Here is a 54,389-nt window from a genome sequence, read left to right as displayed (position 1 = left end):
TTCTCCTCGCTGGCGCCGCCGCCGACATCCAGGAAGTTCGCCGGCTCCTCGCCGTAGAGCTTGATGATGTCCAGCGTCGCCATGGCGAGCCCGGCGCCGTTGACCATGCAGCCGATGGTGCCGTCGAGCGCGATATAGGCGAGGTCGTGCTTGGAGGCCTCGATCTCCTTGGCGTCCTCCTCGGTCTCGTCGCGCAGTTCCATCACGTCCGGATGGCGGTAGAGCGCGTTCGAATCGAAGGCCATCTTGGCGTCGAGGCAGACGAGCCGCCCGTCGCCGGTGAGCACCAGCGGGTTGATCTCCAGAAGGCTCATGTCCTTGGCGACGAAGGCCGCGTAGAGCTTCTCCGTCAGCGCGCCGGCTTCCTTGGCCTGCGCGCCCGAGAGCCCGAGGGCCTTCGCCACCGCGCGCCCGTGATGGGGCATCACGCCGGTGGCCGGATCGACGGGGATGGTGTGGATCTTCTCCGGCGTGTCGTGGGCCACCGTCTCGATGTCCATGCCGCCTTCCGTCGAGACCACGAAGGCGACGCCCCCGGTGGCGCGGTCGACCAGCATCGACAGGTAGAACTCCGCCGCGATCTGCGCGCCTTCCTCGATATACAGACGGTTGACCTGCTTGCCGGCGGGCCCGGTCTGCACCGTCACCAGCGTCGCGCCGAGCATCTCGGCGGCGTTCTTCGCCACCTCCTCCACGGACTTGACCACCCGCACGCCGCCCTTGGCATCGGGGGCCGCCCCCACGAAGGTCCCCTTGCCGCGACCGCCCGCATGGATCTGGCTCTTCACCACCCACACCGGACCGCCGAGCTCGCGCGCCGCCCCTTCAGCCTCAGACGCATCCAGAATCGCGACACCCCGCGACACCGGAACACCAAACCCACGCAAAACTCCCTTCGCCTGGTACTCGTGGATGTTCATGGCCGAAGGGTCTCCCAGGGGGCCGCTCTGCGGCGGCCGTCTCGGTTGCGTGGTATGCCAGAAGTCGATGCGGGCCGGTAGGCAGGTCGGCGGCGTCGCGTCTTGAAAAAACTTTGCCGGCGTCTTCGAAAAACTTTCACGCCCACTCCCGGCATCCCGATCGATACTGCGATGCAGCATCGATCGGGCGGGCAAGTCTTCGGCGCTGCGGCGAGCCGGGCTCAGCCGCCGAGGATGGTGCCGACGCCGAGCGCGCCGGAGGCGGCGAGCTCGGGGGCGGAGACCTTCTTGCCGCCCTCGGCCTTGAGCTTGAAGATCTCGATCTGGCCGCCCTGCGCGGTGACGCGGATCGATTGCTCGCCGACCTCCGTGACCTCGCCGATCTTGCCCTTCACCGCGCCGATGGTGCGCACGGGATGCTTCCGGGCGTCGAAGATCTGGAGCTTTTGGCCGTTCAGGGTGGTCCAGGCGCCGGGGGCCGGGTTGGCGGCGCGGATGATGTCGTAGACGTGATCGACGTGGCTCGCCCAGTTGATCGCGGATTCGCGCGCCCGGAACCAGCCCTCGTAGCTCGCCTGCGTCTCGTCCTGCGCGGTCTCTTCGTGGCGCCCGGCGGTGACGAGGTCGGCCGCCTCCAGCATCGCCGCGACGCCCAGCGGGAAGAGGTGGTTGAAATAGACCTCGCCGATGGTGTCGTCCGGCCCGATGGCGCAGGTCTTCTGGAGGATCACCGGACCCTCGTCGAGGCCGTCCGTCGGCCGGAAGATCGAGAGGCCGGTCCCGGTGTCGCCCTTGGCGATGGGCCAGTTGATCGAGGAGGGGCCGCGATATTTCGGCAGCAGCGAGGGGTGGTACTGGATGGTGCCGTGCTTCGGGATGGTGACGAAGCTCTGCGGCGCGAATTGCAGCACATAGGCCATGATGCCGATATCGGCGTCGAGCTCGCGCATGGCGGCCTCGGCCTCGGGCCCCTTGAGGCTCGGCAACTGGAAGACCCGCAGGCCCTTCTCCTGCGCGGCGAGCCGCAGGGCATCCGGCTTGGCGCCCTCCTTCTCGGGGGCGCAGAACACGCCGGCGACCTCGTCGCCGCGTTCGAGGAAGGCTTCGAGGACGGCCTTGCCGAAATCCTGCTGGCCGATGAACGCGATGCGCATGGAGAGCCTCTCTGCCGGGCCGCCCCCGGCCCTCGTTTCAGAGGGCGGGAGCGGCATGGGGATGCCGCCGTATAAGACCTCGCGGCCCATGCGGCACCCTCCCTCCGGCGCTCTCCGGTGAGGGAGAGCGGAAGGCTGTCACCTACTCGGCGGCGATCTTGCGCACCACGCTGACGGCGCCCGAGCCCGAGATCTCGACGATCTCCTCGTCGGTGTACTTGAGGACGTCGCGCAGGATCTCGTCGGTGTGCTCGCCGAGCAGCGGCGAGCGCGTGACCTCAGCCGGGCTCGCCGAGAGCTTGATGGGATTGCCGACGGTCAGGTACTTGCCGCGCGTGGGGTGGTCGACCTCGACGATGGTGCCCGTCTCGTGCAGCGCCGGATCCTCGGCGATCTCCTTCATGGACAGGATCGGCCCGCAGGGGATGTCGTACTCGTTGAGAATGTCCATCGCCTCGAACTTGGTCTTCGTCATCGTCCAGGCTTCGATGCGCGTGAAGATCTCGTTGAGGTGCGGCAGGCGGGCCTTCGGGGTAGCGTAGCCCGGATCGGTCTTCCAGCCGGGCTCGCCGATGATGTCGCAGATCGGCTCCCACACCGCCGCCTGGGTGATGAAGTACAGATAGGCGTTGGGGTCGTGCTCGTGGCCCTTGCACTTCAGGATGCGGCCGGGCTGGCCGCCGCCGGAATCGTTGCCCGCGCGCGGGGTGGCGTCGCCGAAGGGCACGCCCTCGCCGAACTGGCTGTACTCGTGGAGCGGGCCATGCGCGAGGCGCTGCTGGTCGCGCAGCTTCACGCGGCAGAGGTTGAGCACGCTGTCCTGCATGGCGCAGTCGACCTTCTGGCCGAGGCCGGAATGGGTGCGGTGGAACAGCGCCGTGACGATGCCGAGCGCCAGGTGCAGGCCGGTGCCGGAATCGCCGATCTGGGCGCCCGTCACCATCGGAATGCCGTCTCGGAAACCCGTGGTCGAGGCCGAGCCGCCGGCGCACTGGGCGACGTTCTCGTAGACCTTGCAGTCCTGGTAGCGGCCGGGGCCGAAGCCCTTCACGGAGGCCAGGATCATGCGCGGGTTCACCTCGTGGATCTTCTCCCAGGTGAGGCCCATGCGGGCCAGCGCGCCGGGGGCGAAGTTCTCGACGAGCACGTCGCATTCCTTGATGAGGCGCCAGAGCACCTCCTTGCCCTTGGGGTTCTTGGAATCGAGGGTGATCGAGCGCTTGTTGTGGTTCAGCATCGTGAAATAGAGGCTGTCCACATCGGGGATGTCCTGAAGCTGCTGGCGGGTCGCGTCGCCGGCGCCGGGCCGCTCCACCTTGATGACGTCCGCGCCGAACCAGGCGAGGAGCTGGGTGCAGGTGGGACCGGACTGGACATGCGTGAAGTCCAGGATCTTCACGCCTTCGAGGGCCTTGCTCATGGGTCGCTCTTGGGTTCTCGCGAGTGTGATTGAGGGTCTTGCGCGGGTGGACGGTCGGCCGGGGCGCGAGACCGGCCTCCGGGCCGGGGATCGCGCCGCGCCCCGTGGACGGGGTGGAGCCGCCTCGGCCCCGCGCCGGTTCCGGCGTCTCGGCTAGTTGTACATCGTCCGGCCGGCGGTTCCAGACGGGCGCGCGGCCGGCCGGATCGCGGCCACCGCGCGGCGGAACATCCCGGCGGCGCGCCGCCCGAGGGGCGCGCTCGAAATCCTGTCCATCTCCGTCTCCTCCGACGTTCTTCTCTCTTGCGCGCGGCGGGGTCGAGCCCGCCGCTCCGTCCTGTCGCCCCCGACGATCGACGTCCGAGGGCGGATGGTCCTCTCGTCCGGCGGGCGTTTCGCAGTCCTGCCTCGGGGGAAGGGCAATCGAACCGCGCCACGCGGCCGCCGATCACCTTGTCCCGATCCGGCATGATCTTGGCGACAGGATCTTGGCGAATCGCTGAAAAGGCGCGCGCGGGACTGTATTCGGCCGCCGCAGGGCTGGCACGCCAAATGCCACCTGTCAAACGGCTCCGGAGCGCGGCTCCGTCCCGAGGCAGCCCGTCCGGCCCTCACGCTTCGATCCACGCCCTCCTCGACCGAAACTCCCTGCGCGGCGTCATGCCCGTCATCGCGAGAAGCATGGACGAAAATCTTTTGGTATGCAATATGCCACATCGTTATCGGTGATATAATGCGTGTGTCGCCGCCAGTATTGCTGCAATGCATTCTGATTTCGCTGCGATGCAACAGGAAGTCGCGGCGCCGAACGCAGTAGAAAGGCTCCTCCGGCATGCGGTTCCGCGCCGAAAATTCCCTTGGCATCGCGTATCCGGCGGTTCATCGTCTTGCCCAAAGACGGTTGCCGGCGTGTCCGGCGCGGAGGAACTTCGATGTTAGCGAGCAGCCAGCTGATCAAGGCGTCGTGGATCGCGGTCGAGGTCACGCGCCAGGGAGCGGAGCGGATCCTGGTGGTCGAGACCTACATCGCCGTGAGCCCGCTGGAGCACAATTACGACGCGGCCAAGTACGAGAAGGTGGTCGGCTGCGTGCGCAAGGTGCTCGCGGCCAATCCCGACATCGACAGGGCCTCGATCCTCTCCATGTATCGCGGCGCGAACTGCACGAAGCTGTTTCGCGCCACGGAGGAGGCGGCCGCCGCCTGAGCGGCCCGCCCCCGAGGGGCGGCCGTCCGTCGTTCCCGGTCCGGGCGGAGTGAGCCGCGATGACGGCGCAGCGCGCGACCACGGAATTCGCCGCCGGAGAGGAGCCGCTCGGCCCCTGGAATCCGGGGCTCGAATCGGCGCTGCCGCGCGCCTTCCTGCCGCTCGCGAGCCTGTTTCGTCCCGAGAGCGCGGTCCGGCCCTTCTCGGAGATCGAGGAGGTCGGCGGCTTCTCGGGCCTGCCCCTCCAGGAGGTCGTCGCCTTCCGCACCGAGCGGCTCGTCGTCCACGAGGTGCTGATCCGCGTGATGGCGGATCTCTCGGTGCCCATGGGCGAGACCTATGGCGATCTCGGCGTGAATTTCCGCGCCATCGTCTCGACCATCCTTGACACCTATCTCGCCCCGCACGCCGCCGCGATCGCCGAGGCCCATGACACCGTCCGGGCGGAGGCGGCGGCCATGCTGGAGCGCGAGGTCGCCGCGATCCTCGCCCCCGCCGCTCCGGCCCCCGCCGCTCCGAAGGCCGGCGGCTGGCGGGTCTGGCTCGGTCTGTCGGAGCCGAAACCCGCCGCGCCGCCGCGCCGCGAGAGCCTCGAGGACCGGGCGATCGCCCATCTCGCCTCCTGGCGGGCGCGGGCGGACCGCGCCGGCAACGAGGCCGAGATCTGCGCGAGCGCCGCCCTGACGCGGGTGGTCTCGGCGGTGATCCGCCAGCGCGGCCGCCTGATCGGCGATGCAAAGCTCCTCGCCGGGCTCGCCGGGACCCTGGTGGGCAACGATCACGGCAGCCGCGTCATCGGGCGCCTGATCGAGCCCTGGTTCGAGGAGGCGGCCGCGCGCGAGGGCTATCACCGCATCCGCGCCCAGGCGCATCCCATCGTCATGAACGTGAAGGGCTCCTCCGCCTCGGGCAAGAGCACCATGCGCCCGCTCCAGCGCGCGCTCGCCGAGCGCATCGGCGTGCCCTGGTCGGACTTCGCGGTCATCACCCCCGACATCTGGCGCAAGTTCCTGCTCGATTACGATGCCCTCGGGCCCGCCACCCGCTACGCCGGCACCCTTACCGGCCACGAGGTCGAGATCGTCGACCGCAAGCTCGACCGCTACATGGCGCGCAAGGCGGGGGAGGGGCGGATGTCGCATCTCCTCATCGACCGCTTCCGCTTCGACAGCTTCGCCGCCGATTCCGACACCCAGGACGGCAGCCAGCTGCTCACCCGGTTCGGCCAGACCGTCTACATGCTGTTCATGATCACGCCCCCGGACGCCACGGTGGAGCGGGCCTGGAAGCGGGGCGAGCTGTTCGGCCGCTACAAGGCGGTCGACGACCTGCTCGCCCACAATGTCGAGGCCTATACGGGCATGCCGGGACTGTTCTTCACCTGGGCGCTCAAGGCGGACAAGCATGTCCAGTACGAGTTCCTCGACAACAGCGTCAGGCTCGGGCAGCGCCCGCGCACGGTGGCCTTTGGCGCTGACGGGACCCTGACCATCCTCGACCTCGCCCGCATCCTCGACATCGACCGCTTCCGCAAGATCAACATCGAGGCGCAGGCGCCGGAGGCGGTCTATCCGGATGCCGGCGCCATGGCGCCGGAGCGCAACACCGATTTCCTGCGCCAATGCGCCCGGCGGCTCTCCTGCGTGCGCTTCGCGGAGCAGGCGACCGGCCGGGTCTACGCCCGGCTCGAAGGCGGGCGCCTCGTCTGCCTCGACCGCGCGGTGTTCTCGCGCATGCTGGCCGATCCCGACACCCGCGCCGCCTTCGCCGCCCTCGGGGCGAACCCGCCGGACGCCGGGGCCGAGCCCGATCTCGACCGCGCCGACACCCACACCCTCGGCGCCTGGGGCGGGGAGGATTAGCCGCGCCATCGCAGGCGCTCCCAGCTCCGCTCGATCCGGCGGGCCGAGTATTCGAGCGGCACCTTCAACGCCGGCACGTCCTGCGCGAGGAGCGCGAGGCCGAGCGGCAGCATCCACAGACCCAGCACCGGCAGGATCGAGAAGAGTCCGCCGATCACGAGGAGCACGGCGGCGACGAGGCGTAAGGGCTTTCGCGAGGGCTCGCGCAGCCACGCGATCCAGCGCCGGCCGCGCGGCGGCAGCTTCGCGGAGAGGCGCGTGATGCGCGCGTCCCAATCCTCGGCGGTGCAGGTTTCTGTCATTCCGGGTTCCGGTTCGTGCGGAAACGCGGCGCCGGTCCGAAAGGCTCCGGCGGCTGGCCTTCGCGCCCGCCCGCGCCTATGAGGCGGCTCGGGAGCCGCGCGTCCGGCGAGAGCTCGCCCGAGAGCTCGCCCTTGAGGCGCCGGACCTGACGGAGGAATGATGTCCCGCTCGATCCTGACCCGCCTGATCCCCCTCGCCGGAGCCGCGCTGATCGCCATGACCGCCATGTCCAACGCCGACACCTACACGAGCCTGCCCTCGGGCCTGAAGTACAAGGACGAGGTAGTGGGCACCGGCCCCGAGCCGAAGGCCGGCCAGAAGGTCACGGTGCAGTACACCGGCTGGCTCGACGAGGGCGGCGCCAAGGGCAAGAAGTTCGATTCGTCGCGCGACCGCAACCAGCCCTTCACCTTCACCATCGGCGCCGGCCAGGTCATCCAGGGCTGGGACGTCGGCGTCGCCACCATGAAGCCCGGCGGCAAGCGCACCCTCGTGATCCCGCCGGAGATGGGCTACGGCCCGCGCGGCGCCGGCGGCGTCATCCCCCCGAACGCCACGCTGATCTTCGACGTCGAGCTCATCGGCGCGAAGTAGCGCCGACCGGTCGCGACGCATCCGTTCGGCCTCCCCGGAGGCCGGGCGGCAAGCGCGACCGCGCGTCGCCGCCCGTGCGGCGGACTCCCGATCGAGCCATCGATCGGAAAACGTGGGACGGACTTCCGTTCGGCCTCCTTGGAGGCCGGGCGGCAAGCGCGACTGCGCGTCGCCGCGCGTGCGGCGGACTCCCGATCGAGCCATCGATCGGAGCGAACAGAAGAGGCCAGCGGATGCTGTTCACGCACCTCTCCGACGACCTCTTCCGGCCGCTGGCCTCGCCGAGCCGCGCCTTCAACGCGGCGCTGCTGCTGCATCTCCACCGCAAGGTGATGGGCGCCTCCGTCGAGCCCGTGCGCAAGGGCGAGATGCTGGCGGCCATCGGCGATTTCGCCGCCGGCTGGGCGCAATCCGAGATCGCCGACGACGAGACCACGCCCATCGATCCGGTGGAGCGCCGCTCGGCCGTCTACCGGCGCTTCCTCGATGCCGGCTGGCTGGTGGAGCGGCGCGAGCGCTACGTGCCGGTGGTCGATTTCGACCCCGAGGCGCGGCTGCTGCTCGAGGAGCTGTCGCGGCTGGAGCAGGGCGAGACGCGCTCCTACGGCGGCGCCGTGCTCGACGTGCTCGGCAGCCTCGAGAGCGCGCTCGCCAATCCCGGAGACCGCTCGGAGGCGCTGGCCAACGCGGGCCGCGCCGCGCGCGGCTTCCTCGGCCATGTGCGCAGTCTCGCCGGCGCCATGCGCAAGATCGAGGAGCGCATCCTGCGCGAGCCCGACCAGCGCGCCGCCTTCAAGCTCTATTTCGAGGATTTCGTCGAGCGCCACCTCATCAGCGACTACCGGACGCTGCACACGCGCTTCAACCCGTTTCGCTTCCGCTCGGCCATCGTGCGCGAGGCGGGGCGGGCCCTGCGCGACGGGCTGCTGATCCGGGCGCTCGCCGAGAGCCTGGTGCGCGAGGGGCGGGCGCCGGACCTCGCCGCCGCCGAGCGCGCGGTGCGCGGCGACCTCACCGGCATCCTCGCGGTGTTCGAGGGGCTCGACCGGCATCTCGAGGCCGTCGACGACGTGGTCGCCCGGCTGGAGCGGCGCATCGCGGCCACCCTGCGCTATCTCGACCGCACCGATTCCCTCGGCATCGAGCGCGCGGCGGCCGCGCTCCGGGCGGTCGGCGCCGCGGCGGAAGCGCCCGACGGACCCGTGGCGGTGTCGATGCTGCGCCCGCCCCTCGGCCCGGCCCATCTCTTCACGCCGCGCACCCGCCGCGCGCCCATCGACAACGAGCCGCTGCCCGAGATCCTGCTCGATCCGGCCGTCGAGGCCTTCGTCAACGCCAAGGCCGAGTTCCGCCGCCGCACCACGCTGACGCCCGAGGCGGTGATCGCCTTCCTCGACGCGCGGCTCGGCAACGGCACGGGCAAGAACAAGAGCCTGCGCGGGTCCGAGATCGCGGTGGAGGATGTCGACGCCTTCGTGGTCTTCCAGCGCCTGCGCGAGATCGACGTGCTCTTCGACGGCCACCTGACCCGGCGCTACCGGCTGTCGCGGGCGGAGGGGCGCGTCTCCAACGGCTGGCTCGACTGTCCCGATTTCGTGGTGGAGCGGCGTCCCCATGCTTGAGGCGTTCCGCGCCATCGTCGACGGGGACGAGCCGCCTCCGCCCGGCGCCCGCGCGCCCGACGAGGCGGAACTCACCCGCGCGCTCCAAGTGCTGCTCAAGACTCAAGTTGTCTACGGCAACACGCCTGGCATCGGCCGCTCCTACGAGATCGCCCGGCACTACGCGCCGTTCTTCCAGAGCTACTTCGCCTGCCTCGGCTACGCGTTCGAGATCTCGCATCGCGACCAGATGGTCTTCCTGCGCCTGCCGGCGGAGGGCGTGCGCCACGACATGGCCTCCGAGCGCCTGCGCAAGGACGAGACCCTGGTGCTGCTGGCGCTGCGGCTCGCCTACGAGGAGGGCCTGCGCGACCACCGCGTCACCACGGACGGGGTGGTGGAATGCACCACCGACGACATCGCCGACAGCCTGCGCAGCGCCGCCCGCGTCGAGCCGCCGGACGAGGCGCGTCTCATCGAGATCCTGCGGTTCTTCGCGCGGCGGGGGGCGGTGCGGCTCGGCGAGCGCGACCGGACCGAACGCATCACCCCGCTCGCGGTGATGCCGGGCATCGCCGTGATCGCCCCCGATGCCTGGCTCGACGGTCTCAGGGCCTTCGGCGACGCCGCCGGCGAGGAGCCCTGAGCGGGGTCTTACGCGCGCCTTTTGATCGACGTCATCGATCCAAAGGCGGTTCGGCGCATCAGCGCCGGCGCGCGGTCGCGCTGGCCTTGCGCCTTCGAACGGGACCATCCGAAGGCGCGGCGGTCTTACTCCCGCATGACGTAGGTGAAGAAGCGGATCGTACCGTCCTTCTCCACCTGCCGGTAGACGCCCTGGATCTCGGCCTCGAAGCCGGGAAACAGGTTGGCCGAGCGCTCGAACATCTTGAAATAGTCGAGCATGGGCTTGGCCCGCTCGTCGAGCCGCTCGCCCGGCAGCACCGTGCCGATGCCCGGCGGATAGACCAGCAGCAGCGTCGTGGCGATGCGCCCCTCCGCCTCGGCGATGGGCACGAAGTCGACATTGTTGCGGGTGAGCGCCTGCACGGCGTCCTTCGGGCTCATCACCATCTCGGGCAGGTGCTTCGGCTCGAACTGCTTGCGCTGGAGGGCGCTGGTGCCGGCCTCCCGGTGGAAGGCGTGGAAATCGGCGCAGAGGTCGCGCAGGCGCACGCCCTGGTAGCGCTGCGGCCGTCGGCGCACGAATTCCGGCATCGCCTCCTCCAGCGGCACGTTCTCGTCGTGCAGGCGCTTGAAGGCGACGAGCCCTGAGATCAGCGTGCCGGCCTTGGAGGATTCGACGCCCGGCGTCAGCAGGAAGAGCAGCGAGTTGAGGTCGTTCTTCTCGGCCACGATCCGGTTCTCGCGCAGGTACTGCGCGACGATGGGCGCGGGCACGCCGTGGTCGGCGTACTGGCCGGTCTTTCGGTCGAAGCCGGGGGTGAGCACCGTCAGCTTGTTCGGGTCGGTGATGGCGAAGCCCGGCGCGACGTGCTTGAAGCCGTGCCAGGCGGCCCCCGGCGCCAGCTCCCAATAGCGCGCATCGCCCGCCAGCACGTCGGTGGAGAGGCTCTCCCAGGGCACGTCCTCGCCGTCCGGCCCCTCGACCACGTCCGGCACGAAGGGGTCGAAGAACCAGCGCTCGCGCTTGTTCGTCGCCTCCTCCTCCAGCTCCCGGCGGATGGCGCGGACCTTCTTGCGCCACTCGATGCCGAGCCGGATGGTGTCGTCCCACAGGATCATGCCGGAGCGGCCCTTCATCATCTGCGCGCCGACGTCGAGGGAGGCGAACAGCGGGTAGAAGGGCGAGGTCGAGGCGTGGACGAGGAAGCTTTCGTTGAGGCGGCGGTGCTCCACGCGCCGCGTCTGGCCGCGGATATGCCCGTCGCGGGTGTGGATCTGCGAGGCCTGGGAGAAGCTCGCGAGCTGCTTGTGGGTCGACTGCGTGGCGATGATGCCCGGCGAGTTCTCGTCGAGCCCCTTCAGCCCCATGGCGAAGCGGCCGGCATAGAGCGGGTGGAACTTCATGAAGCCCGCCCAGGCCTCGTCGAAGAGGATGTAGTCGCACAGGTGCCCGATGCGCGCGACCACCTCCTGCGCGTCGAGGATGGTGCCGTCATAGGTGCATTGCTCGATGACGGCGACGCGGAACGGGCGCTCGCGCGACCACGCGTCGGGATCCTTCACCAGCGGGTTCTTGCGGATCTTCTCGCGGATCGCCGTCTCGTCGAGGGCCGCGTGGTAGATCGGCCCGATCAGCCCGTAGGGGTTGCGGTCGGTCTCCAGAAAGATCGGGATGCCGCCGCCGAGGAAGAGCGCGCCGTGATGCGCGGCCTTGTGGTTGTTGCGGTCGAACAGCACCAGGTCGCCCTCCGCCACCAGGGCCGAGAGCGCGATCTTGTTCGAGGCCGAGGTGCCGTTGAGGACGAAATAGGTCTTCTCCGCCCCGAAGATCTGGGCCGCTTCCTTCTGGGCCTTCAGAGCCGGTCCCTCGTGGACGAGGAGATCGCCGAGATCGAGGACGGAATTGTCGAGGTCGTCGCGGAAGATCGCCTCGCCGAGATGCTCCACGAAGATGCGCCCGATGGGCGAGCGGTTGTAGAAGATGCCGCCGTTATGGCCGGGGCAGGTCCAGAGCTGGTTGCCCATCTCGGCATAGTCGACCAGCGCGCCGAAGAACGGCGTCTTCAGGGTCTCGGCGTATTGCGTCACGCGGCTGACGAGCCCGCGCGCGATGAATTCCGGCGTCTCCTCGGCGAGGAAGATGTAGCCGTCGATGAAGTCGAGGAGCTCGACGGGGATGTCCTCCAGGCGCTTGCGCCGGACCATGATGACGATCGGCATCTCGAGGCCGCGCTTCCTCATCATGTCGATGAGGGCGGCGGCCTTGCCGTCGAGCCCGCGCTTGCCCCAGTCGACCACCATGCAGCCGATGGCGGCGTCCGTCTGGACGGCGATGGAGGCGTCCTCGACGCGGCGCGCGCGCACCACCTCGAAGCCCCGCCCCTCGACGGCGGCGATGATCTGCTGGACGCGGGCGCCCTCCAGATCGTCCGGGTCGAAGTTCGGCGCGCACATCAGAACGGTGAAGCGGCGGTGGAAGTCCATGGCGCGGCGGCTTTTTCTGCGATGGCGCGGCGGCGCGGCCTGAGAAGGCCGGCGCGGCGCTCGGATGTGGCGGTCGGTCCGGGACGGGGTAGCGGCGCTGTCCCCTCCCGGCAAGCGGCGCAACCCTCGGCCGGGATCGTGACGCTCCGATGACTCCGTGCGTGCCGGCCCGCGCCGGTGCCGCCACGCACAGCCGCGCCAGGACGGCACGGATACTGGGCTTTTCACGGATCGCGGGCGCCGATACAGTTTTCGGGCGGACGGATACGGCTTTCGTGAAGTCTCGACCGCGCCGCGGTCCGGGGAGGTAGACATGAAGACGTCCATGCTGGTGCTCGCCGCGTTCCTCGCCCTCACCGGCACCGCCCTGGCAGAAGGCCCCGCCGCCGGCCCCGCTCCTGCCGCCGCTACCACTGCCGCCGCTCCCGCCGCGCCTGCGGCCCGCGCCGCCGCCCCGGCCCCGCGTCCGCGCGGCTACCGCTCCGCCCGCTATTCCGGCGGGCGCGGCGCAACCTGGAAGACCGGGCGCGACGCCTACGGGTTCATGGGCAGCTACGGCGGCTGCCGCTATCGCGGCCATGCCGGCCCCAACGGCTACCGTCTCGACAAGAGCTGCTGAGGCCCCCGGCGCTCGGAACGGCGCGGAGCGTGTGGACGCCGCGCTTCGGGCTTGACTTTGGCACGCCCGTTCCGCGTGCTGGCGGGGCCTCGCCGATCCCGCCCCAGCCCTCCGCGCATGCCGCATGTCCGTTGAGAAGGATGCATCCGTGCCGCACGGCGTGAGGCGCACGCGATGAAGCGCACCATCGCGGCGATCCTGGCCGCCGACGTCGCCGGCTATTCCCGGCTGATCGCGGAGGACGAGGACGACACCCTCACCCGGCTCGGGGAATACGGCGCCGTCTTCCGCGAGCAGGTGTCGACCTTCGACGGCCGCGTCTTCAACACGGCGGGCGACGCCATACTGGCCGAGTTCCCGAGCGCCGTGGAGGCGCTGCGGGCGGCCATCGCCATCCAGGAACGCCTGCGCGATCTCAACCGGCCCTATCCGGCGAGCCGCCGGGTCCAGTTCCGCATGGGCCTCAACATCGGCGACGTGGTCCAGCGCGACGGGGACATGCTCGGCGACGGCGTGAACGTCGCCGCGCGGCTGGAAGGCATCGCCGAGATCGGCGGCATCTGCATCTCCCGCTCGGTGCACGATGCCATCGCCGCCCGCGTGCAGGTCCGCTTCAAGGACATCGGTCCGCAGAAGCTCAAGAACATCCCCCGGCCGGTGCATGCCTTCCGCGTGATCCTGCCCTCCGACGGCGCCGAGCCGCCCGAGCGCCGGAGCCGGCGCGCGGTGATTCTGCGCTGGTCGGCGGCGGCGCTGGTCCTGCTCTGCCTCGCGGGCGGCGGAGGGGTGATGCTACGCCGCTACCTCACGGCGGCGCCGCCCGAGACCGCGACGGCGGAGGCCGCGCCCGCTCCCGACCGGCCCGACCTGATGAGCGTCAGCGTGGTGAAGGCCGGCCGCGCCTGCTTCCAGGACCAGGTGCTGCTCAGCGGCACCATCGTGGCCCGCCACGATGTCGAGGTGCGGCCGGAGCGCGAGGGTCTGAAGGTCGTCCGCGTGCTGGCCGAGCCCCTGGCCGAGGTCGCCGCCGGACAGGTGCTGGCGCAGCTCGCCCGCGCGGACGGCGGCGACGGGCCGACCGTCGAGCTGCGCGCGCCGCTGCCCGGCATCGTCGGCCGCAGCACGGCGGTGGCGGGCGCCCCCGCCTCGGCCTACGCCCCCGCCCTGTTCCAGATCGTCGGGCAGGGCGAGTACGAGCTCGCCGCCGAGGTGCCGCTATCGGCCATGGCGCGGCTCTCGCCGGGCCTCGCCGCCACGGTGACGCCCCTCGGCCACGGCGACCTGCCGGGCCGGGTGCGCACGGTCTCGCCCGTCGTCGACGGCGGGACGCAGCTCGGGCGGGTGCGCGTGCTGCTGCGCTCCGGGCGCGGCCTGCGTCCGGGCGTCTTCGCGCGCGGCGTGGTGACGGTGGCCGAACGCTGCGGCATCGCGGTGCCGGCGGGCGCGATCCAGCGCGAGGCGGACGCCTCCATCGTCTACATCGCCCGCGGCAACCGGATCGAGGCGCGGCCGGTGACGACGGGACTCTCTTCCGGCAATCGGGTCGAGATCCGCGACGGGCTCGACGGCTCGGAGGCCGTCGTTCTGCGCGCTGGCCCGTTCCTGCGGGAGGGCGATACGGTGCATGCCATCGTGGCGGCCTCCGCCGAGTGAGGCCGGCCGGCATCGCCAGAGTCCTTCCCGAATCCCGCCGCGAGAAAGTCGTGCGAACAGTTGAATAGGGCCGGCGGATGCGCAGTCTCGCAAGATTCGTCATCGGCGCGACACAGGCTCTCGACAGTAGCCCCGCGCGCGGCCGATGTGATCAAGCGCACGAAAGCAGCGTTCTTCAAGTGAATCGCCGGTCGGACGGGCGGAATCCGCGTTGCATCCGCCTGTCCGGAGGGGTAGTTTTCGGGCTCGACGGAAGCCGGCGCGAGCCGGCCTGATCCGTCGTCCCGCCTGCCGGAGTCGTCGGCGTGTCCCGGTTTCCCCTCGCCCTGATCTTCAGCCTCGCGCTGACGCTCTTCGCCGAGCAGGCCTCGGCGGAAGGCCGGCGCGTGGCGTTGGTGGTCGGCGTCTCCGCCTACGAGTCGGTGCCGAAGCTCCCGAACGCCGTCAACGACGCCTCCGCCATGGCGGATCTCTTCCGCAAGGCCGGCTTCGACGTGGTGACGGCGCGGAGCGACGTCGGCAACCTCGCCCTCAAGCGCGCCATCCGCGAATTCGAGGACGCGGTGGCCGACGCCGACATCGCGGTGGTCTATTATGCCGGCCACGGCATCGAGATTCGCGATCAGAACTATTTGATCCCGACCGACGCCAAGCTCGTCAACGAGCGCGACGCCGACGACGAGGCCATTCCGCTGGATCGCGTCATCACGGCGCTGGAGCCGGCCAAGCGCCTGCGGCTCATCATCCTCGACGCCTGCCGCGACAACCCCTTCGCCAGCAAGATCAAGCGCCGCGTCGCCACCCGCGCCATCTCCTCGGGGCTCGCCCGCGTGGAGCCCTCGCAGACCGACACGCTCATCGCCTACGCGGCGAAGGAGAAGAACGTCGCCAATGACGGCGACGGCGAGCACAGCCCCTTCACCACCGCGCTGCTGGCCAACCTCACCGTGCCGGGGCTCGACGTGCGCCTCGCCTTCGGCCGGGTGCGCGACGACGTGCTGCGCGCCACGCGCCGCCAGCAGGAGCCCTTCGTCTACGGCTCGCTCGGCGGCGGCACCGTGGCGCTCGTCCCGGCCGCGCCCGAGCGTGCGGTGGCGCCCGCCGCCCCGCGCCTCGACGTCGACCTCGCCAAGTCCGACTACGAGATCGTCGAGCGCGTGGGCAAGAAGGAGGCCTGGGAGGTCTTCCTCAACACCCACAAGAGCGGCCTCTACGCCGATCTCGCCCGTGTCCAGCTCGCCAAGCTCGGCGAGGTCGGCGGGCTGATGGCGCGCAGCGATGCCCCCGGCGCCTCCCTCGGCCCCGGCCGCGACACCACCCGCGATGCGCCGAAGGTCGAGGCTCCCCCCGTCCAGTCGCCGCCGAAGCCCAGCCCCGCCGAGCAGCGTGCCTGGGACAAGATCAAGGCGTCGACCGATCAGGCCGCCATCCGCAAGTTCCTGGCCGACTTCCCGGCCTCCCCCCTGGTGCCCGTGGCGCAGGAGCGTCTCGAGACCCTGGAGCGCCTCGCCCGCCAGCGCGAAGAGACCCTGCGCATCGAGCGCGAGGCTGCTCGCCAGAAGGAAGAGGACGAGAAGCAGAAGCTCGCCGCCGAGGCCGAGCGCAAGCGCATCGAGAAGGAAGCCGCCCGCCAGAAGGAGGAGGAGGCTCGCGCCAAGGCCGTCGAGCTCGCCCGCCAGAAGGCCGAGGCGCTCGCCGCCGCCAAGCAGCGGGAGGCCGAGGAGAAGGCCAAGGCCGCCGAGGAGCTGGCCCGCCGCCGCGAGGAGGAGGAGCGCGTCAAGGCCGCCGCCCTCGCCGAGCGCCAGCGTCAGGCCGAGGAGCGCGCCAAGGCCGCCGAGATCGAGCGCCGACAAGCCGAGCGCGAAGCCGCCGACCGTCGCCGCGAGATCGAGGAGGCGGCCCGCGTCGCCGCCGCCGCCAAGGCCGCCCGCGAGGCGGAGGAGCGGACCCAGCGCGCCAAGGTCGAGGAGGCCCGCAAGTCGGAAGCCGCCAAGGCCGCCGAGATCGCCGCGCAGCAGCGCCGCGACGCCGAGGAGAAGGCCAAGGCCGCCGCTCTCGCCGCCCAGCAGAAGCAGGCCGAGGACCGGGCCAAGGCCGCCGAGGCGGCGCGGATCGCGGCCGAGCGCGACGCCGCCGCCAAGCAGCAGGAGGCCGCCGAGCGCGCCAAGATGTCCGACGCCGACCGCCAGAAGGAGCGGGCCGCCGCCGAGGCCGAGCGCCGCAAGGCCCAGGCCGCCGCCGAGGAAGCCGCCGAGCGCAAGGCCGAGCGGGCCGCCGCCGCCAAGCGCCGCGAGGCGGCCGAGGAGGCCCGCCGCGAGGCCGCCGAGGAAGCGGCCGCCAACCGGCGCAAGGCGGCCGACATCGCCCGCCGCGCGTCCGAGCGTCAGGCCGAGCGCGCGGCCGCCGCCGCCGAACAGCGTCGCGCCTCCGAGCGGGCCGCCGCGGCTTCCGAGCAGCGCCGCCGCGCCGCCCAGGCCCGCCCGGCGCCCGCCCCCCGCGCGCGGGCCGAGGCCGCGGCCCGTCCGGCGCCGCGCTCCTCCGGCGGCGGAGGAGGCTACGGCGGCGGTGGCGGATCTCCGAGCCTCATGGGCATCGGCTTCTGAGGACGGGCGGTCTCACAACCGCTGCAAGGTGAAGGTTTCGAGCTGTTCGAGCGCCGTTCAGCGAGAATCTGTGAAACGGATCAAGACACGAGCGGCCGACGCATCGGCCGGTGACGGCAAGACGGTTCGATACGCAATGTCCATCTGGAGAGAGACCGGCATCCCCGCCGCCTCCCGCCGGCGGACGTGAAGGAGAAGGTCGATGATCGGAATCAAGGGTTTGGCCGGCGGCCTCGTCGGTGCGGTGATCGTCGCCGGTGCGGCAATGGCGGATACGTCGACCGAGCGCGCCGCCTGCCTGCGCGGCGCCACGCCGGCGCCGTCCGCCTGGAGCTCGGACGGCGCCTGCGGACATGCCGTGCGCACCAGCCATCGCCGGACCCTGCGGCCGGTGCTGGCGGGCGTCGACGGTTATCCGCCGGTCACGCTGCTGCGCGGCACGCCTCTGCGCTTCACCAGCCTGCTGATCCTCGGCATCGGCTACTGACGCGCGCGCCCTCGCAAGCCGAAAGGCTTCGAGCGGCGGCCCAAGTTTACACCATTGTCGGTCGATGCGTTCGGCCCCCGCACCTTTCCCTCCCCCCTCCGCGGGGGAGGATGGACTTCGCGTGAGCGAGGGTCGGGTGAGGGGAGCGCGCTGTCCGGCACCGCCGCTCCCCTCACCCGACCCGCTTCGCGGGCCACCCTCTCGCAAATGGGAGAGGACGAAGGAGCGACACCGAACCGATCGACCGGAAACCGTATCGGCGCATCTCGCGCAATCCCTCCGCGCCGTCGTGCCGGAGAAAAGGCTTTCGGTGATCGAAGGTTTCGTGAGGCACTGAGCGAGCCGCTCTCTCGCAGACCGTTCCAAACGTGGGGGGCAGGCGCGGAGGCGACCGACTCGACGGGTTGGCCCCCCGGAAGATCGCAGCAAGCTGGAGAGGCCGGCTTCCGATCGGAAACGGATCGTCGTCAGACGAGATCGGGTGGCACGGGCTCGATCTTCCCGCCCTCGCTCCAGCATATGCTTGCCGACGGGATGCGGCGTTCCGCGCGGAGCCCGATTGCCCAGGTTCGGCGCAAGTCCGGCAAAGGGGAATCCTCTGCTGGTATGGCCTTCCAACCCCCTTCGGGGCGCGGATCGGGGGCGCTCAGCCCGCGTAGACGCTCGCGGCGGAATTCGGAAATTTCTCGGCCAGGGCCCGACGCAGCTTTTCGAGGGCGCGGTTCTCGATCTGGCGCACGCGCTCCTTCGAGATGCCGAGGCGATGGCCCAGCGCCTCGAGGGTTGCCTGATCCTCGGCGAGACGGCGCTCGCGCAGGATGCGCAGCTCGCGCTCCGACAGGACGGTCAGCGCCTGCTTCAGCCAGACCAGACGGCGCTCGCCGTCGACGGTGGCGGAGACGGTCTCGTCGGGCAGCGCCGCTCCGTCGACGAGGAAATCCATGCGCTCCGAGGAAGCCTCGCTCTCCTCGCCCACGGGGGCGTTCAGCGACATGTCGGGGCCCGACAGCCGGGCGTCCATCAGCGCCACGTCGGCCCGCGACACGCCGATGGCGGTGGCGATGCGCCGGTGGATCTCGTCGCCGACCCGGTCCTCGGTGGACTGCATCAGGCGCGCCCGCAGGCGGCGGAGATTGAAGAACAGCGCCTTCTGGGCCGAGCTGGTGCCACCGCGGACGATGGACCAGTTGCGCAGGATGTAGTCCTGGATCGAGGCCCTGATCCACCAGGTCGCGTAGGTGGAGAAGCGGACCTCCCGCTCCGGCTCGAAGCGGGCCGCCGCCTCCATCAGCCCGACATGCCCTTCCTGCACGAGGTCCGCCATCGGCAGGCCGTAGTGGCGGAAGCGGCCCGCGATCGCGATGACGAGGCGCATATGCGCGGAGATGAGCTGGTGGAGGGCGTGCTCGTCGCGCTTCTCCTTCCAGCGCACGGCGAGGTCGCGTTCCTCCTCTCGGGCGAGGAAGGGCGCCTCCATGGCGGTCCTGATGAACTGCCGGCGAATTCCCGCGATCTCTGCCATCCCCGCCTCGCTTCTTTCGATGGAGCGCTGTTTCGGCGAAGGACAGGCACGGCGATGCCCTGCGGCACCGGCTGGGACCCACGCCAGGCCTCCGATAACGGAAGTGGTTAGCGATGGTTCCCCTTCGCGACGGGGGAATGACGGGCGGGCGCATCGGTCGCAGCTCGATCGGGGGAAGCGGGCACGAAAAAGCCCGGCGCCATCGGCACCGGGCTCGTCTCGTCGTCCTGCCTGAGGAAGAGGGCGGGCCTTCTCAGGCGGCCTCTTCCTGAAGGTCGTCGCCCTCGGCGTCGCCATCCGCCTCGGCCTCGCTCTTGCCGCGGCGGGGCGACTTGGCGAGGCTCTGCTCGATCAGCTTGAGGGCCTCGGTCTCGGTGATCTTGTTCACCGAGGAGATCTCGCGGACAATCCGGTCGAGGGCCGCCTCGTAGAGCTGGCGCTCGCTGTAGGACTGCTCGGGCTGCGCCTCGGAGCGATACAGGTCGCGCACCACCTCGGTGACGGAGATGAGGTCGCCGGAATTGATCTTGGCCTCGTATTCCTGGGCGCGGCGGGACCACATGGTGCGCTTGATGCGGGCGCGGCCGGTGAGCACGTCGAGGGCCTTCTTGACGAGCTCGGGCTCGGCGAGCTTGCGCATGCCGACGCTATTGGCCTTCGCGGTGGGGACGCGCAGGACCATCTTGTCCTTCTCGAACGAAACGACGAACAGCTCCAGCTTGTACCCGGCGATCTCCTGCTCCTCGATGGCGACGATGCGCCCGACGCCGTGCGCCGGGTACACGACCGCTTCGCCGGTCTTGAAACCCTGGCGGGCTCCCGTCGTCTTCTTGGCTGTGGTCATGCGAGAAGGGCCTCCGAACATCACGCGGTCCTGCGCCGCGCCGGGACATGTCTGCCGGGACGGGACGCCCGGCTTTAGCACCGTTGTCCGAACTCCCGCCCGATAGAACGGCGGGAGGCCGGGTTCCCCGGTCTGACCGGCCACATGCCAAGACGGAACGACCGCCAGAGGATCCCCCCAGAGGTCGATCGATGCTACCCCGTTTCCATGGAATGCCTGGACCCGCGCGGCGGCGGACGGAGGTGCACGTCAGGCGCAAGCGACGGCAGACCTGTTGTGTAGCACAATCAAGCCGCCAAATCAAAGGATTGCGCGAACGCGAACCGTCCCCGGCGGTCTCGACGGGAACGGTTTTGCACGGGTTGGCCGGGGTCCCGCCCTTGCGCCGGACGGGTCTTCCACAGGCTCGGAGGGAGCCCGAGGCGGGGGGTCAGTCGCCGGTGCCGGGGGCCGCCGAGAAATGCTCCGCGAGCTTGTTGGCGACGCCGTCCCAGGTCTTGGCGTCGGCGGGCGCGTCCTTCTTCTGGGTGATGTTCGGCCAGCTTTTGGCGTAGTCGGCGTTGAGCTTCAGCCAGCTCTCGAGGCTCGGCTCGGTGTCGGGCTTGATCGCCTCGGCCGGGCATTCCGGCTCGCAGACGCCGCAGTCGATGCACTCGTCGGGATGGATGACGAGCATGTTCTCGCCCTCGTAGAAGCAGTCCACGGGGCAGACCTCGACGCAGTCCATGTACTTGCACTTGATGCAATTGTCGGTGACGACGTAGGTCATGTCCGGCTTTCGTCCTCGATCCGCGCGGATCGGCCGTCGAGACGCTGGGCGGTCGGTCCGCGGGCGTCACGGCCCGTTCGCGCGGCACTCTACGGGTGCGCGGGCGGACCGCCGGAGCGGTCCTTGGAGACGCACGGCTCTAGCCCCTGGCAGGGAGGCTGACAAGCGGGCCCCGGCGGGCCTCCGTCCGGTTCGAGCGACTGTGTCTCCCTCCTGCCGCGCGGCGGTTCAGGCGGGATCGCCGTCCGGCCCGGAGAGGGGTTCGTAGAGCCCGCGCGCCTCGGGCGCCGGCCCCCGGCGCTCGCCGAGCGCCACGATCCGCACCACCGCCGTGCCGTGCGCGGCCGCGACCGTGACGATATCGCCCAGACAGACGGCCTTTGCGGGTGCCTCGGTCCGGGCCCCGTTCAGGCGGACATGGCCGTCGCTGACGAGCCGCGCGGCGAGGGTCCGCGTCTTCGCGAACCGGGCGAACCAGAGCCACTTGTCGAGCCGCTGGCGCCCCGCCTCCATCGCGGTCCGGGGTCAGCGCTTGCCGTTGCCGCCGGATTCGAGCTGGGCCTTCAGGGCCGCGAGCTTGGCGAAGGGCGAATCCGGGTCGGGCGCCCGCTCGCGCCGGGGCGGACGCTGCTCCTGATGCGCGGCGGGACGGTTCTCGTCGCGGCGGTCGGGACGGCCGCGTCCGCCCTCGAAGCGGTCGCGCCGCTGGCCGCCATCGGCCCGTCGCGGCCCGTCGTTGCGCTCGCCCTCGTTGCGATTTCCCTGGCGCTCGCCCTGGCCCTGCGGCCGGTTCTCCCCGGAGCGGTCGCGCTGGCGCTCGAAGCGCTCGCGGCGGCCGCCGCCGTCCTGGCGGGGGGCGCCCTCCGGCCCGGCGGCGTCGCGGCCCTGGTGGCGCTGGCGGTTCGGGCGCGAGCCCGGCTGGCGCTGGAAGCGGTGCAGGTGCCAGACCTCGACGGTGACGGGCTCGGCGGGAGCCTCGGCCGGCGTCTCTGCTTCCTGGGCGGCGGCAGGCGTGCTCTCAGCGAGAGCCTCCTCAGGGGCCTCCGTCTCCGACGCGGCGGCCGGAGCAGCCTCCTCCTCGACCGGCTCGGTCGCGGCGGCCGGGGGCTGCGCGACGGGTTCGGCGGGAGATTCGGCGGCAGCGTCCTCGGCCGGGGCTTCCGGCGCGGTCTCGGCGACGGTGTCCGTCTCCGGCGCCACGATCTCCGGCGCGGCGTCCGCCGGCTCGGCGGCAACCACCGGAGCCTCCGCGGTCTCGGAGGCCAGCTCGGCGGAGGCCACGGCGTCCGTCGTCGCGTCCGTGTCCTGCGGGGCCGCCGGTTCGGCGGTCGCCGGAACCACCGGCTGCGTCGAGGCGGCAGGGATCAGCGGCACGGTGATGGCCGGGCCGGGGCGGGTCTCGGAGACGTAGCCGAGCGATTTCAGGATCGAGGCGAAATCCTCCCCCGAGCAGCCGACGAGCGAGGTCATGCCCACGGTGCCGACGAAGCCCTCGCCGTCGGCGGCGCCGGCGGGCGGCTCGCCGGCGGTGGTGCCGGGGCGGTAGGCGATGGCCGGGCGGATCAGGTCGGCGAGCCGCTCCAGGATGTCGACGCGCACGGCCCGCTCGCCGCAGACCCGGAAGCCGGCGGCGCGGTAGAGCCCCTTGGCGATCTCGGGATCGACCTTGATCGAGGTGCGGCCGGAGCCGGCGAGATGCGCGATCTCGTCGAGGCCGCGCTGGTCGAGGCCGCCGTTGCGCAGCGCCCAGAGCTGGGCGGCGAGCGTGCGTGGCGCCGGCTTCAGCAGGGCCGGCAGGAAGATGTGATAGGCGCCGAAGCGGACGCCGTGGCGGCGCAGCGCCCCGCGCCCGTCCTGGTCGAGCGTGCGCATCTCGTGCGCCACCTTGGCGCGCTCCAGCACGCCCAGCGCCTCCACCACCTGATAGCCGATGCCCTTGGCGAGCCCGGTGAGGTCGGCGGCCGATTCGATCTCGATGAGCGGCCCGAGGAGCCGCGTCACATGCGCCTTGAGCCAGGCGTCGAGCCGGGCCTCGACCCGCTCGCGGGCGCCCCCGGCGAGATGCTCGTCGGCGATGAGGCGGATGCGCGGCTCGAACAGCTTGTCGCCCGGCGTCAGCTTGGCGACCGGGTCCCCGGTCCAGCGGATGGTGCCGTCATGCGACAGCACGAGGGCGGAATCGGCGGCGCTGGCGAAGCGCTCGGCCCGCGCCTCGATCTCGCCGCCGAGCACCTTCTCGGCGGCGCTGCGCAGGGTCTTGGCCTCCTGGCCTTCCGCGTTCGCGTCGGGGACGAACTGGAATCCATGCAGATGGCCGACGTGCTGGCCCTCGACGGTTACGTCACCGCCGGCGGTGATCTCGGCTTCGAGCATGGTCTTCTCTCTCAGGCGCCGCATCAGGACGCTGGTGCGCCGATCGACGAAGCGGCTCGCGAGGCGTTCGTGCAGGGCGTCGGACAGCCTGTCCTCTACCCGACGCGTCTCGCCCTGCCAATGGAGCGGATCGACGAGCCAGTCGGGCCGGTTCGCCACGAAGGTCCAGGTGCGCCCTTGAGCGATGCGCTGCGAGAGCGCGTCGATGTCGCCGTCGGTGCGGTCGATCAGGGCGACGTGCTTGGCGAACCAGTCGTTGGGAATGCGCCCGGCCATCCCCCGCATCAGGAAGCGGTAGAGCTGGGCGATGAGATCGGCGTGGGTCTGCGGGTGGACCTTGCGGTAGTCCGGCACGCCGCAGGCCTCCCAGAGGCGCTTCACGGAGGCGGGGCCCGTGGCGATGTCGCGGAACTCCTCCTCCCGCATCAGGATCTCCAGCGCCTGCTGGTCCTCGCCCATGGGGGCGCGGGTCAGCCCCATTTCGCGCGGGTGCTCGTCGAGGCTGTCGCGCAACGCGTCGAGGGAGGAGAAGGCGAGATCGGGGTTGCGCCATTGCAGCACCCGCAAGGGGTCGAAGCTGTGGCTCTCCAGGGCCTCCACCATCTCGGGCTCGAACGGGCGGCAGCGCCCCGTCGAGCCGAAGGTGCCGTCCGAGAGGTGGCGCCCGGCGCGTCCCGCGATCTGGCCCATCTCGGCGGGCGTCAGCTTGCGGAATCGGGTGCCGTCGTATTTCCAGTTCGCGGCGAAGGCGACGTGGTCGACATCGAGGTTGAGCCCCATGCCCACCGCGTCGGTGGCGACGAGATAGTCCACGTCGCCGGACTGGTAGAGCTCCACCTGGGCGTTGCGGGTGCGGGGCGAGAGCGCGCCGAGCACCACCGCCGCGCCGCCGCGCTGGCGCCGGATCAACTCGGCGATGGTGTAGACCTCCTCGGCCGAGAAGGCGACGATGGCCGAGCGCGGCGGCAGCCGCGAGATCTTCTTCTCGCCCGCGAAGGTGAGCTTGGAGAGGCGCGGGCGCGTCGTCGTCTGGACGCCGGGGATCAGGCCCTGAAGCAGCGGCTGGATGGTCGAGGAGCCGATCAGCAGCGTCTCCTCGCGGCCGCGCTGGTAGAGCAGGCGGTCGGTGAAGACGTGGCCGCGATCCATGTCGGCGGCGAGCTGGATCTCGTCGATGGCCACGAACGCCACGTCGAGGTCGCGCGGCATCGCCTCGATGGTGGCGATCCAGTAGCGCGGCCGGTCCGGTTTTATCTTCTCCTCGCCGGTGACGAGGGCGACCTTGTCGAAGCCGACCCGCTCCGCCACGCGCAGATAGACCTCCCGCGCGAGCAGCCGCAGGGGCAGGCCGATCATCCCCGTGGGATGGGCCAGCATGCGCTCGATGGCGAGATGCGTCTTGCCGGTGTTGGTGGGCCCGAGCACCGCCGTGACGCCGCGCGCGCGGGCCTGCGCTGGAAGGGAGCGGATCATCGGGTCTTTTGAAGCGGCGTCCCTTCCGCCGGCAAGGCCGGCGAGGCGTCGGACAAGGCGCGGGGAGGCTGGGAGCGCCCGCCTTCGTCAGCGGCCGCCGTAGGAACCCGTCCCGCGCCGGGGAGAGCCCTCATATGGGGCCGGACCGTCCCCGCTTCCAATGCCCGGCACGCCGTAGATCTGGATGTCGACATTCGGGCGCGGGCCGTCGAGATCGGCGCAGAGGGTGTCGGGCATGGCCACGAGCGGACCCTTCCGGGCCGGGCGGCCTTCCGTGACCTGCGCGGAGGAATAGGCATTTCCGCCGCAGCCGCCCTGCGTCTCGAGGGGCGCTGCCTGAACCGCGGTCGCCAGCAACAGCCCTGCGAGACAGCCCGCGCGGAGCATCGGCCTACTCGCCGAGGCTCGCGACGGCGGAAGGCGCGGCCGCCGTCGCGCCGTTGCCCGAGTGGGTCCAGCGGGTGGCCTCGATGATGTTGGTGCCGATGGTGGTGCGCACGGCGATGCGCATGGGCACCAGCACCCGCGTGCCGTCGACGGGCGCGAGCCACACCGACATGTCGCGGTTTTCCTCCATGAAGCGCACGCCGGGCCGGTCGGCGCGGTGGCCGGCGATGGCCTGGTAGCGGGCGTTGCAGACGAGCACCGGGCCGGAATAGCCCGGCTTCTCCACGGTGCGGGTCTCGGCGTAGCTCAGCACCACGTTGAAGCGGGTGGCGCCGTCGAAGACGGGGAGCGTGCGGTTGCAGTTCTCGGGGTCGGTGAGCTCGCCGCGCGCATGGGCCGGCATCATCAGGGCGCTCGCCGGATCGATCACGCCGCGCTTCTCGGCGGCCGTGACGGGCACGCGGTCCCCGGTGTCGAGGAGCGGAGGCGTCACCTCCGACTGGGTGACGTTGCCGCGCGCCAGCGCCATGCGCACGGCGATGCCGGAATGGCTGGTGCGGGTGGCGATGGCGAAGGCGTTCGGCTGCGGGCCGGCGGCGATGATCCCGGCCGAGCGGGCCGAGCCCTGGCCGCCGGTGATGGCGCCGGCGATGCCGGTGAGCACCGCCGAGACGTCCATGCGGTATTTCGAGCCCTCGAAGGAGCCGGCGAGACGGGCCGTTCCGATGGGCAGGCCGGCGAGGTTCACGCCGTAGTCGACGGCGACCGTGGCGGTGCCGGGCCTGGCGGCGCGGGGGCGCGCCTCGGCCTGCCCCGAGAGGGCGGTCCCGGCGAGAATCGCGCCGGCGAGCAGGAGGGAAGAGGGGGCGCGGACGGAAGGGGCGCACATGGTCCGGCTCGACTCCTTGAGGAACGCCCGCACGGGCATCGCCGCCGGTACGGATGGGTGCTTCAGGTTATCGATGGGTAGGGTTAACAGATCGTTCGGCGGGGCGGTGTCCCGCGCCCGCCACAGGGACGGAGCGTTTTCCGGCTCTCGCCTTGACGCAAAGCCGGCCCGTCGCCTATAGGCTCGCCCCTTCAACAGGACTCCGCCGGACCTGGAAACACGCTTGGGCCACCCGAGCGGCTCATGCCGCGTCGGCCTTGAGCGAACCGCGGGCGGAACGAGACGGGATTTTTGATCAGATGGCACGCCGCTGCGAGCTGACGGGCAAGGGGGTCCAGGTCGGACACCTCGTGAGCCACTCGAACCACAAGACCAAGTGCCGGTTCCTGCCGAACCTGTGCCAGGTCACGCTGACCTCGGACGCGCTCAACAAGCGCGTGCGTCTGCGCGTCACCGCCCATGCGCTGCGCTCGGTGGAGCATCGCGGCGGCCTCGACGCCTTCCTGGTGAAGGCGCGCGAGGTCGAGCTGTCGCAGACGGCCCGCCTCCTCAAGCGCGAGATCCAGAAGAAGCTCGCCGAAGCCGAGACGCCGGCCGCCGCCTGACGCTCCTGCGGCGTCCGCGCCGCCCGCGTCCCGGCCCGTCCGTTTCAGGTTCCAGCCGCTGCCCGCGACCGCGCGGGCGGCGGTTTTTTCGCGTCCGCGCGGTCCTTGGCATCCGTGCCTTGCGGGGTGGCTCCTGCCGATGAACGCGCTCACCCTCATCGCGCCGATCTTCGGCCTCGTGCTGATCGGCTGGGCGGCGGCCGTCTCCGGCCTGCTCTCGGACAGGGTGAGCGACGGGCTCTCCGAATACGTCTTCGCCATCGCGGTGCCGGCGCTGATCGTCGGGACGCTCAGCCGGCCGGGGCTCTCGGGCGAGATCGCCTGGTCCTACTGGATCAGCTATTTCGGCGGCGCGGCCATCGCCTGGGCCTGCGGCTCGCTGATCGCGACGCGCCGGGCCGGCGTCGACCGGCGGGGCGCGATCCTGCACGGTTTCGCGGCGAGCCAGTCGAACACCATCTTCATCGGCGTGCCGACGATCCTCCAGGCCTATGGCGAGGAGGGCGCCTTCCCGCTGTTCATGCTGCTCGCCGTGCATCTGCCGCTGATGATGGGCGCGGCGACCTTCCTGATCGAGGCGGACGCCGACAAGCCGCTGATCGAGCGCCTGCGCGGCCTCGGGCTGGTTCTCCTGCGAAACGCGATCTTCCTGGCGCTGATGCTCGGGCTCGCGATGCGGCTCTCGGGCGTGTCGCTCGGCGGCACGCCGAAGGCCATCGTCGATGCGCTCGGCAGCACCGCCTCGACCTGCGCGCTGATCGCGCTCGGGGCCGGGCTGAAGCGCTACCGCGTGCTGCACGACCTGCCCGGCGCCCTGACCATCTCGGCGCTGAAGCTCGGCGTGCATCCGCTCGCGGTCTATCTGCTCGCCTTCCACGTCTTCAGCATGCCGCGCGCCTATGCGGGGGTGGCGACGCTGTTCGCGGCGATGCCCGTCGGCATCAACTCCTACCTGCTCGCGGCGCGCTACCGCACGGAGGTCGGCGTCGTCGCGGCGGCGATCCTCGCCTCGACGCTGCTCGCGATCCTGACGACGCTCGGCTGGCTGTTCGTGCTCGGCCGGGCGTGACGGAGAGAGCGGCTCAGGCCCGCGTCGTCGCGAGCCTTACCGGCCGGCGCGGCTCGGGGCGCGCCGGCGTCCGGACGGGCATGCTCGCCGGGCCGTCCTCGTCGAAGAGCTCCGCGAGCTTCTCGGTCATGGCGCCGCCGAGCTCCTCCGCATCGATGATCGTCACCGCGCGGCGGTAGTAGCGGGTCACGTCGTGGCCGATGCCGATGGCGAGCAGCTCCACCGGCGAGCGGGTCTCGATGTCCTCGATCATCCAGCGCAGGTGGCGCTCCAGGTAGTTGCCGGGATTGACCGAGAGGGTCGAATCGTCGACGGGCGCGCCGTCCGAGATCACCATCAGGATCTTGCGCTGCTCGGGCCGGCCGAGCAGGCGCTTATGGGCCCAGTCGAGGGCCTCGCCGTCGATGTTCTCCTTGAGCAGCCCCTCGCGCATCATCAGCCCGAGGTTCTTGCGCGCACGGCGCCAGGGAGCGTCGGCGCTTTTGTAGACGATGTGGCGCAGGTCGTTGAGGCGGCCCGGCGTCTGCGGCTTGCCGGCGGCGAGCCACGATTCGCGCGATTGCCCGCCCTTCCAGGCCCGCGTGGTGAAGCCGAGGATCTCGACCTTGACGCCGCAGCGCTCCAGCGTGCGCGCCAGGATGTCGGCGCAGGTCGCCGCCACCGTGATCGGCCGCCCGCGCATGGAGCCCGAATTGTCGAGCAGCAGGGTCACGACGGTGTCGCGGAAGTTCGTGTCCTTCTCCTGCTTGAAGGAGAGGGGCTGGTAGGGGTCGATGACCACGCGCACGAGGCGCGCCGGATCGAGCTGCCCCTCCTCGAGGTCGAAGTCCCAGGCCCGGTTCTGCTGGGCGAGCAGGCGCCGCTGGAGCCGGTTGGCGAGGCGCCCGACCACGCCCTGGAGATGGGCGAGCTGCTTGTCGAGATAGCTGCGCAGGCGCGCCAGCTCGTCGGCGTCGCACAGGTCCTCGGCGTGGACGATCTCGTCGAAGCGCGGGTTGAAGATCTTGTAGTCGGGGCCGAGCACCTGGTTCGGGCGCGGGGTCGGCGGCCGCCAGGATTCGGAGGCCTCTTCCGAATCGGTGCTGTCGGCATCCTCGGGCATCTCGCCGGAGGGGGCGTCGGCGGCCTCGCTCGCGCCCTCCTCCATCTCGTCGGAGGCCTGCTCGCTGGTCTCGACCTCGGAGCGGTCGCCCTGGGACTGCTCGTCGGCCTCGCCCTCGTTCTGCTGCTGCTCGTCGTCCTGGGCCTCGTTCTCGTCCTCGGTGTCGTCGTCCTCCTGGTCGAAGGGGACGTCGTCGGCCATGTCGAGGGAGGTCAGCAGCTCGCGCACGCAGCGGGCGAAGGCGCGCTGGTCCTCGATGGAGCCGATGAGCCCGTCGAGGTTCTTGCCGGCCTTCTCCTCGATATGCGGACGCCACAGCGCGACGATGCGCTCGGCCGCCGGCGGGGGCTTGGCGCCCGTCAGCCGCTCGCGCACCATCAGGGCGACGGCATCCTCGAGCGGCGCGTCGGCGCGGTCGGTGATCTGCTCGTACTTGCCGCCGCGGTGGTAGCGGTCCTCCAGCATCGCCGTGAGGTTGCTCGCCACCCCCGCCATGCGGCGCGAGCCGATGGCCTCGACGCGGGCCTGCTCCACGGAGTCGAAGACGGCGCGCGCGGCCGAGCTCTCCGGCGCGAGCCGGCGATGGACGGCGTTGTCGTGGCAGCCGAGGCGCAGCGCCATCGAATCGGCGTTGCCGCGCAGCACCGCGACATCGGCGGCCGAGAGCTTGCGCGGGGGCTCCGGCAGGCGCGCCTTGTCGCCGGTGAGCGCCGGCCGGTCGGTGGCGTAGGTGACTTCCACCTCGGAGCGGCGGGCGATGGCGCGCAGGCAGGCGGCGACCGAGCGCTTCAGCGGCTCGGAGGCGGATTCCTTGCGGTCGGCGGGCTTGCCGCGGTTGGGAATGGACATCGGGCTACCGGTCCGCGTCGAGTTCGAACGGACGGTTCACGATCTCGTCCCAGGTGTAGGGGCATGCCCGAGGCAGGAGGTCGGGCGCGCATCGCATCTCGCGGGCCGCCCGCAACCGCCCCAGATCGTACCCGTCTTCGATCGCTTCCGCGATACGGGGCTTCAGGCCAGGGTTCTTGCGCAACTGCTTCTCGATACGCTTGCGTTGCTCGGCGATGGTGATCGTCCAGCTTCGACTGCGCCGCTCCGGCTGGTTGTCCCATTTCAGCATGTGCGCGACCAGGACATCGACGGCGCTTTCGAGCTTGTCATACTGCTCCGATCCCACGTCGCTGAGTTCCTCCGCGATGTTCTGAAGATCGAGGGCATCCACCGCGCCGGCCCGAAGGAGTGCGACCTGCTCTTGAACCCAGGTGTAGAGATCGGCCTCGTACGCCGTTCCGACGGATGCCCTCGACGCGGGCGAATGCGGTGCCCCCTTCGGAACGGGTTCCGCCATGGCTTCCTCCATCCTCAGCTCAGCGCGACGTTCATCGCGCTCTCGGGCAGCTCCTTGCCGAAGGCGCGCTGGTAGAACTCGGCGACCAGCGTCCGCTCCAGCTCGTCGCACTTGTTGAGGAAGGTGACGCGGAAGGCGAAGCCGATGTCGCGGAAGATGTCGGCGTTCTCGGCCCAGGTGATGACCGTGCGCGGGCTCATCACGGTGGAGAGGTCGCCGTTCATGAAGGCGTTGCGGGTCAGGTCCGCCACGCGCACCATGCGGTTGACGATGTCGCGCCCGCCCTCGCCCTTGTAGTGGGTGGCCTTGGACAGGACGATGTCCACCTCGCGGTCGTGCGCGAGGTAGTTCAGCGTCGTGACGATGGACCAGCGGTCCATCTGGCCCTGATTGATCTGCTGCGTGCCGTGATAGAGGCCGGACGTGTCGCCCAAGCCCACCGTGTTGGCGGTGGCGAAGAGCCGGAAGGCCGGGTGCGGGCGGATGACGCGCTTCTGGTCGAGCAGCGTCAGGCGGCCGGAGACCTCCAGCACGCGCTGGATCACGAACATCACGTCCGGGCGGCCGGCGTCGTACTCGTCGAAGACGAGCGCGACGTTGTTCTGGAGCGCCCAGGGCAGGATGCCGTCCTGGAAGGCCGTGACCTGCTTGCCGTCCTTGAGGACGATGGCGTCCTTGCCGACGAGGTCGATGCGCGAGACGTGGCTGTCGAGGTTCACCCGCACGCAGGGCCAGTTCAGCCGCGCGGCGACCTGCTCGATATGGGTCGACTTGCCGGTGCCGTGATAGCCCGTGACCATGACGCGGCGGTTGCGGGCGAAGCCGGCGAGGATCGCGAGCGTGGTCTCGCGGTCGAAGATGTAGTCCGGGTCGATGTCGGGGACGTGCTCCTCGCGCTCGGAGAAGGCGGGCACCTCGAGGTCGAGATCGATGCCGAACAGGTCGCGGACCTTGACCGTCCGGTCGGGCAGCGCGGCGGGCTTGTCGTCAGAAAGCATACGGGACCTCGTCGGCGCGGGCCCCGCCGGCCTTCGGCGGAACCTCGCAACTGTCTCGTGCCGTCGGCGGAAGGCGCCTCGGGCGTCGCATCGGAAGCCGGTCTCTTAGTCGCTGGCGCCGGGATGCGCCACCGGAAGCCGGCGTCGGGGATATAGTGCAGCGGGCGCCGTTTGCGCCATGCGCCCGTCGCATCGATCGTGCCGCCTCAGCACAGGCCGGCGGCGCGCAGCGTGTCGTGGGCGCGGATGATGTCGCGCAGGCGTTCCTCAAAGGAGCGGTCGCCGCCGTTGGCGTCCGGGTGGAATCGCTTCACCAGGGCCTTGTACTGCGCCTTGATGGCGGCCGCATCGGCGCCCTCGTCGAGGCCCATCACGTCGAGCGCCTTGCGGGCGGCGGCGGTGTGGCGCGGGCGCTTCGGCTCCGGCTCGGCGCCGCGCGCGCGCTTGGCGCCGACACCCTCAGCGCGCAGGATGCCGAGCGGGTCGACATAGGCCCAGTCCCGCTCGGTGGCCGTCTTGTTCGGGTCGCGGGCGCCGGCGCTGCCGTTCATGCCCATGGCCCAGGTCGGGCGGTGCCCGATGATGGCGTCCTTCTGGTAGGCCTGCACGGCGGCGTCGTTCATGCCGTCGAAATAGTTGTAGGTGGCGTTGTAGGCGCGCACATGGTCCATGCAGAAGCGCCAGTACTGGCCTTCCGCCTTGCGGCCTTTGGGCGCCCGGTAGAGGCCCGGATTCTGGCAGCCGGGAGTCTCGCACTGCCCCTGCGTCGCGGCCTTCGGCTCGTCGCAGGACGGCTTCTTGATCCGGATTTTGTCGAACAGGCGCGAGTTGAGATCCATGACGGGGCGATTATGAGGGGGCCGACCCGAGACACAAGGGCGCCGGGCCTGATGACGCATGCGAAGATCGGGGCTTGACGGGGCCCCGCCGGAGCGGCGCCCCGGCGATCCATAAGGCTAAGGTGGTTACCATGGTGGAAGCGGGCACTCTCAAGGACTGGATCGCGCGGACCCTCGAATCGGAGCTGGCGCCCGCCTTCCTCGACGTCGTGGACGAATCCCACCTCCATGCCGGCCATGCGGGCTGGCGCGAATCCGGGGAGACGCATTTCCGGCTCGACATCGTCTCCGCCGCCTTCGAGGGGAAGAGCCGGGTCGAGCGCCACCGCATCGTCAACGGCCTGATGTCGGGCGCCTTCGCGCGCGGCCTGCATGCGCTCGCCGTGAAGGCCCGCACGCCGGCCGAGGCGGCCTGAGCCTCCGAACGGGGATATGGGGTCGATGGCCCTCCATTGCACGCCGTCCATCTCGCTCGACGAGACGGAGCTGGAGGAGAGCTTCGTGCGCTCCTCCGGCCCCGGCGGCCAGAACGTCAACAAGCTCTCCACCGCCGTGCAGCTGCGCTTCGACGTGCGCCGCTCGCCCTCCCTGCCGAACGCCGTGGCGGTGCGCCTGATGAAGCTCGCCGGGCGACGGCTCACGGGCGACGGGGTGCTCGTGCTCGTCGCCCAGCAGTTCCGCACCCAGGAGCGCAACCGCGCCGATGCCCGCGAGCGCCTCGCCGCGCTGGTCGCGGAGGCGGCGGTGCCGCCGGTGCCGCGCCGCGCCACCCGGCCGACGCTGGCCTCGAAGAAGCGCCGCCTGGAGGACAAGTCCCGGCGCGGCGCGATCAAGCGCGGACGCGGCGACACCTCCGGGGAGTGATGCCGTCTTCCTGCCGGTCCGTTCGGCTGCGGAAGCCTTCCCCTCTCCCCGCCAAAGCGGGGAGAGGGCCCCCCCAGGCGAACCCGCTCCGATCAGCCGGAAACGGCATGAGCCGAGGCCGCGCCGGCCTCATGGCGAGCCCTTCGCGAGCACCGCGACGAGCCCCGGCACATCCCTGTCCCGGTCCCGCCGGATCGCCGCTTCGGAGAGCGAGACCACGCCGAGCCCGGCCTCCCCGGCGGCCTCCCGCAGATGCGCCTCCGATTGCGAGAAGCGGGCATCCGCGCCGAGCCGCACGGGCTCCTCCCCGTCATGCGTCTGGAGCGTGAAGGCCGCGAGCCCGCCCCCGGCCAGGGCCCGCGCGATGGCCGCGAGCGGAGCGCCCAGGTCGCCGACATAGATGAACACGTCGGCCGCGAGCACGAGGTCGGCGCCGCCCTCGGGCTCCTGCGCCAGCGCGCGGAGCAGGTCCCCCGCCACGAGCCGCTGGTAGAGCCCCTTGGCCCGTGCCTTGGCCAGCATCGCCGGCGAGAGGTCGATCCCGACGAGCCGGTCCGCGCGGCCGGCGAGCACCTCGCCCACCAGCCCGGTGCCGCAGCCGAGATCGAGCGCCGTGCCGAAGCGGGCGCCGGCTCCCGCCACGGCGTCGAGGGCCTCGCGCAGCAGCTGCGGGCCGCGATAGCCGAGCCCGTCCACGAGATGCCGGTCGAAGCGCTCGGCATAGCCGTCGAAGAGCGCCCGCACATAGGCCGCCGACATCGCCCGCGTCCCGTCGCCCAGCCCGAGCACGGCGAGCCGCATGCGGGCGCCGAGCGCGTCCTCGGGATCGATGTCGAGGGCGGCGGCATAGGCGCGCAGCGCCGCGTGGAAGGCCGCCTCTCCGGCCCCTGCGGAAAACAGCGCCTCGCGGGCGCGTCCGAGGAGCGCCCAGGCCGGGGCGAAGCGCGGCGCCAGCTCAAGCGCCTGCTCGGCCATCTCGGCGGCGCCCGCCGCGTCGCCCTCCGCGAGGCAGGATTCGGCATAGGCGTATCGCCGGTCGGCGAGGAGATCGCCCGAGGAGCGCTGGCGCGACATGTCTTCAGATGGACCGATGGGAGCCGGCGGGCCGGACCCTATATCCGCTCCCATGCCGCTCCGCGCCAGCGATCTCCTCACTCTCACCCGCGAGGGGCTCCACTGCCCGCTCGGGGGCTTCCATGTCGATCCGACCTGGCCTGTGGAGAGGGCGCTCGTCACCCACGGCCATTCGGACCATGCCCGCTCCGGCCACGGGCATGTGCTCGCCACGGGCGAGACCCTGCGGATCATGGCGGTGCGCTACGGCGAGGGGTTTTGCGGATCGATGCAGGAGGCGCCGCTCGGCGAATGGCTGCGCATCGGCGAGGTCAGCGTGCGCTTCGTGCCGGCCGGGCATGTGCTCGGCTCGGCCCAGATCGCCATCGAGGCCGGCGGCTGCCGCGTTGTCGTCTCCGGCGACTACAAGCGCGCGCCGGACCCCACCTGCCGGCCCTTCGAGGTGGTGCCCTGCGACGTCTTCATCACCGAGGCGACCTTCGGCCTGCCGGTCTTCCGCATGCCCGATACGCGCGAGGAGGTGCGAAAGCTCCTCGCGTCCGTGGCGCTGTTCCCGGAGCGCGCGCATATCGTCGGCGCCTACGCGCTCGGCAAGGCGCAGCGGGTGATGGCCTTGCTGCGGGAGGCCGGCTACGACCGCCCGATCTGGCTGCACGGCGCCATGGAGCGGCTGACGGAGCTCTACAAGGCGGAGGGCATCGCTCTCGGCGAGACTCCGAAGGTGGTCGCGGCCGAGCGGGGCGACCTGAAGGGCGCCATCGTGCTCTGCCCCCCTTCCGCCATCCAGGACGTGTGGTCGCGCAAATTTCCCGACCCCGTGACCTCCTTCGCCTCCGGCTGGATGCGGGTGCGGGCCCGCGCCCGCCAGAAAGGCGTCGAGCTGCCCCTCGTCATCTCCGATCATTCCGACTGGCCGGACCTCTGCCGCACCATCCGCGAGACCGGGGCCGGCGAGGTCTGGGTGACGCATGGGCAGGAGGACGCGCTGGTGCATTGGTGCGGGACGCAAGGGATTGCAGCGAAACCCCTGCACCTGCTCGGCTACGGCGACGAGGAGGCCGACACGGCGCCTGCGGCCGAGGAGGCGGCGGCGTGAACGACTTCGCCCATCTCCTCGACCGTCTCGCCTACGAGCCGCGCCGGCTGGCCAAGCTCCGCCTGCTGAAGGACTATTTCGCCCGCACGCCGGACCCGGAGCGCGGCTACGCGCTCGCCGCGATGACGGGCTCCCTGAGCTTCCGCGAGGCCAAGCCCGCGCTGATCAGGGGGCTGGTGGAGGAGCGCGTCGACCCGGTGCTGTTCCGGCTCTCGCACAACTATGTCGGCGACCTCGCCGAGACCGTGGCGCTGATCTGGCCGGCGCCGTCTTCCCCTCTCCCCTCTGCGGGAGAGGGTGGCCCGCGCAGCGGGTCGGGTGAGGGGAGCAACGGTGCCGGATACGGCGCTCCCCTCTCCCGACCCTCGCTGACGCGAGGGCCACCCTCCCCCGCAGAGGGGGGAGGGGGCGCCTCGGTGGGCCACAACGGCCCGCCCCCCGACGTGCCGACCCTCGCCGAGGTCGTGGAAACGCTGGCCGGCACGAAGAAGGTCGGGCTGCCGGGCCATCTCGCGCGCTGGCTCGACGCGCTCGACGAGACCGGGCGCTGGGCGCTGCTCAAGCTCGTCACCGGAAACCTGCGCGTCGGCGTCTCGGCGCGGCTCGCCAAGACGGCGGTGGGTGCGCTGGGCGGCCACGAGCCGGACGCCGTCGAGCAGGTCTGGCACGGGCTGAGCGTTCCCTACGAGAGCCTGTTCGCCTGGGTCGAGGGCCGGGCCGGCCGGCCGGAGACCGACAACCCGGCGCCCTTCCGCCCGCCCATGCTCTCCCATCCCGTCGAGGAGGAGGACGACCTCGGCAAGCTCGTGCCGGGCGAGTTCTCCGCCGAATGGAAATGGGACGGCATCCGCGTCCAGCTCGCGGGCGGGCGCGACCGCGACGGGCGGCAGGTCCGGAAGGTCTATTCTCGCACCGGCGAGGACATCACCCACGCCTTCCCCGATCTCGCCGAGGCCATCGCCTTCGAGGGCGCCCTCGACGGCGAGCTGCTGATCCTGCGCGAGGGGAGGGTGCAGAGCTTCAACGTCCTCCAGCAGCGCCTCAACCGGAAGGCGGTGACGGATAAGCTGCTGGCCGAGTTCCCGGCGCATGTGCGCGCCTACGATCTTTTCGCCGCCGACGGCGAGGATCTTCGCGACCGACCATTCGCCGAGCGAAGGACGCGGCTGGAGGCGTTCGTCGCGAGGCTCGACCACGCGCGCATCGATCTCTCGCCGCTGGTGCCGTTCGGATCCTGGGCCGATCTCGCCGCCGCCCGCGCCGATCCGGCCTCGGTGGGGGCGGGTGAGGATGCCGACGCCATCGAAGGCGTCATGCTCAAGCGCCGCGACAGCCACTACCTGCCCGGCCGTCCCAAGGGGCCGTGGTGGAAATGGAAGCGCGAGCCCTACCGCGTCGATGCCGTGATGATGTACGCCCAGCGCGGCCACGGGAAGCGCTCGTCCTTCTATTCGGACTACACCTTCGGGGTCTGGCGCGAGGGCGCGGAGGGCGCCGACGAGCTGGTGCCGGTGGGGAAGGCCTATCACGGCTTCACCGACGCCGAGCTGCAAAAGCTCGACCGCTATGTCCGCAACCACACGGTGAAGCGCTTCGGCCCGGTGCGCGAGGTCGCCTACGGCGCCGAGGCCGGGCTGGTGCTGGAGATCGCCTTCGAGGGCGTGCAGCGCTCGACCCGGCACAAGTCGGGGGTCGCCATGCGCTTTCCCCGCGTCAGGCGCATCCGCTGGGACAAGCCGCCGGCCGAGGCCGACCGCATCGACGTGCTGGAACGCATCCTCGCCCGCGGCGAGCGCGAGGTCATGCCCGGCGAGAGCCTGAAGGAGGGCGCATGAGACGGGGCCGCATCGGACAGATCGAGGATTTTTCCGAAGGCGCCGTCACGCGCAGAGCGAGCGCGCGCCTGAGCGTCGAGACGCCGGGCCAGGGATTCACCGACATCACGCGCGCGGTGGCGGATTTCGTGGTGCGGAGCGGGCTCGCCGACGGGATCGTCACGGTGTTTTGCCGGCATACATCCGCGTCGCTGACGATCCAGGAGAACGCCGACCCGGACGTGCAAACTGACCTGATGACGGCGCTCGACGGGCTGGCGCCGCGCCACGGCGCCTATGTCCACGGCTGCGAGGGGCCGGACGACATGCCCGCCCATATCCGCACGATGCTGACCGATAGCGGGCTCACGATCCCCCTCGTCGGCGGCCGTTTGGCGCTCGGCACCTGGCAGGGGATCTATCTCGTCGAGCACCGTGACCGGCCGCACCGGCGCGAGATCGTGCTCGCCGCGATGGGCGCCTGAGGCTCAGGCGGCCACGCCCCGCCCGTAGCCGATCAGCATGCAGCGGCGCTGGTGCTCGTTGAGCGCGTTCCAGGCCTGGGCGCCGCTCTCGACATGGGCGATGTCGGTGGTGCCCGCCGGGGGGATCTCCCGGCGCGCGATGTAGTGCGACCGGAACTTGGTGCGGTAGTTCAGCGTCGGCAGGCTGGTGTGGGAGATGGGATAGCCCCGCGCCTGGACGGCGGCCCAGACGATCTGGTCGCCGATGGTGCCGACGTTGCGCGGCATCATGGCCCACAGGGCGATGATGTCGATGACGCTCTTGTGGAACAGGATCGTGCCGGTGTCGGCGAAGCGCAGGCCGTCGCTCTCGTTGTCGAGCGGGTCGAGCATGCTGCCGTCGAGCCGGCGCAGCGCGCGCCGGCAGGTGGTGATCGCGGTGCCGTTCTTGAGCGCCGTGCAGATCAGGCTCGACATGTGGTTGGGCTCGACCCAGTTGTCGGCGTCGAGGAAGGCGACGAACTCGGCGCCGGCATGGACCGCGTGCAGCGCCCCCATGCCGCGGGCGAAGTCGCCCTTGTCTTCGTGGGCGTTGGGCAGGACGATGTGCTCGCAGTCCCAGGCATCGATCTCGGGCTTGGCGAAGCCGTCCGCGACGATGATGTGCCGGCAAGGCATGTCCTGGGCGAGCACGCTCTCGTGGCCCTGGCGGATCTCCGCGAGGTCTTCCTTGTAGTAGGGCGTGACGAGCGCGATCTGCATGGTTTCCTGCCCTGACGATCCTGCCCCGGACGGGGAGCCGGCGGCCTTGGGCCGCGCGGCGGCGATGTGCGGTGGCCTCAGCGCAGGAGCTGGAGGATGCTCTGCTGGGCGGTGTTGGCGAGCGACAGGGCGGAGATGCCGAGCGACTGGCGGGTGGAGAGGGCCTGGGAGTTGGCCGCCTCCTCGTTGAGATCGGCGTTGGTGAGGTTGGCCGAGCCGGTATCGAGGATGTTCGCGATCTGCTTGGAGAAGTCCTGGCGGTTCTGTACCACCGAGAGGTTGGAGCCGAGGGTCGTCGCGTCCGCCTTCAGCTGGTCGGTGGCGCTCTCCAGGGTCTTGGCGGTCGACTTGATGTCGGCGTTGAGCAGGAAGCTGCCCTGGCCGATGGTCGAGCTCGTGCCGCCCTTTTCGGTGATGGCGGAGAGGCCCAGCCCCGAGGCCGTCTCGTCGGTGGAGGCGACGGTCAGGTTCGAGTTGCCCTTCGGGTTGAAGTTGATGGTCAGGTCGTTGTTCTTGCCCGAGATCAGGTTCACGCCGTTGAAGCTGGCATCGCCGGCGAGCTGCGTGATCTGGATGAGCAGGTTGTTGTACTGGCTGGCGAGGGAGGCGCGCTGGGTGACGCCGGAGACGGTGATCTCGCTCGAGGTGCCGGCGGCGGCCGAGGCGGTGCCGTAGGTGGGGCCGGTGCCGGTGCCGGCGGAGAAGCCGAGGGTGGTCTGGCTGGCGGTGTCGGCGAACTCGATGTCGGCGGAGGCGTTGAGCACCACCTTCTTGCCGGTGGAATCGATGGAGAAGGCGTTGCCGACGCCCTGGGCGTTCGAGACCGCGTTGAGAGCGCTGACGACGTCGACGATGCTGGAGGCCGAGGTGAAGCCGGAGGCCGAGACCTGGGTGCCGTTGACGAAGAAGTTCACCACCGAGGTGGAGGTGAGCGAGGAGGTCGAGAGGGCGGTGGCGGCGGTGCCGGTGGTGGTGATCTGCGTGGCGAGCGCCTGGCTGGTGAGCGACTTCGCCTGATCCACGATCTTCTGGATCGAGGTGATGCCCTGGTTGGCCGCCTGGATCGTCTGGACGCCGTTCGAGATGCCGTCCAGCAGGCTGGAGATGTCCTTCGAGCGGCCGGTCAGGCTCTGCGCGGTGAAGAAGTTCAGCGGGTTGTCGAGGGCCGAGGCGACCTTCTTGCCGGTGGCGAGACGGTTCTGGGTGGTGGCCGTCAGAGCCGACGTGTCCTGCAACGAGAGCAGGTTCTGACGCGTTGCGGCGGAAAGCGTGACGTCGGACGACATGAGAGCGACTCCTTTGATCCGAACGCGATGCGGCCTAGATCGTCGGAGTGATTCTTGCGCGGCGTGGTTGAAATTTCGTTAAGCCGGGAGAGCGCTTTAACGACGTTCGTCAACCATGCCGGGCATTTCTCGGGCCGTGCCGCCCTCCTCGCGCGCGCGGGATATTCAAGACACGCGGGTCGGGAAGCGCGCGGCGCGAAACGACGAAACGGCCGGATCCTTCGATCCGGCCGTCCCGTCTCGTCGTGGAGGTCTCCTCCTTAGCGGAGGAGAGCCGTCCGGTTCAGCGCAGGAGCTGGAGGATGCTCTGCTGGGCGGTGTTGGCGAGGGAGAGCGCCGAGATGCCGAGCGACTGGCGGGTGGAGAGGGCCTGGGAGTTGGCCGCCTCCTCGTTCAGGTCGGCGTTGGTGAGGTTCGCTGCACCCGTGTCGAGGATGTTGGCGAGCTGCTTGGAGAAGTCCTGACGGTTCTGTACCACCGAGAGGTTGGAGCCGAGCGTCGTGGAATCCGCCTTGAGCTGGTCGGTGGCCGCGGCGAGGGTCTTCACCGTGTTGTTGATGTCGGCGTTGAGCAGGAAGTTGCCCTTGCCGGCGGTGGAGCTCGCCGCGTCCTTGTTGGAGACGGCGGAGAGGCCGAGGCCCGAGGCCGTCTCGTCGGTGGAGGCGACGGTCAGGTTCGAGTTGCCCTTCGGGTTGAAGCTGATGCTCAGGTCGTTGTTCTTGCCCGAGATCAGGTTCACGCCGTTGAAGCTGGCATCGCCGGCGAGCTGCGTGATCTGGGTGAGCAGGTTGTTGTACTGCGTGGCGAGCGAGGCGCGCTGGGTGACGCCCGAGACGGTGATCTCGCTCGAGGTGCCGGCGGCGGACGCCGTGCCGTAGGTGGGGCCGGTGCCGGTGCCGGCGGAGAAGCCGAGGGTGGTCTGGCTGGCGGTGTCGGCGAACTCGATATCGGCGGAGGCGTTGATGACGACCTTCTTGCCGGTGGAGTCGACGGTGAAGGCGTTGCCGACGCCCTGGGCGTTCGAGGCCGAGTTGAGGGCGTTGACGACGTCGGTGATGCTGGAGGCCGAGGTGAAGCCCGAGGCCGAGACCTGGGTTCCGTTGACGAAGAAGTTCACCACCGAGGTGGAGGTGAGCGAGGAGGTCGCGAGGGCGGTGGCGGCGGTGCCGTTGGTGGTGACCTGCGTGGCGAGCGCCTGGCTGGCCAGGGACTTCGCCTGCTCCACGACCTTCTGGATCGAGGTGATGCCCTGGTTGGCCGCCTGGATCGCCTGGACGCCGTTCGAGATGCCGTCCAGCAGGCCGCTGATGTCCGACGAGCGGCTGTTCAGGCTCTGCGCGGTGAAGAAGTTCAGCGGGTTGTCGAGGGCCGAGGCGACCTTCTTGCCGGTGGCGAGACGGTTCTGGGTGGTCGACGTCAGAGCCGCCGTGTCCTGCAACGAGAGCAGGTTCTGACGGGAGGCGGCCGAGAGCGTGATGGAAGAGGACATGGCGATTGATCCTATTGATCGGGTGAAACGCCGTTCTTGGCGATGACCGAACCTAGGATTTGCCGCCTTACCGACGCTTTAAACCGATCCTTCGAAAGCGGCGCGTTCCCGGCGAACCACGGGCGATCCCGCGAATTCGGGGGTTATGCTTAAGAGGGCGTTAACTCCTCGCGGGCCAATAGTGTGCCGGGATGAAGCCGGACCCGCGCCGATGCCGCTGAAGATCACCCTCAAGCCGTTCGAGCGGCTCATCATCAACGGGGCGGCGATCCGCAACGGCGAGCGCAGCGCCAGCTTCCTCATCGAGACGCAGAGCAAGTTCCTGCGTGAGAGCGAGATCATCCTGGAGGCGGAGGCCGACACCGCCTGCAAGCGCCTCTGCGTGACGCTCCAGCTCATCTATCTCGCCGACAACCCCATCGAGGCCGAGGACCTGTTCGTGCGCCAAGCCACCGAGCTGATGCGCGCCGTGCCGAGCACCGGGCCGTACATCCTCGCGATCCAGGACGAGCTCGCCGCCGGCCAGTACCACCGCGCGATCAAGCGCGGGCGCGACCTCGTCGCCTACGAGCGCTCGCTCACCGAACATCTCGCCACCACAGCCTGAGGCCCGACGTCCATGCTCTCGTCCAAGACCGCCTCGAATCCCGCCTCGAATCCCGCCGCCAAGATCCCCTCGGGCATGCCGGCCCGCCTGCCGAGCGTCGCCATCGCCGTGCCCTCCGCCACCACGGTGCATGCCGATTTCTGCATGTCGCTCGCGACCATGTGCTACAACCTCAACGAGCTGCCGATCATCGTCATCACCTGCCGCTCGTCGATCGTCGCCGAGGCGCGCAACAACGGCGTCAAGATGGCCCAGGAGGCGGGCGCCGAGTACGTCTTCTTCGTCGACAGCGACATGACCTTCCCCCACGACGCGCTGCTGCGCCTGCTCGTGCGCGAGGAGGACATCGTCGGCGCCACCTATTCGCGCCGGACGCCGCCGCTGACCTTCCTCGGCGAGATGCGCGACCCGCAGCCGGCCGACGCGCCCCCCGGCCTCGTCGAGATGACCCGCATCCCCACCGGCTGCCTGCTCATCCGCATGAGCGTCTTCGAGAAGCTCAAGGCGCCCTATTTCCGCTTCCGCACGGACGAGGCCTCCGGCCAGATCGTCGGCGAGGACTACGACTTCTCCGACCGCGTCCGCGAGCAGGGCTATCGGATCTGGTGCGACCCGATCCTGAGCAAGAAGCTCGGCCATCTCGGCCAGCAGGTCTTCGTGCTCTGAGGGCCGTCGTCCGGCCCGACGATCCCCGCCTCCCCGCCGTCGCGACCGCCGCCACGGCGGATCAGGAGCCTTCTCCAATGCTCAAGACCTCGATCGTCATCGCCTCCTGGCGCCGTCCGGCCCAGCTCGCCGAGGCGCTGCGCCGCCTGCCCGTGCAGCCCATGCTGACCTTCGGGTCGGAGCTGATCCTGGTCGGCTCGGCGCCCGACGACGACACGGCGGCGGTGATGACCGCCTATGCCCGGCAGGCCCCCTTCCCGGTGAAGGTCGCCATGGCGGACAAGCCCGGCTTCGCGCATGCCCAGAATGTCGGCCTCACCATGAGCGAGGGCGAGCTGCTCGTCTTCACCGACGACGACTGCTACCTCGAAGAGACCTATCTCGCGACGCTCCTGCGCCGCTTCGATCCGCGCGCCTTCCAGTACGGCATGGGCGAGATCGCCCTCGCCAACCCCGACGACGATCCCCGCATCGCCAATACCGGCTGGTGGTCGTTCCCCGACATGCAGATCATCCCGCCCCACAGCGTCGTCGCGCCGGGCATGATCCAGGGGGCGAACATGTTCTTCCTGCGCGAGGTGCTCGCGGCGACGGGCGGCGTCTGCCAGGTCGGGCCGGTCGAGAACAACGACCTGATGACCGCCTTCCTCGCCTCGCGGGCGGGCTACACGGGGGCGCTGCTGCGCGGGCCCAAGGTCTATCACGACCACGGCCGCCGGCGCGGCTCCCCCGAGGCGCAGAAGGTCGCCGATGTCTACGCGGTCATCGCCGGCGCCTATTTCGCGCAGCTCGCCGCCATCGGCCGGACGGCGGCGTTCGACCTGTGGAAGACGAGCGTGCCCGAAGGGGGCAGCGTCGACCTGCACAAGCTCGAGATCGAGTTCCGCGCCGCCGCGGACGAGATCGCCTGGCTGCGCCAGACCCGGACCCCGGCCGGGCCGGACGCCCTCGGCGTCGCCGCCTGAGGCCGGGCCTCGGGCGCGACGGCCTTCACCCACCACGCATGCGGCCCCGGAGCGACCGGAGCGGCGCCGATCCTGTCGATGGGACCGACCATGGAATATCAGGGCATCGTTTCGATCGAGGTTCCGGAGACGCCGCATCTGGGAGGCAACGCCGACCACGGCGACCCCTATTCCTTCGCGCCGAGCGTGGTGCGCCACCTCGTCGAGCGCTTCGCCCTGCGCTCGATGCTCGATCTCGGTTCGGGCCAGGGCCATACGGCGGCCCTGTTCCACCGGCACGGCGTCGCCGCGATCGCCTGCGACGGGCTCGGGCGCAACATCCGCGACAACGTCTTCCCGACGGTCCAGTCCGACTTCACGCAGGCGCCCTTCGTCTGCGCCGTCGATCTCGTCTGGTGCCAGGAGGTCGCCGAGCATGTCGAGGAGCGCTACCTCGGCAATTTCATCGGCTCGCTTGCCTGCGGCAAGGTCATCCTCATGACCCACGCCCTGCCGGGCCAGCACGGATACCACCACGTCAACTGCAAGGACGCCGCCTACTGGATCGAGGCGGTCTCGCGGGCCGGCTACCAATGCGCCGTGGCCGACACCAACCGCGTGCGCGCCCTCGCGCAGCAGGACGGCGCGGCCTACCTGGCCCGGACCGGCCTCCTGTTCACCCGCTGCTGAGGCGGGCGTCGCCGTCACCGAAGGACGAAGGGGGGGACGATGGCCGACTGGGCCCGCATCGTGATGAACCGGCAGACCGACCAGGTCATCCGCCAGCTCGATCACGCGTCCCTCGACGCGCTGGAGCTGTCCGGCAACCAGTGGGGGCGCTTTCCCTGGCGGACCTTCCGCGAGCTGCACTACCCGCAGTTCGACATCTGCCGGGAGATCGATCACGACCGCCTCTACGACGTGGTCTTCGCCGAGCAGGTCTTCGAGCACCTGACCTATCCCTACCGGGCGGCGCGGAACGTGTGGCGGATGCTCAAGCCGGGCGGCTATTTCGTCATCACCACGCCGTTCCTGCTCAAGATCCACAACCACCCCGTCGACTGCTCGCGCTGGACCCCGGTCGGCATGCTCTACTTCCTGGAGGAGGCGGGGTTCGACCCGCGCGCGACCTATGTCGACAGCTGGGGCAACCGGGCCTGCATCAACGCCAACTACGAGCGCTGGGCGGATTACGTGGAGGGCGTGCACAGCCTCCAGAACGAGCCGGACTTCCCCATCGTGGTCTGGGCCATCGCGCAGAAGCCGAAGGACTGAGGCGGCGGGCGGCTACCCCGCCGCGACGGCGTGTACGAAGCTCGCGATGCCGGCGCTGCGCAGCGGCCGGTAGGCCAGCGCGCGCAGGGCCGGGCCGTCGAGATGGGAGCTGTGAGACACGGGGCGCCCTGGCAATCGCTGTATCCGAAAAGATATAGCACTGTGCCGCAAGCGGCGCGGCTTGCCCAGGTGCTGGCCGGATGGGCCACGCGGCCGGCTCAGGGCGTCGCGGGGGCCGCCGGCGAGAGGCGGGCGAGGAAGGGCAGGGCGGCCTTTTCGGCGGCGCGCTCGATGGCGCGGTAATGCGCGACCACGTCGGCACCGAAGGCCGAGAGCCTCGCCCCGCCCCCGGCCTTTCCGCCGGCCTGCGTCTCCACCACGGGGCGGCCGAAGCCGGTGTTCATGGCCTCCACCAGCATCCAGGCCCGGCGGTAGGACATGCCCAGCGCCCGTCCGGCCGCCGAGATCGAGCCGTGCTCGGCGATCATCTCCAGAAGCTGCACCTTGCCGGGCCCGACGCGGTGGTCGGGGCCGAGATCGATACGGATGCTCAAGCTGGCCATCGGGTCTCCTCGCGGCGCTCGTCCTAGCACGGGGCGCGGCCGGAAGGGATTTCTCCCGGCGGGTCTGGCCACGGCTCGTGTCGGCCGTATATAGCGCCGCGTAGAGGCGGGATGGTCTCGCTGCCGAAGGCCGCGTGATCCGCCCTTCCCCGAAACCCGCCGAGGACCGACCCCGCATGATGCCGTTCACCCGCGCCCTGCTCGTCGCAGGGCTTCTCCTCGGCGCGCAGGCCGCGCACGCCGCCGAGACCGTCACGGTCTTCGCCGCCGCGAGCCTGAAGAACGCCATCGACAATGCCGGCAAGGCGTTCACGGCCCGGACGGGCGCGGAGATCAAGGCGAGCTACGCGGCGTCCTCGGCGCTGGCCCGGCAGATCGAATCGGGCGCGCCCGCCGACCTCTTCGCCTCGGCCGACCTCGAATGGATGGACTATCTGGCCAGGAAGAACCTCATCAAGGCCGACAGCCGCGTGAACCTGCTCAACAACCGCCTGGTGGTGGTGGCGCCGAAGGAGTCCGCGGCGGCCGAGGTCGCCTTCACCGCCGAGGGCTTCGCCAAGGCCCTCGGACCGGACGGGCGGCTCGCCACCGGCGAGGTGAATTCGGTGCCGGTGGGCAAATACGCCAAGGCCGGCTTCGAGACGCTCGGGCTCTGGGGCACCATCCAGCCGCGCCTCGCCCAGGCCGACAACGTGCGCGCGGCGCTGGCGCTGGTCTCGCGCGGCGAGGCGCCCCTCGGCGTTGTCTACGAGAGCGACGCCAGGTCGGATCCGGGCGTGAAGGTCGTGGGCGTGTTTCCCGAGGGCAGCCACCCGCCGGTGGTCTATCCCTTCGCTCTCACCCTGGAGGCGAAGGGCGAGGCCGGCGCCCAATTCCTCGACTTCCTGAAGAGCGCCGCCGGCAGGCCCTTCTTCGAGGCGCAGGGCTTCACGGTGATCGCCAAGCCCTGAGGGCCGCGTCAGTCAGATCACCGGCACCGCGCCGAGGCCGCCACCGTAGAAGACGGCGTGCCCGGCATAGTAGAGGGTCAGGAACAGGGCCAGCGCGGCGCCGTAGGCGGCGGGCGCCAGCACGACGCTGCGGCGCGTGGCGGGCTGGCGGGCGTCGTCGGCGGCGATGGCGAGCAGCACCGCGATGATGCCGGAATGGCCGATCGCGTCGAGCTTGCCGAACTCGAACACCGCCGAGACGAACACCGCGACGAGGATGATCGCCGCCATGCGCCGCACCAGCGGCGTCCAGATCAGGGCGAAGGCGAGGGTGAATTCGATGACGCCGGCGGCGCGCATGAACAGCTCCGGCGAGGCGCCGAGGGTCATGGCGGGCTTGGCGACCAGCAGGGGCGCGGTCCAGTCGGGGAAGGCCCATTTCTCGACGGAGGCCCACATCAGCGTCACGGCGGCGGCGGCGCGCATCACGTCGAGGGGGCGCAGGCCGAAGGGCGAGCGCCCGGTCCCGGTCATGATCAGATAGGCGGCGATGCCGAGGAAGATCGGGTAGTCGGCGAGATGGAAGGCGCCGTAGCTCCAGGTCGCGAAGCCGAACAGGAAGACGATGCCGAGCCCGCCGAGCGGCAGCGTGCGCCGCCAGATCATCGACACGGCGATGGCGAGCTGGAGCCAGGAGATCCAGCCGGCGTCGGTCTTGAGCTCGGGCGTCAGGATGATGCCGCCGAGGCACCAGAGCGAGACGAAGAAGAAGCCGCAGACGGCCCGTACCAGCCGCTCCGTATCGAGCCGCACCCGCGCGGTGACGCGGTCGAGGCCGGAGAGGAGGGCGCCGCCGATGGCCGTGCCCTCCGCCATGCACCCCGCCATCAGGCAGATCAGGGCGAGGCCGGTGAGCCACTCGAAATCGGCGCAGAGCACCTGTTCGAGCCCCTGCGGCTGGCCCGCGAGGTTGAAGGCGCAGAACCATTTGACATGGGCGCTGGCCTCCTGCGTGGCGAGGAGGAGGAGCGGCAGGGCCGCCGCGAACGCCGCACCGGATGTGGAATAGCCCCGACCGAACCGAACCATGGAGCCCTCGGCGACACGCAGCTACGCAACGAGTACGTGCGTAATGTCGCTCAAGCGGCCGGACGGCGCTAACGATTTGTTAGGAGATCTTACCGAAAAGTTAACGGCCCCGTTTCCGTCGCCGTCGCCTTGGACCCCGTCGGGCGCTCTCAGAAGCGCCCGACAGGGTCCAAGTTCTTGTGATGGCGTATGTCCGGACGGAGAACCGGGATCCGCTTCCCCTGAACATGCTTCAGGGTTGCGGCGCGGTGGCGGGGAAGCCGCCCTCCGCGACCCGCGCCGGCTTGTCCGCCGACAGGGTCTTCAGGAAGGCCACGATGTCGGCCTTCTCGCCCGGCGACAGGGCGAGCGCGCGGATGTCCTTCGAGCGGCTCGGCCTGTCGATCCCGCCGCAGTTGTAGAGGTCGATCACGGCCTCGAGGGTCGGGACAGAGCCGTCATGCATGTAGGGCCCCCGTTCGGTCACCTGCCGCAGGCCGGGGGTCTTGAAGGCGTAGCGCAGCGCCGGAGAGTTCGGGAAGAACTTCCCCCGGCCGATATCCTCGCCCGTGGCGCTGCCGATGTCGTGGAAGGAGCCGTCGCTGAACGCCCAGCCGGAATGGCAGGCGGCGCAGCCCGCCTTGCCCGTGAACAGGGCGAAGCCGTGCTTGGCCTTCGCGTCGACGGCGGTCTCGTCTCCGGCGATCCAGCGGTCGAAGGGGGCGTCCGGCGAGACGATCAGGCGCTCGAAGGTGGCGAGCGCCGCCTCGACCCGCTCGCGCGTCACCGCCGGATCGGGGAAGGCGTCGGCGAATCCCTTCGCGTAGTCCGGGTCGGCGGCGAGGCGGGCGAGCGCCTCCGCTTCCGGCAGGTTCATCATCCGCTCGGAGGTGATCGGCGTGAAGGCGACGGTGTCGAGGTCGCGGAACTTGCCGTCCCAGCCGAGCCGCTCCTGCCAGGCGAGGTTGAGCAGGGTCGGCGTGCGCCGGGGCAGGGCGAGCCCGTCCCGTGCCTCGGCGCGGGCCCGGCTGTCTCCCCAGGCGTGGTCGGGGTTGTGGCAGCTCGCGCAGGTGCGGTCCCGCTCCCCGGACAGGAGCGGATCGAAGAACAGCCGCCGGCCGAGCTCGGCCTTGGCGAGGCTGTAGGCGTTCTCCTCGGGGAACGGGATCGCGGCGGGGCGGCGATAGGCGGCGCGCGTCTCGTCGCCGAGCCGGTCGGGCCCCATCGCGCCGTAGCCGGCGGCGCCGAGAACCATGAGGAGCGCCGCTGCGGCGCCGCCGAGCTTCCACGTCATGACGGAACCTTTCCGCCGTGTTTCTAGCCGCCGAGCCGTTGCCGAAGCGTGAAGATTTCCTTGCGCTTAAGAGTTGCCGAGGGCCGCCCTGGTGACGGCTCCGGTGCCGATGTCGTCGCTGCCCTCCATGCCGAGCAGGGCGATCAGCTTCAGCCGCGCCCGGCTCACGCGGCTCTTCACGGTGCCGACGGCGACGCCGCAGATGGCGGCGGCCTCCTCGTAGGTGAAGCTCTGTGCGCCAACCAGCACGAGCGCCTCGCGCTGAGGCACGGGGAGGGTGTTCAGGGCGGCCTCGAAGGCGCGCATCTCGACGCGCACCTCCTGCTCCGGCAGGCTCGAGAGGCGGCCGGCGATGCTGCCGTCGGCGTCCTCCACCTCGCGCTTGCGCTTGCGCTGCTCGGAGTAGAACAGGTTGCGCAGGATCGTGAACAGCCACGCATAGAGGTTGGTGCCCCTCTGGAAGCTGTCGGACTTGGTCCAGGCGCGCACCAGGGTGTCCTGGACGAGGTCGTCGCTGCGGTCGAGGTCGTAGGTCAGGGAGAAGGCGAAGGCGCGCAGCGCCGGGATGGCGCCGAGCAGCAATTCGCGCATCTCCGGCTCGACCTCGCCGGGCCGGAGCTCGGCCAGTGCCGCCGCCGGGGCGCCTTGGAAGGCTGTCTGCGTCATCGGGAGGGCTCCTCCGGCTTGGCGCTCGCGGCGAGCTCCGCCAGGAGCGCCGTGAACCGTTCGGGAAGCGGCTGCGCGACGAGGCTCGCGTAATGAAGGCGCAAGCCCTGTCCGATCCGGCGGCGCGCGTCGGCATCGAGGCGCCGCGCGCTCCTGGCGCATGGATCGCCTGCGGCCTGTCGGTGCGTCTCGTCGTCGGTCCGCGTCATCGTCACCCGTCTGGTTCGTGAGACGGGCGCGGCGAACGCCGGAAGGCGCGTCGATCCCGTCACGGACCGGCGGTGCTAGACCTCAAGTATTTAATGCGATCTGAAACCGGCGTTCATGCAATCTTAATGCGAACTTGGCCGTAAAAAATAATATCGACCGGCAATGCTCAAGCTGATCTGAAGTATGTCGGATTGTTTCTGCTGAAATATGTTCGGCGCTTTCCCGGCGTGCTGGAGCCTCCCCCGGTCCCGCCGATCGCGGCGCCGATCCGGCTGCCAAGAGCGGCACGCCGCCGGCCGGGCCGAAGGGGTCGGGATGGTGCCGGTGGAGAGGATCGAACTCCCGACCTTCGGTTTACAAAACCGCTGCACTACCGCTGTGCTACACCGGCCCCTGTGCGGCGTGCTAACAGCCGCGAGCCGGGCGTTCAAGCCGGGCGGGCCGGGGGCCGGTCAGGCAGGAGCGGCGTCGCATGCGGGCTCGCGCGGGGGAGGAGGAGACGGGCCGGCGGTTCGGGCTGAGCCATCTCGCCGACCGGAGCGTCGCGGCCATGCTCGGGCTCGGCTTCGCCTCCGGCATCCCGTTCCTGCTCGTCTACGTGACCCAGTCGGCCTGGCTCTCGGAGGCGAAGGTGCCCATCGGCGTCCTCGGCCTGATGAGCGAATTGACGCTCGCCTACAAGTTCAAGTTCCTCTGGGCGCCCTTCCTCGACCGCTACGATCCGCCGCTTCTCGGCCGCCTGCTCGGGCGGCGGCGCGGCTGGATCGTGGTCTCGCAGATCGGCGTGATGGCGACGCTCGCCGGCGTCGCCTTCGGCGATCCGGCGCACTGGCTCGCCTGGACGGTGATCTTTTCCCTGTCGCTCGGGTTCGCCGGGGCGACGCAGGACGTGGTCATCGACGGCTGGCGCATCACCGTCGCGCCGCCGGAGCGGCAGGCGCTGATGTCGTCCTGGTCGGAGGTCGGCTGGCGCATGGGCAACCTCGCCGCCGGGGCCGGCGCCCTCTATCTCGCCGACGCCTACGGATGGCGCGCCGCCTATCTCTGCATGGCCGCGCTGATGGCGCCCGGCCTCCTCGCGGCGCTGCTCGCGCCCGAGCCCGAATCGGATCTGCACGCGCGGCACGACCATCCGGGCTTCGTCGAGACGGTGTGGGCGCCGATCCGCGAGCTGACCAGCCGGCTCGGGCCGATGGCGATCCCGATTCTCATCCTGATCGCGGGCTTCCGCATGCCCGGCTACGTGGCGAGCGCGATGGCGCTGCCGCTGTTCAAGAGCCTGCACTACTCGAACACCGACATCGCCACCGTGACGAAGCTCTTCGGATTCGGCGTCGCGCTGGGAGGGACGTTCCTCGCGAGCTACATCGTGCCACGCATCGGCATGATGGCGAGCCTGCTCGTCGGCACGGTGGCCGGCTCCGCCTCGCATCTCTCGCTCGCCTATCTGGCGCTGCATGGGGGCGAGGGAGGCGACGCCTTCTGGACCTTCGCGCTGACGGTGAGCATCGACAGTTTCGCCTACGCCTTCGCCTCCATCGTGCTCATCGCCTACATGTCCTCGCTCGCCGCCACCGAGCATGCGGCGAGCCAGTATGCGCTGCTCACCTCGCTCTGCGCGCTGCCCGGAAGCCTGCTCGCCGGCGCCTCGGGCTTCGTCATCGAGTATACCGGCTTCGCCTGGTTCTTCGTGGCGACCTCGCTGATCGGCGCGCCCGTGGCGCTTCTGTGCTGGTGGGTGTGGCACCGCCACCGGCGGATGGCGTCGCACGTTGCGTAGACGGCTCCGGATCAGTTCTCAGCTGCGCGTTCCACGGCGACATCCAGTGTGGTCCAGGCGAAAACCTCGATCCCGGCCTCGTCGTAGATCAGAAACCCATGGATCGGCCTCTCCGGCACGGCGATAGCGGTGATGCCTTCCTCTCGCGCCCGCTGCGGCTTCAGATCGGCGGCAAAACCGGCCAGTTCACGCTCGGCAACGGGCGCGAGTGCCTTCTCGCCTGCCTCGACCGCGTCGGCGGTGGTGGCGAAAGCTCCCGCCAGGGTCTCGTAGGGCGCGGGCGCCTTCCAGGGTGGGAAGACGGCCAGCTTGACTGTGTAGCTCATTCGCCGAGCGTGTCCCCGGAGGCCCTAACGCCGCGTTCCGCTTCCCGCCCCTGCCACCCATCGGCCTGACCGACAACCGTCGGGGGGATCGGCCCTCAGCGGCCGCTGCGCCGGGCGGCGACGAGGCTGAGGGCGGCGAGGTCCTTGGCGCCGTCTCCGTGGGCAACCGCGTCGATGAGGTTGTCGCGCAGCACTCCGGCGAAGGGCATCGGCACCCCGGCGGCCTCCGAGGCGGCGAGCGCCAGGCGGATGTCCTTGAGGCCGAGGGCGAGCCCGAAGCCCGGCGGCTCGTAGCGGCCGGCGGCGATGCTCGCGCCGTAGCCCTTGTAGACGGGCGAGGCGAACAGCGTGCTCGTCAGCAGGTCGAGGAGGTCGGCGCCCGCGACGCCGTGTCCCTCGGCGAAGGCCGCCGCCTCGCCCATCGCCTCGATCGCCGCGATCAGCATGAAGTTGCCGGCGAGCTTCACCGCGTTGGCGCGGAAGGGCGCGTCGCCGAAGCGCCAGGTCTTGGCGCCCATGGCGTCGAGGAGAGGGGCCGCCGCCTCCACCGCCGCGGGCGGTCCCGCCGCGACGATGTTGAGCGCGCCCTTCTCCGCGACGTCCGGCCGTCCGAAGACGGGGGCTGCGACGTAGGGCACGCCCGCCCGCTCATGGAGGAGCGCGAGTTCGCGCGCGAGCGCCACGGAGACGGTGCTCATGCTCAGGTGCAGGGCGGGTTTCGCGGGAGCGTCGATGAGGCCGCCCTCGACGATCACCGCGCGCAGGGCCGCGTCGTCGGCGAGCATGGTGATCGCGGCCTCCCCCAAGAACGCTTCCTGCGGCGTCGCGACGGGCACCGCGCCCTCCAGCCCCTCGGCCGCGCCCGGCGAGCGGTTCCAGACCCGCACCCGGTGCCCGGCGCGGATCAGGCTGCCCGCCATCGCCCGGCCCATGCGGCCGAGCCCGATGAAGCCCACGTCCATGGATCGTCTCCGTTTCGGGGTGTCAGACCGCCGCGCCTTCGAACGGAGCCGTTCGAAGGCGCAAGGCCAGCGCGACCGCGCGCCGGCGCCCGTGCGCCGAACCGCCTTCGGAGCGATGATATCGATCCAAAGGCAACTCGGTCTCAGTGGGAATCGAGGAAGCCGATGGCGTCCGCGTTGAAGCGGTCGGTGGCCTCCATGTGGACGAGATGGCCGACGCCCTCGATCACCTCGGCCCGCCCGTTCGGCATCCTGGCCGCGAGCGCCCGCGCGTGGGCGGCGTTGTCGCCCATGCCCTTGCGCAAGCCTTCCGGCGCGTAGGCCTTGCCCGGCGCGTTGCGGTCGTTGCCGCCCATGATGAAGAGCGTCGGCACGCTCACCAGCGGGATCTCGTGGACGACGGGCTGGCCCCAGATCGCCTGATAGGAATTCACGAAGGATTGCAGCCAGCGCCGGTACTCGCCCGAACCCTTCACCCGTTCGCGCAGGCTCACGAACGGCTCGATGGCGGATTCCGGCAGCGAGAGCGCGTAGCTCGTCATCAACTGCCGGCGGTAGTCGTCGGCGGTCATCTCGCCCTCGCGCTTCAGCAGGACGGCGTCCGGGACCGGCGGCACCGTGAAGCGGTAGTCCTCCAGCCCGATCGGCGCTTCGAGCACCAGGCTGTTGATCCGGGTCGGCGCGTTGCGGGCGAGCCGTACCGCGAGCATGCCGCCCATGGAGTGGGCGATCACGTCGATGCGCTCCAGGCCCATGGCGTCCATCAGCGCCACGGTGTCGGCGGCCATGCGGTCGAAGGTGAAGGGGCCGACGGGCTTCGACGACTTGCCGAAGCCGAGCTGGTCGGGCGCCACCACCCGGTAGCCCGCGCCGGTCAGCGCGGCGATCACCGGCTGCCAGTAGCTCGACGGGAAGTTGCGCCCGTGCAGCAGGAAGACCGTGCGGCCGTTGGCGCTGCCCTGCGGCGCCACGTCCATATAGGCGAGGCGCTGCGCCTCGCCGTCGCGGGTGAGGTCGAGATAATTGACCGGATAGGGATAGGCGAACCCCTCGAGCGCGATCCCGAGCGGCGGCGGGGCGCCGTCCTGGGACAGGGCGTCCTGGGCCGCCGCGATCCGCGGAGCGGCGGCGGCGATCATGAGGCCGGCAAGCAGGGCGGCGATGCGCATCAGGAATGGTCCCGGCTGGATGTCCGGCTGCGCACATATCGACGCCGGTCCGGTTCGCCGTGTGACATAGGGCACTTGAGGCGAGGGGAAGCGCCCGATACCGCACGGGTTCCTCCCGGAGACCGCATCCACGATGGCCGCTCCGCTCGGTCCGACCCCGCCGAAGGCCCATGACGGGCTGCCCCCGCGCGAGCGCGTGCTCGCCATGGCCGCGATCTCGCTCGCCATGACCATGGCGGTGCTCGACGGCGCCATCGTCAACGTGGCCCTGCCGGTGATGGCCAAGGACCTCGCGGTGCCGCCCTCGGCCGCGATCTTCGTGGTCAACGGCTACCAGATCGCGGTGACGGCGGCGCTGCTGCCCTTCGCCTCCCTCGGCGACATCCTGGGGTATCGCCGCGTCTATCTCTCGGGGCTGGCGGTGTTCGTGGCGGCCTCCCTCGCCTGCGCGCTCTCGCCGAACCTGTCGGTGCTCATCGCCGCGCGCATCGCGCAGGGGCTCGGCGCCGCCGGCATCATGAGCGTCAACATCGCCCTGGTGCGCTTCGTCTACCCGAACCGCATGATCGGGCGCGGCGTCGGCAACGTCGCCCTCGTGGTGGCCATGGCCTCGGCGGCGGGCCCGACGGTGGCGGCGGCGATCCTGTCGGTGGCCTCCTGGCCCTGGCTGTTCCTGGTGAACCTGCCCGTGGGGCTCGTCGCGCTCCTCGTCGCCTCGCGCACGCTGCCCGTGACGCCCCGGAGCCGGGCGCGCTTCGATCTGCCGAGCGCGCTGCTCAACGCCGTGACCTTCGGCCTGCTCATCATCGGCATCGACGGGCTCGGCGAGGAGGCCGGGCGCGGTGTTGCGCTCGCCGAGATCGCCGGGGCGCTCGCGGTGGGCACGGTGCTGGTGCTGTACCAGCTCCGCCTGCCGGTGCCGCTGCTGCCGGTGGACCTGCTGCGCATCCCGGCCTTCGCGCTCTCCATGGCGACCTCGATCGCCTCCTTCGGGAGCCAGATGATCGCCTATCTGGCGCTGCCCTTCTACCTTCAGGACGTGCTCCACCTCTCCGAGACCCGCACCGGCTTCCTGATGACGCCCTGGCCCATCGCCATCGCGCTGATGGCGCCGATCTCGGGGCGGCTGTCGGACCGCTTCCCGCCGGGGATCCTCGGCGGCATCGGGCTCGCCGTGATGGCGGCGGGGCTCACCGGGCTGGCCCTGTTGCCGGCCGAGCCGACGACCTTCGACATCGTCTGGCGGCTCACCGTCTGCGGCTTCGGCTTCGGGATGTTCCAGTCGCCGAACAACCGGGTCATCCTCACCAGCGCCCCGCGCGAGCGCAGCG

Annotated in this window: 52 protein-coding genes and 1 tRNA gene (1 of these 53 running past the window's edge); 24 read left to right on the top strand and 29 right to left on the bottom strand. The window is 70.6% G+C overall.

The genetic code is table 11. From position 1 onward, the window contains the following. The 3 genes from sucC to frc all read right to left on the bottom strand — a co-directional run. The coding region (gene sucC / locus ACP56T_RS13370) for an ADP-forming succinate--CoA ligase subunit beta (protein WP_430912609.1) at positions 1-920 on the bottom strand (920 nt) is incomplete at its 3' end. Positions 921-1,141: 221 nt separating this feature from the next. Then, entirely contained in the window at positions 1,142-2,074 is a 933-nt protein-coding gene (locus tag ACP56T_RS13365) for a methionyl-tRNA formyltransferase (RefSeq protein ID WP_430912608.1), read from the bottom strand. A gap of 142 nt (positions 2,075-2,216) precedes the next feature. Continuing rightward, on the bottom strand, positions 2,217-3,494 hold the full coding sequence (gene frc, locus ACP56T_RS13360; RefSeq protein WP_430912607.1) for a formyl-CoA transferase: 1,278 nt from the start codon (positions 3,492-3,494) through the stop codon (positions 2,217-2,219). A 932-nt stretch (positions 3,495-4,426) separates the two neighbouring features. Here frc and ACP56T_RS13355 point away from each other — a divergent pair. Together ACP56T_RS13355 and ACP56T_RS13350 are read left to right on the top strand one after the other, a co-directional pair. Further along, a complete protein-coding gene (locus tag ACP56T_RS13355; RefSeq protein WP_430912606.1) occupies positions 4,427-4,699 on the top strand; it encodes a hypothetical protein in 273 nt (90 codons plus the stop codon). Positions 4,700-4,758: 59 nt separating this feature from the next. Beyond that, positions 4,759-6,561 (top strand): DEAD/DEAH box helicase family protein, encoded by a 1,803-nt coding sequence (locus ACP56T_RS13350; protein WP_430912605.1) that lies wholly within the window; start codon positions 4,759-4,761, stop codon positions 6,559-6,561. On the opposite strand, the gene ACP56T_RS13345 is transcribed toward ACP56T_RS13350, so the two are convergent. Continuing rightward, positions 6,558-6,863, bottom strand: coding sequence for a hypothetical protein (locus ACP56T_RS13345; RefSeq protein WP_430912604.1), 306 nt, complete (start codon positions 6,861-6,863; stop codon positions 6,558-6,560). The two genes, ACP56T_RS13350 and ACP56T_RS13345, sit on opposite strands and share 4 nt — an antisense overlap. A gap of 160 nt (positions 6,864-7,023) precedes the next feature. Here ACP56T_RS13345 and ACP56T_RS13340 point away from each other — a divergent pair, with 160 nt between their 5' ends. The 3 genes from ACP56T_RS13340 (at position 7,024) to ACP56T_RS13330 (ending at position 9,705) form a co-directional block, all read left to right on the top strand. Next, positions 7,024-7,458, top strand: coding sequence for an FKBP-type peptidyl-prolyl cis-trans isomerase (locus ACP56T_RS13340; protein ID WP_430912603.1), 435 nt, complete (start codon positions 7,024-7,026; stop codon positions 7,456-7,458). Between the two features lie 233 nt (positions 7,459-7,691). Beyond that, positions 7,692-9,080, top strand: coding sequence for a Wadjet anti-phage system protein JetA family protein (locus ACP56T_RS13335; protein WP_430912602.1), 1,389 nt, complete (start codon positions 7,692-7,694; stop codon positions 9,078-9,080). Then, the gene (locus ACP56T_RS13330) at positions 9,073-9,705 is read left to right on the top strand and encodes a DUF4194 domain-containing protein (protein ID WP_430912601.1); all 633 of its coding nucleotides are present in this window, start codon (positions 9,073-9,075) and stop codon (positions 9,703-9,705) included. The genes ACP56T_RS13335 and ACP56T_RS13330 overlap by 8 nt, the downstream gene beginning before the upstream one ends. 125 nt (positions 9,706-9,830) lie before the next feature. On the opposite strand, the gene ACP56T_RS13325 is transcribed toward ACP56T_RS13330, so the two are convergent. Further along, complete coding sequence (locus ACP56T_RS13325) at positions 9,831-12,170, bottom strand: Orn/Lys/Arg family decarboxylase (protein WP_430912600.1); 2,340 nt, start codon at positions 12,168-12,170, stop codon at positions 9,831-9,833. Positions 12,171-12,483: 313 nt separating this feature from the next. Here ACP56T_RS13325 and ACP56T_RS13320 point away from each other — a divergent pair, with 313 nt between their 5' ends. From ACP56T_RS13320 to ACP56T_RS13305, 4 genes are all read left to right on the top strand, one after another. Beyond that, positions 12,484-12,789, top strand: coding sequence for a translation initiation factor IF-2 (locus tag ACP56T_RS13320; protein ID WP_430912599.1), 306 nt, complete (start codon positions 12,484-12,486; stop codon positions 12,787-12,789). Between the two features lie 174 nt (positions 12,790-12,963). After that, entirely contained in the window at positions 12,964-14,442 is a 1,479-nt protein-coding gene (locus tag ACP56T_RS13315; protein WP_430912598.1) for an adenylate/guanylate cyclase domain-containing protein, read from the top strand. 305 nt (positions 14,443-14,747) lie between these two features. Further along, positions 14,748-17,045: a caspase family protein gene (locus ACP56T_RS13310; protein WP_430912597.1), complete on the top strand. Its 2,298-nt coding sequence runs from the start codon at positions 14,748-14,750 to the stop codon at positions 17,043-17,045. 202 nt (positions 17,046-17,247) lie between these two features. Further along, positions 17,248-17,532, top strand: coding sequence for a hypothetical protein (locus ACP56T_RS13305; RefSeq protein WP_430912596.1), 285 nt, complete (start codon positions 17,248-17,250; stop codon positions 17,530-17,532). A 646-nt stretch (positions 17,533-18,178) separates the two neighbouring features. Here the strand turns inward: ACP56T_RS13305 and ACP56T_RS13300 are convergent. From ACP56T_RS13300 to ACP56T_RS13270, 7 genes are all read right to left on the bottom strand, one after another. After that, positions 18,179-19,054, bottom strand: coding sequence for an RNA polymerase factor sigma-32 (locus tag ACP56T_RS13300; RefSeq protein ID WP_430912595.1), 876 nt, complete (start codon positions 19,052-19,054; stop codon positions 18,179-18,181). A gap of 253 nt (positions 19,055-19,307) precedes the next feature. After that, positions 19,308-19,898: a CarD family transcriptional regulator gene (locus tag ACP56T_RS13295; protein ID WP_430912594.1), complete on the bottom strand. Its 591-nt coding sequence runs from the start codon at positions 19,896-19,898 to the stop codon at positions 19,308-19,310. A gap of 430 nt (positions 19,899-20,328) precedes the next feature. Next, positions 20,329-20,667 (bottom strand): ferredoxin FdxA, encoded by a 339-nt coding sequence (fdxA, locus tag ACP56T_RS13290; RefSeq protein WP_430912592.1) that lies wholly within the window; start codon positions 20,665-20,667, stop codon positions 20,329-20,331. 228 nt (positions 20,668-20,895) lie between these two features. Further along, the gene (locus ACP56T_RS13285; RefSeq protein ID WP_430912590.1) at positions 20,896-21,180 is read right to left on the bottom strand and encodes an RNA-binding S4 domain-containing protein; all 285 of its coding nucleotides are present in this window, start codon (positions 21,178-21,180) and stop codon (positions 20,896-20,898) included. A 12-nt stretch (positions 21,181-21,192) separates the two neighbouring features. Then, positions 21,193-24,513, bottom strand: a complete 3,321-nt coding sequence (locus ACP56T_RS13280; RefSeq protein ID WP_430912589.1) for a helicase-related protein — start codon at positions 24,511-24,513, stop codon at positions 21,193-21,195. A gap of 87 nt (positions 24,514-24,600) precedes the next feature. Further along, positions 24,601-24,756 carry a hypothetical protein gene (locus tag ACP56T_RS13275; RefSeq protein ID WP_430912588.1) on the bottom strand — a complete coding sequence of 52 codons (156 nt, stop codon included), beginning with the start codon at positions 24,754-24,756 and terminating at the stop codon, positions 24,601-24,603. 148 nt (positions 24,757-24,904) lie between these two features. Continuing rightward, positions 24,905-25,789, bottom strand: a complete 885-nt coding sequence (locus ACP56T_RS13270; RefSeq protein ID WP_430912587.1) for a DUF3108 domain-containing protein — start codon at positions 25,787-25,789, stop codon at positions 24,905-24,907. A 299-nt stretch (positions 25,790-26,088) separates the two neighbouring features. Here ACP56T_RS13270 and rpmB point away from each other — a divergent pair, with 299 nt between their 5' ends. Both rpmB and ACP56T_RS13260 read left to right on the top strand, forming a co-directional pair. After that, the gene (gene rpmB, locus ACP56T_RS13265; protein ID WP_430912586.1) at positions 26,089-26,394 is read left to right on the top strand and encodes a 50S ribosomal protein L28; all 306 of its coding nucleotides are present in this window, start codon (positions 26,089-26,091) and stop codon (positions 26,392-26,394) included. Positions 26,395-26,533: 139 nt separating this feature from the next. Further along, positions 26,534-27,463, top strand: a complete 930-nt coding sequence (locus ACP56T_RS13260) for an AEC family transporter (RefSeq protein ID WP_430912585.1) — start codon at positions 26,534-26,536, stop codon at positions 27,461-27,463. A gap of 13 nt (positions 27,464-27,476) precedes the next feature. Here ACP56T_RS13260 and cobT read toward each other — a convergent pair whose 3' ends face one another. The 4 genes from cobT to ACP56T_RS13240 form a co-directional block, all read right to left on the bottom strand. Further along, positions 27,477-29,414, bottom strand: a complete 1,938-nt coding sequence (gene cobT / locus ACP56T_RS13255; RefSeq protein ID WP_430912584.1) for a cobaltochelatase subunit CobT — start codon at positions 29,412-29,414, stop codon at positions 27,477-27,479. A gap of 4 nt (positions 29,415-29,418) precedes the next feature. Then, entirely contained in the window at positions 29,419-29,913 is a 495-nt protein-coding gene (locus ACP56T_RS13250; protein ID WP_430912583.1) for a DUF29 domain-containing protein, read from the bottom strand. A gap of 14 nt (positions 29,914-29,927) precedes the next feature. Further along, the gene (gene cobS, locus ACP56T_RS13245; protein WP_430912582.1) at positions 29,928-30,911 is read right to left on the bottom strand and encodes a cobaltochelatase subunit CobS; all 984 of its coding nucleotides are present in this window, start codon (positions 30,909-30,911) and stop codon (positions 29,928-29,930) included. 206 nt (positions 30,912-31,117) lie between these two features. After that, positions 31,118-31,750: a J domain-containing protein gene (locus ACP56T_RS13240; RefSeq protein ID WP_430912581.1), complete on the bottom strand. Its 633-nt coding sequence runs from the start codon at positions 31,748-31,750 to the stop codon at positions 31,118-31,120. A 134-nt stretch (positions 31,751-31,884) separates the two neighbouring features. Between ACP56T_RS13240 and ACP56T_RS13235 the strand changes: the two genes are divergently transcribed. Next, positions 31,885-32,166: a BolA family protein gene (locus tag ACP56T_RS13235; protein WP_472853154.1), complete on the top strand. Its 282-nt coding sequence runs from the start codon at positions 31,885-31,887 to the stop codon at positions 32,164-32,166. Between the two features lie 25 nt (positions 32,167-32,191). Beyond that, positions 32,192-32,614 (top strand): alternative ribosome rescue aminoacyl-tRNA hydrolase ArfB, encoded by a 423-nt coding sequence (arfB, locus tag ACP56T_RS13230; RefSeq protein ID WP_430912579.1) that lies wholly within the window; start codon positions 32,192-32,194, stop codon positions 32,612-32,614. Between the two features lie 129 nt (positions 32,615-32,743). On the opposite strand, the gene ACP56T_RS13225 is transcribed toward arfB, so the two are convergent. Next, a complete protein-coding gene (locus ACP56T_RS13225; protein WP_430912578.1) occupies positions 32,744-33,688 on the bottom strand; it encodes a class I SAM-dependent DNA methyltransferase in 945 nt (314 codons plus the stop codon). A gap of 52 nt (positions 33,689-33,740) precedes the next feature. Between ACP56T_RS13225 and ACP56T_RS13220 the strand changes: the two genes are divergently transcribed. From ACP56T_RS13220 to ACP56T_RS13210, 3 genes are read left to right on the top strand one after another with little or no spacing between them, the layout of a single operon-like run. Then, on the top strand, positions 33,741-34,784 hold the full coding sequence (locus ACP56T_RS13220) for a ligase-associated DNA damage response exonuclease (protein WP_430912577.1): 1,044 nt from the start codon (positions 33,741-33,743) through the stop codon (positions 34,782-34,784). Continuing rightward, positions 34,781-36,619, top strand: coding sequence for a cisplatin damage response ATP-dependent DNA ligase (locus tag ACP56T_RS13215; RefSeq protein ID WP_430912576.1), 1,839 nt, complete (start codon positions 34,781-34,783; stop codon positions 36,617-36,619). Before ACP56T_RS13220 ends, ACP56T_RS13215 begins: the two co-directional genes overlap by 4 nt. After that, on the top strand, positions 36,616-37,083 hold the full coding sequence (locus ACP56T_RS13210; protein WP_430912575.1) for a secondary thiamine-phosphate synthase enzyme YjbQ: 468 nt from the start codon (positions 36,616-36,618) through the stop codon (positions 37,081-37,083). Before ACP56T_RS13215 ends, ACP56T_RS13210 begins: the two co-directional genes overlap by 4 nt. A 3-nt stretch (positions 37,084-37,086) precedes the next feature. Here ACP56T_RS13210 and ACP56T_RS13205 read toward each other — a convergent pair whose 3' ends face one another. The 3 genes from ACP56T_RS13205 to ACP56T_RS13195 form a co-directional block, all read right to left on the bottom strand. After that, positions 37,087-37,824, bottom strand: a complete 738-nt coding sequence (locus tag ACP56T_RS13205) for a glycosyltransferase (RefSeq protein WP_430912574.1) — start codon at positions 37,822-37,824, stop codon at positions 37,087-37,089. Between the two features lie 77 nt (positions 37,825-37,901). After that, positions 37,902-39,110, bottom strand: a complete 1,209-nt coding sequence (locus ACP56T_RS13200; RefSeq protein ID WP_430912573.1) for a flagellin N-terminal helical domain-containing protein — start codon at positions 39,108-39,110, stop codon at positions 37,902-37,904. Between the two features lie 283 nt (positions 39,111-39,393). After that, a complete protein-coding gene (locus ACP56T_RS13195) occupies positions 39,394-40,599 on the bottom strand; it encodes a flagellin N-terminal helical domain-containing protein (protein ID WP_430912572.1) in 1,206 nt (401 codons plus the stop codon). 211 nt (positions 40,600-40,810) lie between these two features. Here ACP56T_RS13195 and ACP56T_RS13190 point away from each other — a divergent pair, with 211 nt between their 5' ends. The 5 genes from ACP56T_RS13190 (at position 40,811) to ACP56T_RS13170 (ending at position 44,091) form a co-directional block, all read left to right on the top strand. Then, positions 40,811-41,206, top strand: a complete 396-nt coding sequence (locus ACP56T_RS13190) for a flagellar biosynthesis repressor FlbT (RefSeq protein WP_430912571.1) — start codon at positions 40,811-40,813, stop codon at positions 41,204-41,206. 12 nt (positions 41,207-41,218) lie between these two features. Then, a complete protein-coding gene (locus ACP56T_RS13185) occupies positions 41,219-41,872 on the top strand; it encodes a glycosyltransferase family 2 protein (RefSeq protein WP_430912570.1) in 654 nt (217 codons plus the stop codon). A gap of 77 nt (positions 41,873-41,949) precedes the next feature. Continuing rightward, positions 41,950-42,837 carry a glycosyltransferase family 2 protein gene (locus ACP56T_RS13180; RefSeq protein WP_430912569.1) on the top strand — a complete coding sequence of 296 codons (888 nt, stop codon included), beginning with the start codon at positions 41,950-41,952 and terminating at the stop codon, positions 42,835-42,837. A 78-nt stretch (positions 42,838-42,915) separates the two neighbouring features. Then, positions 42,916-43,506, top strand: coding sequence for a methyltransferase domain-containing protein (locus ACP56T_RS13175; protein ID WP_430912568.1), 591 nt, complete (start codon positions 42,916-42,918; stop codon positions 43,504-43,506). 39 nt (positions 43,507-43,545) lie between these two features. Continuing rightward, the gene (locus ACP56T_RS13170; RefSeq protein WP_430912567.1) at positions 43,546-44,091 is read left to right on the top strand and encodes a class I SAM-dependent methyltransferase; all 546 of its coding nucleotides are present in this window, start codon (positions 43,546-43,548) and stop codon (positions 44,089-44,091) included. 218 nt (positions 44,092-44,309) lie between these two features. On the opposite strand, the gene ACP56T_RS13165 is transcribed toward ACP56T_RS13170, so the two are convergent. Continuing rightward, on the bottom strand, positions 44,310-44,654 hold the full coding sequence (locus ACP56T_RS13165) for a winged helix-turn-helix domain-containing protein (RefSeq protein ID WP_430912566.1): 345 nt from the start codon (positions 44,652-44,654) through the stop codon (positions 44,310-44,312). Between the two features lie 176 nt (positions 44,655-44,830). Here ACP56T_RS13165 and modA point away from each other — a divergent pair, with 176 nt between their 5' ends. Continuing rightward, complete coding sequence (gene modA / locus ACP56T_RS13160) at positions 44,831-45,604, top strand: molybdate ABC transporter substrate-binding protein (RefSeq protein ID WP_430912565.1); 774 nt, start codon at positions 44,831-44,833, stop codon at positions 45,602-45,604. Positions 45,605-45,616: 12 nt separating this feature from the next. Here modA and ACP56T_RS13155 read toward each other — a convergent pair whose 3' ends face one another. The 5 genes from ACP56T_RS13155 to ACP56T_RS13135 all read right to left on the bottom strand — a co-directional run bounded on the left by ACP56T_RS13155 (position 45,617) and on the right by ACP56T_RS13135 (position 49,212). Then, a complete protein-coding gene (locus ACP56T_RS13155) occupies positions 45,617-46,672 on the bottom strand; it encodes a hypothetical protein (protein ID WP_430912564.1) in 1,056 nt (351 codons plus the stop codon). A 232-nt stretch (positions 46,673-46,904) separates the two neighbouring features. After that, on the bottom strand, positions 46,905-47,945 hold the full coding sequence (locus ACP56T_RS13150) for a cytochrome-c peroxidase (RefSeq protein WP_430912563.1): 1,041 nt from the start codon (positions 47,943-47,945) through the stop codon (positions 46,905-46,907). 66 nt (positions 47,946-48,011) lie between these two features. Beyond that, on the bottom strand, positions 48,012-48,536 hold the full coding sequence (locus tag ACP56T_RS13145) for a sigma-70 family RNA polymerase sigma factor (protein ID WP_430912618.1): 525 nt from the start codon (positions 48,534-48,536) through the stop codon (positions 48,012-48,014). Between the two features lie 71 nt (positions 48,537-48,607). Next, positions 48,608-48,820, bottom strand: coding sequence for a NepR family anti-sigma factor (locus ACP56T_RS13140; RefSeq protein ID WP_430912562.1), 213 nt, complete (start codon positions 48,818-48,820; stop codon positions 48,608-48,610). Between the two features lie 317 nt (positions 48,821-49,137). Further along, positions 49,138-49,212 (bottom strand) — tRNA-Thr (locus ACP56T_RS13135). Between the two features lie 81 nt (positions 49,213-49,293). Here ACP56T_RS13135 and ACP56T_RS13130 point away from each other — a divergent pair. Next, positions 49,294-50,601, top strand: a complete 1,308-nt coding sequence (locus tag ACP56T_RS13130; RefSeq protein WP_430912561.1) for an AmpG family muropeptide MFS transporter — start codon at positions 49,294-49,296, stop codon at positions 50,599-50,601. Between the two features lie 11 nt (positions 50,602-50,612). On the opposite strand, the gene ACP56T_RS13125 is transcribed toward ACP56T_RS13130, so the two are convergent. From ACP56T_RS13125 to ACP56T_RS13115, 3 genes are all read right to left on the bottom strand, one after another. After that, complete coding sequence (locus ACP56T_RS13125; protein ID WP_430912560.1) at positions 50,613-50,927, bottom strand: hypothetical protein; 315 nt, start codon at positions 50,925-50,927, stop codon at positions 50,613-50,615. Positions 50,928-51,022: 95 nt separating this feature from the next. Then, positions 51,023-51,889: an NAD(P)-dependent oxidoreductase gene (locus ACP56T_RS13120; protein WP_430912559.1), complete on the bottom strand. Its 867-nt coding sequence runs from the start codon at positions 51,887-51,889 to the stop codon at positions 51,023-51,025. Between the two features lie 143 nt (positions 51,890-52,032). Continuing rightward, entirely contained in the window at positions 52,033-53,058 is a 1,026-nt protein-coding gene (locus ACP56T_RS13115) for an alpha/beta fold hydrolase (protein WP_430912558.1), read from the bottom strand. A gap of 133 nt (positions 53,059-53,191) precedes the next feature. Between ACP56T_RS13115 and ACP56T_RS13110 the strand changes: the two genes are divergently transcribed. Continuing rightward, positions 53,192-54,389: the 5' portion of an MFS transporter gene (locus ACP56T_RS13110; protein WP_430912557.1), read on the top strand. 194 nt of this gene lie beyond the right edge of the window; 1,198 of the gene's 1,392 nt are visible here — the first part of the coding sequence; the start codon lies at positions 53,192-53,194; its stop codon lies beyond the right edge, outside the window.

This window comes from Methylobacterium endophyticum, assembly GCF_050591105.1.
In the GTDB taxonomy this organism is placed as follows: domain Bacteria; phylum Pseudomonadota; class Alphaproteobacteria; order Rhizobiales; family Beijerinckiaceae; genus Methylobacterium.
The sequence above is the reverse complement of the archived record's forward strand: the minus strand, read 5'-3'. Positions and strand labels throughout refer to the sequence as shown.

What these genes read in the sequence shown, in the direction of transcription:
- ACP56T_RS13365 (WP_430912608.1), bottom strand. Translation starts at nt 2,074, where the DNA reads ATGCGCATCGCGTTCATCGGCCAGCAGGATTTCGGCAAGGCCGTCCTC.
- frc (WP_430912607.1), bottom strand. Translation starts at nt 3,494, where the DNA reads ATGAGCAAGGCCCTCGAAGGCGTGAAGATCCTGGACTTCACGCATGTC.
- ACP56T_RS13355 (WP_430912606.1), top strand. Translation starts at nt 4,427, where the DNA reads ATGTTAGCGAGCAGCCAGCTGATCAAGGCGTCGTGGATCGCGGTCGAG.
- ACP56T_RS13350 (WP_430912605.1), top strand. Translation starts at nt 4,759, where the DNA reads ATGACGGCGCAGCGCGCGACCACGGAATTCGCCGCCGGAGAGGAGCCG.
- ACP56T_RS13345 (WP_430912604.1), bottom strand. Translation starts at nt 6,863, where the DNA reads ATGACAGAAACCTGCACCGCCGAGGATTGGGACGCGCGCATCACGCGC.
- ACP56T_RS13340 (WP_430912603.1), top strand. Translation starts at nt 7,024, where the DNA reads ATGTCCCGCTCGATCCTGACCCGCCTGATCCCCCTCGCCGGAGCCGCG.
- ACP56T_RS13335 (WP_430912602.1), top strand. Translation starts at nt 7,692, where the DNA reads ATGCTGTTCACGCACCTCTCCGACGACCTCTTCCGGCCGCTGGCCTCG.
- ACP56T_RS13330 (WP_430912601.1), top strand. Translation starts at nt 9,073, where the DNA reads ATGCTTGAGGCGTTCCGCGCCATCGTCGACGGGGACGAGCCGCCTCCG.
- ACP56T_RS13325 (WP_430912600.1), bottom strand. Translation starts at nt 12,170, where the DNA reads ATGGACTTCCACCGCCGCTTCACCGTTCTGATGTGCGCGCCGAACTTC.
- ACP56T_RS13320 (WP_430912599.1), top strand. Translation starts at nt 12,484, where the DNA reads ATGAAGACGTCCATGCTGGTGCTCGCCGCGTTCCTCGCCCTCACCGGC.
- ACP56T_RS13315 (WP_430912598.1), top strand. Translation starts at nt 12,964, where the DNA reads ATGAAGCGCACCATCGCGGCGATCCTGGCCGCCGACGTCGCCGGCTAT.
- ACP56T_RS13305 (WP_430912596.1), top strand. Translation starts at nt 17,248, where the DNA reads ATGATCGGAATCAAGGGTTTGGCCGGCGGCCTCGTCGGTGCGGTGATC.
- ACP56T_RS13300 (WP_430912595.1), bottom strand. Translation starts at nt 19,054, where the DNA reads ATGGCAGAGATCGCGGGAATTCGCCGGCAGTTCATCAGGACCGCCATG.
- ACP56T_RS13295 (WP_430912594.1), bottom strand. Translation starts at nt 19,898, where the DNA reads ATGACCACAGCCAAGAAGACGACGGGAGCCCGCCAGGGTTTCAAGACC.
- fdxA (WP_430912592.1), bottom strand. Translation starts at nt 20,667, where the DNA reads ATGACCTACGTCGTCACCGACAATTGCATCAAGTGCAAGTACATGGAC.
- ACP56T_RS13285 (WP_430912590.1), bottom strand. Translation starts at nt 21,180, where the DNA reads ATGGAGGCGGGGCGCCAGCGGCTCGACAAGTGGCTCTGGTTCGCCCGG.
- ACP56T_RS13280 (WP_430912589.1), bottom strand. Translation starts at nt 24,513, where the DNA reads ATGATCCGCTCCCTTCCAGCGCAGGCCCGCGCGCGCGGCGTCACGGCG.
- ACP56T_RS13270 (WP_430912587.1), bottom strand. Translation starts at nt 25,789, where the DNA reads ATGTGCGCCCCTTCCGTCCGCGCCCCCTCTTCCCTCCTGCTCGCCGGC.
- rpmB (WP_430912586.1), top strand. Translation starts at nt 26,089, where the DNA reads ATGGCACGCCGCTGCGAGCTGACGGGCAAGGGGGTCCAGGTCGGACAC.
- ACP56T_RS13260 (WP_430912585.1), top strand. Translation starts at nt 26,534, where the DNA reads ATGAACGCGCTCACCCTCATCGCGCCGATCTTCGGCCTCGTGCTGATC.
- cobT (WP_430912584.1), bottom strand. Translation starts at nt 29,414, where the DNA reads ATGTCCATTCCCAACCGCGGCAAGCCCGCCGACCGCAAGGAATCCGCC.
- ACP56T_RS13250 (WP_430912583.1), bottom strand. Translation starts at nt 29,913, where the DNA reads ATGGCGGAACCCGTTCCGAAGGGGGCACCGCATTCGCCCGCGTCGAGG.
- cobS (WP_430912582.1), bottom strand. Translation starts at nt 30,911, where the DNA reads ATGCTTTCTGACGACAAGCCCGCCGCGCTGCCCGACCGGACGGTCAAG.
- ACP56T_RS13240 (WP_430912581.1), bottom strand. Translation starts at nt 31,750, where the DNA reads ATGGATCTCAACTCGCGCCTGTTCGACAAAATCCGGATCAAGAAGCCG.
- arfB (WP_430912579.1), top strand. Translation starts at nt 32,192, where the DNA reads ATGGCCCTCCATTGCACGCCGTCCATCTCGCTCGACGAGACGGAGCTG.
- ACP56T_RS13225 (WP_430912578.1), bottom strand. Translation starts at nt 33,688, where the DNA reads ATGTCGCGCCAGCGCTCCTCGGGCGATCTCCTCGCCGACCGGCGATAC.
- ACP56T_RS13220 (WP_430912577.1), top strand. Translation starts at nt 33,741, where the DNA reads ATGCCGCTCCGCGCCAGCGATCTCCTCACTCTCACCCGCGAGGGGCTC.
- ACP56T_RS13210 (WP_430912575.1), top strand. Translation starts at nt 36,616, where the DNA reads ATGAGACGGGGCCGCATCGGACAGATCGAGGATTTTTCCGAAGGCGCC.
- ACP56T_RS13205 (WP_430912574.1), bottom strand. Translation starts at nt 37,824, where the DNA reads ATGCAGATCGCGCTCGTCACGCCCTACTACAAGGAAGACCTCGCGGAG.
- ACP56T_RS13200 (WP_430912573.1), bottom strand. Translation starts at nt 39,110, where the DNA reads ATGTCGTCCGACGTCACGCTTTCCGCCGCAACGCGTCAGAACCTGCTC.
- ACP56T_RS13195 (WP_430912572.1), bottom strand. Translation starts at nt 40,599, where the DNA reads ATGTCCTCTTCCATCACGCTCTCGGCCGCCTCCCGTCAGAACCTGCTC.
- ACP56T_RS13190 (WP_430912571.1), top strand. Translation starts at nt 40,811, where the DNA reads ATGCCGCTGAAGATCACCCTCAAGCCGTTCGAGCGGCTCATCATCAAC.
- ACP56T_RS13185 (WP_430912570.1), top strand. Translation starts at nt 41,219, where the DNA reads ATGCTCTCGTCCAAGACCGCCTCGAATCCCGCCTCGAATCCCGCCGCC.
- ACP56T_RS13180 (WP_430912569.1), top strand. Translation starts at nt 41,950, where the DNA reads ATGCTCAAGACCTCGATCGTCATCGCCTCCTGGCGCCGTCCGGCCCAG.
- ACP56T_RS13175 (WP_430912568.1), top strand. Translation starts at nt 42,916, where the DNA reads ATGGGACCGACCATGGAATATCAGGGCATCGTTTCGATCGAGGTTCCG.
- ACP56T_RS13170 (WP_430912567.1), top strand. Translation starts at nt 43,546, where the DNA reads ATGGCCGACTGGGCCCGCATCGTGATGAACCGGCAGACCGACCAGGTC.
- ACP56T_RS13165 (WP_430912566.1), bottom strand. Translation starts at nt 44,654, where the DNA reads ATGGCCAGCTTGAGCATCCGTATCGATCTCGGCCCCGACCACCGCGTC.
- modA (WP_430912565.1), top strand. Translation starts at nt 44,831, where the DNA reads ATGATGCCGTTCACCCGCGCCCTGCTCGTCGCAGGGCTTCTCCTCGGC.
- ACP56T_RS13155 (WP_430912564.1), bottom strand. Translation starts at nt 46,672, where the DNA reads ATGGTTCGGTTCGGTCGGGGCTATTCCACATCCGGTGCGGCGTTCGCG.
- ACP56T_RS13150 (WP_430912563.1), bottom strand. Translation starts at nt 47,945, where the DNA reads ATGACGTGGAAGCTCGGCGGCGCCGCAGCGGCGCTCCTCATGGTTCTC.
- ACP56T_RS13145 (WP_430912618.1), bottom strand. Translation starts at nt 48,536, where the DNA reads ATGCGCGAATTGCTGCTCGGCGCCATCCCGGCGCTGCGCGCCTTCGCC.
- ACP56T_RS13140 (WP_430912562.1), bottom strand. Translation starts at nt 48,820, where the DNA reads ATGACGCGGACCGACGACGAGACGCACCGACAGGCCGCAGGCGATCCA.
- ACP56T_RS13130 (WP_430912561.1), top strand. Translation starts at nt 49,294, where the DNA reads ATGCGGGCTCGCGCGGGGGAGGAGGAGACGGGCCGGCGGTTCGGGCTG.
- ACP56T_RS13125 (WP_430912560.1), bottom strand. Translation starts at nt 50,927, where the DNA reads ATGAGCTACACAGTCAAGCTGGCCGTCTTCCCACCCTGGAAGGCGCCC.
- ACP56T_RS13120 (WP_430912559.1), bottom strand. Translation starts at nt 51,889, where the DNA reads ATGGACGTGGGCTTCATCGGGCTCGGCCGCATGGGCCGGGCGATGGCG.
- ACP56T_RS13115 (WP_430912558.1), bottom strand. Translation starts at nt 53,058, where the DNA reads ATGCGCATCGCCGCCCTGCTTGCCGGCCTCATGATCGCCGCCGCCGCT.